We start from the raw sequence: 57,671 nt of genomic DNA, 5'->3' as shown, positions 1-57,671 counted from the left end.
CGACGTGGTCCTGCACTGGAGCCCGGCGCACACCTTCGGCCTGGACGCCACCCAGGACATCGACGCGGGCACCGAGGAAGAGGTCGCCGCCTGATGTCCACCCTCACCGAGGCGCCCCCGCCTCTCGCCCCCGCGACCCCGGAGAAGAAGCCCCCGCGCAAGCGCGGCCGGTTCACGCCGTACTGGCTGCTGCTGCCCGGCATGCTGTGGCTGATCGTCTTCTTCGCGCTGCCGATGCTCTACCAGGCCTCCACCTCCGTGCAGCAGGGCTCCCTGGAGCAGGGCTACAAGGTCACCTGGCACTTCGCGACCTACTGGGACGCCCTGTCCGCGTACTGGCCCCAGTTCCTGCGGTCCGTCTTCTACGCCGCCGCCGCGACCGTGCTGTGCCTGCTGCTCGGCTACCCGCTGGCCTATCTCATCGCCTTCCGCGCGGGCCGCTGGCGCAACCTGATCATGATCCTGGTGATCGCGCCGTTCTTCACCAGCTTCCTGATCCGCACCCTGGCCTGGAAGACGATCCTCGCGGACAACGGCGTGGTCGTGCACACCCTGAACTCGCTGCACGTCCTGGACCTCACCAACTGGCTCGGCTGGACGGCCGGCGACCGCGTCCTGGCCACCCCGCTCGCGGTCGTCTGCGGCCTGACGTACAACTTCCTGCCGTTCATGATCCTTCCGCTGTACACCTCGCTGGAGCGGATCGACGGGCGGCTGCACGAGGCGGCCGGCGACCTGTACGCCAAGCCGTGGACCACCTTCCGCAAGGTCACCTTCCCGCTGTCCATGCCGGGTGTGGTCTCCGGGACGCTGCTGACCTTCATCCCGGCGGCCGGTGACTACGTCAACGCCGAACTCCTCGGCTCCACCGACACCCGCATGATCGGCAACGTCATCCAGACGCAGTTCCTGCGGATTCTGGACTATCCGACGGCCGCGGCCCTCTCCTTCATCCTCATGGCCGCGATCCTGGCCATGGTCACGCTCTACATCCGCCGGTCCGGGACGGAGGATCTGGTCTAAATGCCCTTCGTCACCTGGCTCAAGCGCCGTCTCGTCGTCATCGCCGGACTGCTGACGCTCGCCTATCTCCTGCTGCCGAACGTCATCGTCACGGTGTTCTCCTTCAACAAACCCAAGGGGCGCTTCAACTACGAATGGCAGCGGTTCTCCACGGACGCCTGGAAGGACCCGTGCGGTGTCGCCGACCTGTGCGGCTCGCTGTCCATCAGCCTCCAGATCGCCGTCTGGGCGACGGTCGGCGCCACCATTCTCGGCACGATGATCTCCTTCGCGCTGGTCCGCTACCGCTTCCGCGCGCGCGGCGCCGTCAACTCGCTGATCTTCCTGCCCATGGCGATGCCCGAGGTCGTCATGGCCGCCTCGCTGCTCACCCTGTTCCTCAACATGGGCGCCCAGCTGGGCTTCTGGACGATCCTCATCGCCCACATCATGTTCTGCCTGAGCTTCGTCGTCACCGCGGTCAAGGCGCGCGTGATGTCGATGGACCCGCGCCTCGAGGAGGCCGCCCGGGACCTGTACGCCGGTCCCGTGCAGACCTTCCTGCGGGTCACCCTGCCCATCGCGGCACCCGGAATCGCCGCGGGCGCGCTGCTGTCGTTCGCGCTCTCCTTCGACGATTTCATCATCACCAATTTCAACGCCGGTTCGACCGTCACCTTCCCCATGTTCGTGTGGGGCTCGGCCCAGCGCGGAACGCCCGTCCAGATCAACGTGATCGGTACGGCCATGTTCCTGGTCGCCGTTCTCTTCGTGCTGACGTCGATGGTGGTCAGCAATCGCCGGAACAAGCAAAAGGCATGAGCCCTTTCCCGGAACGTCCTCTGTAGGGAGTTGAAATCATGGCCCCAAGCGCCATGAGCCGTGGCAAAGACAACTGGATCTCCTCTCTCTCCGAAGCCCAGCCGGTCCCGTACTGGCTGGAAGACCCCGGCAAGCCACCCGCCGAGCCCGCCCTCACCTCCGCCGAGACCTGCGACCTGCTCGTGGTCGGCGGCGGCTACAGCGGACTGTGGACCGCGCTCAATGCCAAGGAGTGCGACCCGCGGCGCGATGTGGTGCTGCTGGAAGGCCGCGAGGCGGGCTGGGCCGCCTCCGGCCGCAACGGCGGCTTCTGCGCCGCCTCCCTCACGCACGGCCTGCCCAACGGCCTGACCCGCTGGCCCGACGAGATCCACAAGCTTCAGGAGCTGGGCCGGCGCAACCTCGACGAGATCGAGGCGGCGATCGCCCGGCACGGCATCGACTGCGACTTCGAACGCACCGGCGAGATCGACGTCGCCACCGCGACCTACCAGGCGCGGGAACTGCGCGACTGGCACCGGGAGCTTCAGGAGAAGGGGCTCGCGGACGGCATCGAGTTCCTGGACGCCGACGCCGTGCGCGAGCAGGTGAACTCGCCCACTTTCCAGGCCGGCCTGTGGGACCGCCGGGGCGTGGCCATGCTCCACCCGGCCAAGCTGGCATGGGGCCTGAAGAAGGCCTGCCTGAAGCTCGGGGTGCGGGTGTACGAGCACACGCCCGCCCTGACCCTGAGGAGCTACGGTGCCGGGATGGCCGTACGCACCCCCTACGGCGCCGTCCGCGCCCGCAAGGTCGCGCTCGGCACGAACGTCTTCCCGAGCCTGCTGCGCCGCGTGCGGTCGTACACCGTCCCCGTCTACGACTACGCGCTGATGACCGAGCCGCTCACCGCCGACCAGCTCGCGTCGGTCGGCTGGAAGAACAGACAGGGCCTCGGGGACTCGGCGAACCAGTTCCACTACTTCCGGCTGTCCGCCGACAACCGCGTCCTGTGGGGCGGCTACGACGCGATCTACCCCTACGGCGGCCGGGTCCGCGCCGAGTACGACGACCGGCCCGAGACCTACGCCAAGCTCGCGGACCACTTCTTCACGTGCTTCCCGCAGCTGGAGGGTGTCCGCTTCACCCACGCCTGGGGCGGCGCGATCGACACCTGCTCCCGCTTCTCGGCGTTCTTCGGCACCGCCCACCAGGGCCGTGTGGCCTACGCGGCGGGCTACACCGGGCTCGGCGTCGGTGCGACCCGGTTCGGTGCGGACGTGATGCTCGACCTGCTGGACGGGGAGCGCACCGAGCGGACCGGACTGGAGATGGTCCGCAAGAAGCCGCTGCCGTTCCCGCCGGAGCCCTTCGCCTGGACGGGCATCGCCCTCACCAAGTGGTCCCTGGCCCGCGCCGACGCCCACGGGGGCCGCCGGAACCTGTGGCTGCGGACGATGGACCGGCTGGGGCTGGGCTTCGACAGTTAGCCGTGCGGTGACCCGGGTCGCCGCAACAAGTCGCCCGAACCCGCGTAATGCTCCCGGGGGGCCTCCCTCTCCCTCATGACGCGACCGCGTTCACGAGAGAAAGGGAGGCCTTCTCATGACTGGGGCGAAGACGGCGGTCGAATGGCTGGCATCCGTCGCACCGGACCCCGAGGCCTGTCGCCGGGAGTGGGAGCGCAACCCCCTCGGGGTCGCGCTGCTGCCCGCCGGCAAGGCGTGGGACGTCCTGATCCTGCCGGGCGACCTCGGCTATCCGACCCTCGACGTGCTCACCCGGATCCTCGACCAACTCGGCCCGGTACTCGTCGACTTCGGCGACGACCGGGTCGGCTTCCTCGTGCCTCCGGGCACGGCGTCCCGCTGGCTCGGCACCGGGATCAGGACCGCCGGGGCCGGCACCTGGATCGTCGTGCCGTATCCGGGCCGGGCGACCCGGGGCGTGCGCTGGCTGGTGCCGCCGGACGGCTCGGGCACGCTGACCGACCCGGCGCTGCTGGAACTGGCGATGCACGAGGCGGCGGGGGCGGCGAGGGAGAGGGGTGAGAACGGGTAGCGCCCCGACACCTTGACAACAGGATTGGTCTGGACCAAGTTGTGTGCGCTCCGCCCCTCCAACTCCCCAGAACCCGGAGGCACTCGTGGACCGCGCCAGACGACCCAGATCCGTCCTCGCCGCGCTCACGGCCGCACTGCTGGCCGTGCCCGGCATCACCGCGCTCTCGTCGGCCGCCCGTGCGGCCGACGCGGACGTCGCGGTCAACGGCGGCTTCGAGTCCGGCTTGACCGGCTGGACCTGCACCGCCGGCACGACCGTCACCTCGCCCGTGCACAGCGGGAGTTCGGCACTCCGGGCCACCCCGGCCGGCAGCGACAACGCCCAGTGCTCCCAGACGGTGACCGTCCAGCCGAACGCCCAGTACACCCTGTCCGGTTACGTCCGCGGCTCCTACGTCTACCTCGGCGCGAACGGCACCGGCACCACCGACGTCTCCACCTGGACCCAGTCCGCCCCCGACTGGCAGAAGCTGAGCACCACCTTCCGTACCGGGGCGGCCACCACCAAGGTCACGATCTACACCCACGGCTGGTACGGCACCGGCGCCTACTACGCCGACGACCTCACCCTCGTCGGCCCCGGCGGCAGCGGCACCACACAGCCGCCCGCCGCCCCCGCCGGCCTGAAGACCACCACCGTGACCTCGTCCTCCGTCGGCCTGTCCTGGTCGGCGGTGACCGGCGCGACCGGCTACGCGGTCTACCGCGACGGCGCCAAGGTCCAGACGGTGACCGGTACCTCGGCCACCGTGTCCGGCCTCGCGGCCTCGACGGCGTACAGCTTCCAGGTCACCGCGGTGAACGACGCCGGCGAGTCCGCGAAGTCCGCCGTGGTGACCGCGACGACCAGCCCCGGCGGCGGTGGCGGCGGCTCGTCCGACCTGCCCGCCCACGCCCTCGTCGGCTACCTGCACGCCGGCTTCGCCAACGGCGCCGGCTACACCCGCCTCGCCGACGTCCCCGACAGCTGGGACGTCATCGACCTGGCCTTCGGCGAGCCCACCTCGGCCACCTCCGGGGACATCCGCTTCAACCGCTGCCCGGTCACCGAGTGCCCGAACGTGGAGAGCGACGCCGACTTCAAGGCGGCGATCAAGGCCAAGCAGGCCGCCGGCAAGAAGGTCCTGATCTCGATCGGCGGCCAGAACGGCCAGGTCCAGCTGACCACGACCGCGGCCCGCGACACCTTCGTCGCCTCCGTCTCGAAGATCATCGACACCTACGGCCTCGACGGCCTGGACATCGACTTCGAGGGCCACTCGCTGTCCCTGAACGCGAACGACACCGACTTCAGGAACCCGACCACCCCCGTGATCGTGAACCTCATCTCGGCGCTGAAGACCCTGAAGGCCAGATACGGCGCGAAGTTCGTCCTCACGATGGCCCCGGAGACCTTCTTCGTGCAGAACGGCTACCAGTACTACGGCACCGGCAAATGGGGCGGCCAGGACCCGCGCTGCGGCGCCTACCTCCCGGTCATCCACGCCCTGCGCGACGACCTCACGCTCCTGCACGTCCAGGACTACAACTCCGGCCCGATCATGGGCCTGGACAACCAGTACCACTCCATGGGCGGCGCCGACTTCCACATCGCCATGACCGACATGCTCCTCACCGGCTTCCCGGTCGCCGGCGACCCGAACAACGTCTTCCCGCCGCTGCGCCCCGACCAGGTCGCGATCGGCATGCCGGCGTCGACCAACGCGGGCAACGGCTACGTCTCCCCGTCCGAGGTCACCAAGACCCTGGACTGCCTGACGAAGAGGACGAACTGCGGCTCGTACGCCACCCACGGGACCTGGCCCGCGCTGCGGGGCCTGATGACGTGGTCGGTGAACTGGGACCGCTACGCGAACTGGGAGTTCCAGAAGAACTTCGACGCGTACTTCGGCTGACCACCAGGGACAGGGCGGCCAGCAGCACCGTGCTCAGACACCAGCTGGCCACCACGTCCAGCGGCCAGTGCCAGCCGTGCCGGACCAGGCCGTACGACACCCCGAGGACCAGGACCGCGCACCCGGTGACCAGGACGCGGCGGGCGGCGGGGGAGCGGAGCCAGGGCAGGAGGAGCAGGGTCGCGGAACCGTACGCGACCGCGGCCGTCGCCGTATGACCGGACGGGAAGTAGCCGGTCCCCGGGGGCACCACCGGCGTCCCCGGCCGGGCCGTCCACTCCTTCAGCGGTACGACGACCGCCGGGACCAGCGCCATCAGCACGGCCGCGGAGAGCGGCGGCAGCCACCACCGCCCGGCACCGGCCGCCCGGCCCCGCCAGGCCACGTACCCGAGGGCCACGGCGAGCACGGGCAGGGCGACCTGGACGTTGCCGAGGTCGGAGAGCAGCTCGGAGAACCGGTCCGGGTGGACGAGGGCCCGGCTGGCGTCCGCGTCCAGCCGGAGCAGCGGCCCGTCGGCGGCGACCTGCCAGGTGACGAGGGCGAAGACGATCGCCGGGAGCACCAGGAGCAGCATGGGCCCAGCTTGGCAGACAGCCGCGGGGAAGGAGGTCGGCCGCCCCGGAACAGGGGGGGTGGTTCCGAGGCGGCCGTCCGGATCGGAACGTCGCGCGCCCCGGGGGGTTTGGGGCGGCGACCGTCCGATCGGTGAGGAGATCCCGGAGCCGTCAGGCGCCGGATGTGTGCGCGAGGGCACGACCAGGTCGAAGCTGGGGAGGCCCCGGCCCGGTATCCGCCCGCAGTCCCCTGTGGGCGGGTGTATCTCTCATCTGAGGAGAACCTACGGCAGGCGGCGGCCCTTGGGCAGACGGAATCCCGTCCCGCCATCCACCCCGCACACCTTCTTCACACGGCCTGCCGCAGGCGCCTTCAGAGGTGCGGACCCACCGCTCAGATGCGCGGGCTCAGACGCGGGCGAACGCCTGCTCGATGATGTCGAGGCCCTCATTCAGCAGGTCCTCGCCGATGACCAGCGGCGGCAGGAAACGGAGCACGTTGCCGTAGGTGCCGCAGGTCAGGACCAGCAGGCCCTCGGCGTGGCAGGCCTTGGCGAGCGCCGCGGTGGCCTCCGGGTTCGGCTCCTTGGTGGCGCGGTCCTTGACCAGCTCGATCGCGATCATGGCACCACGTCCGCGCACGTCACCGATGACGTCGAACTTCTCGGCCATGGCGGTGAGGCGGCCCTTCATGACCTCCTCGATGCGCTTGGCCTTGCCGTTGAGGTCCAGCTCCTTCATCGTCTCGATGGCGCCGAGCGCACCGGCGCACGCGACCGGGTTACCGCCGTACGTACCACCGAGCCCACCCGCGTGCGCGGCGTCCATGATCTCGGCGCGCCCCGTCACGGCGGCGAGCGGAAGACCGCCGGCGATGCCCTTGGCGGTCGTGATCAGGTCGGGCACGATCCCCTCGTCCTCGCACGCGAACCACTGCCCGGTCCGGCAGAAGCCGCTCTGAATCTCGTCGGCGACGAAGACGATCCCGTTGTCGGCGGCGAACTGGCGGATCGCCGGCAGGAAGCCCTTGGCGGGCTCGATGAAGCCGCCCTCGCCGAGGACCGGCTCGATGATGATCGCGGCGACGTTGTCCGGGCCGACCTGCTTGGTGATCTGGTCGATGGCCTGCGCGGCGGCCTCCGGGCCGGCGTTCTCCGGGCCGGTCGGCCAGCGGTACGCGTACGCGACCGGAACGCGGTACACCTCGGGCGCGAACGGCCCGAACCCGTGCTTGTACGGCATGTTCTTGGCGGTCAGCGCCATGGTGAGGTTGGTCCGCCCGTGGTACCCGTGGTCGAACACCACCACGGCCTGCCGCTTCGTGTACGCACGCGCGATCTTGACGGCGTTCTCGACGGCCTCGGCACCGGAGTTGAACAGCGCGGACTTCTTGGCGTGGTCACCCGGGGTCAGCTCGGCGAGCGCCTCCGCGACCTCCACGTAGCCCTCGTACGGGGTGACCATGAAACAGGTGTGGGTGAAGTCGGCGAGCTGGGCGCTCGCGCGCCGCACCACGGCCTCGGCGGAGGCGCCGACGCTCGTCACGGCGATACCGGACCCGAAGTCGATCAGCCGGTTGCCGTCGACGTCCTCGATGATGCCGCCGCCCGCGCGCGCGGTGAACACGGGCAGCACGGAGCCCACGCCCTGGGCGACCGCGGCGGTACGGCGGGCCTGCAGCTCCTGCGACTTCGGGCCGGGGATGGCGGTGACGACGCGGCGCTCCTGCGGAAGTGCGGTCATGGGGGCTCCCTGATGATCTTGCGTACCGGGCGGTCCCGGGCGGTTCCGGGCGGTGCGTTTTCGGACGCATACCTTCTTTTCTCGCAGGCTAAGACCGGTTCCCGGGGGTGGGCATGCTCCATGTGGGCGTTGTCGGCGGCCCCCGTTGTCCGCCGTGGACATAGCCCGGCCGGGCGGGTACGGACCCTTACGGCCACGTAAGCGGTGAACTCCCCTTGCCGGGGCGTTAGATTGACTCGCTGACGACGGACGGAACGGCTGGTCAGGGGGCAAGGTCGATGGACAGCGACGCGACGCGCGACAGACGCGGCACGCACGCGAACCCGCTACCGCGCCCTATGGCGGCGCCGGAGGGGGCGGTAGCACCGCCCATGCCACCCGGGGTGCCGCCGATGCCCGACGGGTCGGCCTTCCTGACGTGGCTGCGCGCCCCCAGGCCGCAGGCGGCACCTGGAATCTGGCGATTCCGTTATCGGCCACGGCCGGAGGTCGAACCGAAGGAGACACCCACGCGGCAATTGCTGGGTGGGGCCGTGATCGCGCTCCTCTGCGGGTGGCTGCTGTGTTCTCTGCTGTGGAACGGCTATCTCGGCGACTTCTGGCAATGGCCGTGGTACGTGCTCGCGCCGGATACCTGGGTGAAGGGTGAAGCCGGCCAAGTGGGTGGGGTCGCATCGTGGCTGTACACGTGGCTGGTGTTCGGTGCGATCTTCGCGTTGTTCGGAAAGATCGGCCACTGGGGTGAGCTCTGGCGCCGCTACGGCGGTCCCCTTCTGCGCGCCACCGTGCCCGCACTGCGTTCGGCCGTGCCAGCCGGCCGCGGCACCGTTCCCACCGCCGACGCACCGCCCACCCCCGAACAAGACCCCGCCGAATGGCCGCAGTTGCGGCAGGCCGGGGCCTATGAGGCTGCTGAGCGGCTTGCTGCCGAGGCGAAGGCCGGGCTCATGCGGGATGTGGATCACGCGCGGATCAGCAGGGCCTGGCAGGCCGTGCGGTCCGGCCGGCACAGCCTGGCCACCTTCACCGGCGCCGTTCTGAAGGACGGCGCCGCCGCCTGCCCGCACCCCTCCGGCGAACGCGACCTGCCCGCCCGGCACGCCCGCCACGACCTGCTCACCGGCCAGGTCCGGCTCGGCACCACCGCCGACGACCCCCGCAACCCCTACCACTACCGCGGTGCCGGCCTCGCCCTCGGCCCCGACCTGCTCGGCACCTCCCTGCTCGCCGTCGGCCCGGCCGGCTCCGGGAAGACCGGTGCCGTGGTGCGACCGCTCGCCGAGTCGCTGTGCCTGCACGCCCTGGCCGGCCGCGCGTCGGTCGTGGTGGTCGGCGCGGCGGGCGCCGGGCTCGGCCCGGCCGAGGACTACGACGTCGTCGTCCGCGTCGGCCACCCCGAATCCGTGTACGACCTGGACCTCTACGGCGGCACCACCGACCCCGACGAGGCCGCCGCCATACTCGCCGAGGCCCTCGTCGGCGACCTCGCGGACCCGCACCCCGGCAGCGACAGCCGCCGCTCCACCACCGTCCTCGCCCAGCTGCTCGGCCCGTTCCGCGCCGTCCACGACCGTTTCCCCTCCGTACCGGAGCTGCGGCAGCTGCTCGACGGCGCCCCCGGCTCGCTGGCCGCGCTGCGCAAGGGCCTGACCGACACCGGGCACGCGTCCCTGCTCAGGGAACTCGACGCACGGGAGCGGCAGATGGCCCACCCGGGCGACGTCGGCACGGTCCTCGCCGACCGGATCGCCCTGCTCGACCGGCCCGCCTTCGCCGCCTTCTTCGACACCTCCGGACAGAGCCGGCCGTTCTCCCTGAAGGCTCTCGACCACCCGGTCCGGGTCCGCATCGACCTGCCCCAGCGCGGACACGCCGACGCCTCCCGGATCCTGGCCCGGCTGGTGCTCGCCCAGTTCACGGCCTGTGTGACGGTCCGGGAGGACCGGTCGCTCTTCGCCTGCCTGCTGCTCGACGACGCCTCCGGGGTCGTCACCCCGGAGGCCGTACGCGGCATCCAGCGGCTGCGCAGCGCCAACGCCGGCACGGTGCTCACGCTGCGCACCCTGGACGACGTACCCCGGCCGCTGCGCGGCCCGCTGCTGGGCGCCACGGGCTGCCGGATGGCGCTGTCCGGGCTCACCCCCTGGGACGGGCAGGACTTCGCCGAGGTGTGGGGCAAGGAGTGGACCGAGACCCGGGACGTCACCGACCGGCAGATCATCGCCGAGACGCCGGCCGGCAAGGCCGTGCACATGCTGCGCCGGGTCATCACCGGCCAGGCGCCCACCGCCCGTGCCGTCACCGTGCGGCAGGTCGAGCGGGAGCGGTGGTCGGCTTCCGAGTTGGCTCATGGGGTGCCGCCGGGGCATGCCGTGTTGTCGTTGACCACCGTGGAGGGGGAGCACGCGCCGCCGTTGCTGGTGGATCTGCGGGGGTGAGGAGCCAGCGCGGGGTCGTACGGTGAGGCAGAATCGGGGTGGGCCGTTCATACACGACGGCCAAAAGATCACCGGGATCGACGGATCTCCCTCACCGTGAAGGCCCCATGCCCCCGACTCTCGCCTCGCTCGTCCACCACTCCGCGCTGAAGCTGACCGTGCGCGCGGGCGAGGACCGCCTGGACGTGCCCGTCCGCTGGGCGCACGTCAGCGAGCTGGCCGACCCCGTGCCCTACATGGAGGGCGGCGAGCTGCTGCTGATCACCGCGCTCAAGCTGGACGCGGAGGATCCGGAGGCCATGCGGCGGTATGTGCGGCGGCTGGCAGGCGCCGGTGTCGTCGGGCTCGGGTTCGCCGTCGGCGTGAACTACGAGGAGATCCCGGACGCCCTCGTCGACGCCTGCGCGGAGGAGGGGCTGCCGCTGCTGGAGGTGCCCCGCCGCACCCCCTTCCTCGCCATCAGCAAGGCCGTCTCCGCCGCCATCGCCGCCGACCAGTACCGGGCGGTCACGGCAGGCTTCGCCGCCCAGCGGGAGCTGACCAAGCAGGCACTGAACACCGGCCCGGAGGGGGTGCTCAGCGCGCTCGCCGCCCAGGTCGACGGCTGGGCGGCGCTGTACGACGCCTCGGGTGCCGTCGTCGCCGCCGCGCCGGAGTGGGCCGGCCGCCGCGCCGCCCGGATCACCGCCGAGGTCGAACGGCTGCGGGAGCGGCCCGCGCCCGCGTCCTCCGTCGTCGGCGGGCCCGAGCACGAGGACCGGGTGGAGCTGCACAGCCTCGGCACCGGCCGCCGCCCGCGCGCCGCGCTCGCCGTGGGGACGGCCGCCGCGCTCGGCACCGCCGAACGGTACGCCGTCCATTCCGCCATCGCCCTGCTCACCCTCACCACCGAGCGTTCCCGCTCCCTGCACGCGGCCGAGCAGCGCGTCGGTGCGGCGGTGCTGCGCATGCTCCTCGCGGGCGAGCCCGACCACGCCCGGGCAGTCGCCGGGGACCTGTACGGCGGGCTGCTGGACGCCCCGTTCCGGATGATCGTCGCCGAGTCCGTCTCCGGCCCGGCGGGCGAGCCGCTGGGCGAACTCGCGGAGACCGTGGAGAGCGCGGCGGCGCGGGCCGGGGAGGCCGTGCTGGTCGTGCCCGAGGGGGAGCGGCTGGTCGTGCTGGCCGCCGACGAGGGCGCGGCGGTGGCCGCGTGCGCCGCGTACGCGGCGGCGCGGGAGGCCGACCGGGCGGTGTCCGAGCAGGGGCGTGCGGAGGAGGACGCGCTGGTCGTCGGGCTGTCGGCGCCCGCCGGGCCGATCGCGGCGGCAGCGGCGTACAAGCAGGCCGAGCAGGCGCTGTCGGTGGCGCGGCGGCGGGGGCGGGTGTTCGTGGAGCACGAGCAGCTGGCCGCCGGGTCGGTCCTCCCACTGCTGGCCGACGACGCGGTGAAGGCGTTCGCCGACGGGTTGCTGCGGGCGTTGCACGAGCACGACGCGACCGGCCGGGGGGACCTGGTCGCCTCCCTGCGGGCGTGGTTGTCGCGGCACGGGCAGTGGGACGCGGCGGCGGCCGATCTGGGGGTGCACCGGCACACCCTGCGGTACCGGATGCGGCGGGTCGAGGAGATCCTCGGGCGCAGCCTGGACGATCCCGACGTGCGGATGGAGCTGTGGCTCGCCCTGAAGGCGACGTCCACGGAGTAGTGCGGAGCGCCGAGTAGTCCAATCAGTAGTGCCTGGTCCGTCCACTGCTACGACTCGGACAAACGTCCCCCGGCCGCCCCCGCCCTACCGTGGACCACGCAAGCCAAGCGACACACCCCCAACGCGGAAGGGCCGGGACTCGTACATGACTTCCACCCATGCCTTCTGGCTCGCCGGCCGCCAGGCCACCGGCGAGGACACCTTCGACGTCACCTCCCCGTGGGACGGCCGGCTCGTCGGCAAGGTCAGCGTGCCGACCGACGCCCAGGTCGAGGAGGCCGTGGCCGCCGCGTACGCCGTCCGCGAGGACTTCGCCGCCACCCCGGCGCACGTCCGCGCCGCCGCGCTCGACCACGTCAGCAAGCGGCTGGCCGAGCGCACCGAGGAGATCGCCCAGCTGATCTCCGCCGAGAACGGCAAGCCGATCAAGTGGGCCCGCGGCGAGGTCGGCCGTGCCGTCTCCGTGTTCCGGTTCGCGGCGGAGGAGGCCCGGCGGTTCAACGGCGGAGAGGCCCAGCGGCTCGACACCGACGCGGGCGGCCAGGGCCGGCTCGCGCTCACCCGCCGCTTCCCGAAGGGTGTCGTGCTCGGCATCGCGCCGTTCAACTTCCCGCTGAACCTGTGCGCCCACAAGGTCGCCCCGGCGATCGCCGCCGGCGCCCCGATCATCCTCAAGCCGGCCCCGGCCACCCCGCTGTCCGGCCTGATCATCGGCGACCTGCTCGCCGAGACCGACCTGCCGGCCGGGTCGTGGAGCATCCTCCCGGTGCCGAACGACAAGATGCCCGCCCTCGTCCAGGACGAGCGCCTGCCGGTCATCTCCTTCACCGGTTCCGAGAAGGTCGGTTACGCGATCATGGACTCGGTGCCGCGCAAGCACTGCACGCTGGAGCTGGGCGGCAACGGAGCCGCGGTCGTCCTCGGCGACTACGCCTCCGACGCCGACCTGGACTGGGCCGCGACCCGCATCGCGACGTTCTCCAACTACCAGGGCGGCCAGTCCTGCATCTCGGTGCAGCGTGTGATCGCCGACGCCTCCGTGTACGACCGGCTGCTGCCGCGGATCGTCGCCGCCGTCGAGGCGCAGGTCACCGGTGACCCGTCCGACCCGAAGACCGACGTCGGCCCGCTGGTCAGCGAGGACGCCGCCCGGCGCGTCGAGTCCTGGGTCAAGGAGGCGGTCGAGGCCGGCGCCACCCTGCTCACCGGCGGTGACCGCGACGGCGCCTCCTACGCGCCGACCGTGCTCACCGACGTACCGGCCGATGTGAAGCTGTCCTGCGAGGAGGTCTTCGGGCCCGTCCTCACCGTGCAGAAGGTCGACGGCGAGGCCGAGGCGTTCGCCGCGGTCAACGACTCCAAGTACGGCCTCCAGGCGGGCGTGTTCACCCACGACCTGCAGGTCGCCTTCCGTGCCCACCGCGCCCTGGAGGTCGGTGGTGTGGTGATCGGCGACGTCCCGTCCTACCGCGCCGACCAGATGCCGTACGGCGGCGTCAAGCAGTCCGGCGTGGGCCGCGAAGGCGTGCGGTTCGCGATGGAGGACTACACCTACGAGCGCGTGCTGGTCCTCACCGGTCTCGCGCTCTGACCTGCCACGGACAGGTCAGGAACAGAACGGCCGCAGCCCACTGTGCGGGGGCTGCGGCCGTTCGCCGTTCCCTCTGGGCCGTTCCCTCTCGCTGAGGCAATCCAAAAGGGCTCCGCGGACGTACAGGAAGTAGGGCCGCACCCCTGAGGGAAGGAGGAGGGCCATCATGCGAGCATCACGCGCGAGGCGCCTCTTCGCGGTGTCCGCGGCCGGCCTGGTGATGGCCGGCGGCGCCGCGATCGGCGCAGCAGGCACAGCCTCGGCGGCAGCTCCTGCCGTGCCCACCCGGGTCACCAGCGAATGGTGCTGGGGCCACCACGGCTGGCGCTGCTTCGACCATCGCTTCGACCACGGCTTCGGTCATCGCTTCGACCACCGCTTCGACAACGGAGGTGTCGTGATCATCGTGGTCCGCTAGCGGTGACAGGACAACGTCCCCCCACTGGCCGATGGGAGCCGTAGGGGCCCGGCGCCGCTGCCTTCCGGTGCCGGGCCCCTGCCGGGTGCCGGTCTCCTTCGGACCCTCAACCGGAGAAGCCGACGTGCGCGAGCCGCAGCGGGCCGCGCAGCCTGAGGTGGACGTCGTGGACGCCGTCGGTGACCAGCCCGGCGGTCACGTCCGTGTACGCGTACGGGCCGTCGGTGGGCGTGTCCGGGGTGAGCGCCGCCAGCACCGGGCCGCCGTCCAGGGCGAGTTCCAGGGTGCCCTCGCCCGCCACCCGCGCGGTCACCTCGCGGGCGCCGGCACCGAAGTCGCAGCCGCGGTAGACCAGTTCGGCCGTTCCGTCGTGGGCCGGGGTCACCGCGTCGCCCGCCGTCTTCGTCAGGTCCACGATGGCGACACCGGACTGCTCGTCGAAGTCGGCGCCGGCGAGGCCTCGTTCGAGCACCGGGCGGGGAGCCGGGGGCCGGCCGCCGACGTGGAGGGTCGTCCGCAGGCGCACGTCCTCGCTGGACGCGCCCAGCAGGAGTTCGTACGGGCCCTCTTCCAGGCGCCATCCGCCCTCGGCCACGTCCCAGAACTCCAGTGCGCGGAGCGGGACTTCGAAGGAGACGGCGGCCGTCTCGCCCGGGGTGAGCGTGATCCGGCGGTGGGCCAGCAGCTCCCGGCGCGGGCGGGGCACCGACGGGTCCACCGCCCGGCCGTAGAGCTGGACCACCTCGTCCGCCGTCCGGTCGCCGGTGTGGGTGACCGTGCAGCCGACCCGCACCGAGTCCGCCTCCACCCGGGCCGTCAGGCCGGCGTAGGCGAAGGACGCGTACGACAGGCCGTGGCCGAACGGGAAGAGCGGGGTGCCCTCGAAGTAGAGATAGGTCTGGCGGCTGCCGATGACGTCGTAGTCCAGCAGGTCGGGCAGGTCGGCGTCGGAGGCGTACCAGGTCTGGGGCAGCCGGCCGGCCGGGGAGACGTCGCCGGCCAGTACCCGGGCCAGGGCCGTGCCCACGGCCTGGCCGCCGTGCGCCGTCCACAGCACGGCCGGCAACCGGGCCGCGTCCACCGCGTACGGGTACGCCGACACCAGCACCAGCACGGTGCGCGGGTTGGCGGCGCGGGCCGCGCGCAGCAGCCGTAGCTGGTGCTCCGGCAGCAGGAGGGTCGTACGGTCCTCGGTCTCCCGGCCGTGGATGTGCGGATCGTTGCCCGCCACCACCACGACGACGTCCGCCCCGCCCGCCGCCCGGGCCACGGTCTCCTCGCCGCGCTCCACCGTGACGACCTCGAAGACGTCGCCCCTGTCGCCAACCTTCACCCCGTCGGCGGCGACCCGCACATGACGACCGGTGCCCAGGTGCTTGAGGAGGTGACCGCCACGGTGCGGTTCCAGGCGGAACGTCTCCTGGACGATCCAGCCGCCGGGCTGGTCGGCGGAGGCGCGCAGGTAGCCGTCCTCGGCGACCGAGAGATAGCGGCCGTCGGGGGCGCGCAGCGTCAGCACGCCCTCGCCCCAGTCGGCCAGCGCGAACTCGCTGCCGGTCGCGTCCGTGGTCAGCGGCGGCAGATCGGTACGGCCGGAGAGCAGAGCGGGGTCCAGCGCGCCCTCGGCGCCGCGCGCCCGGTCGGGGGCCCCGGCCGGCGGCACGGACAGGAACGCGCCCGCCGCCGTGCGCAGCCGGACGCGGTCCACGCCCTCCGCGAACTGCACGCGCTCGGCTCCGAACCGCTCGTACAGGCCCTCCAGGGGAGTGGAGCGGTGGATCAGGCTGCCGCTGTACCAGTCGAGCTTGCACTCGTCGGCGAGCAGGCCGACGACCGCGATCCGGGTGTCGGGGGCGAGCGGCAGCAGGTCGTCGTCGTTCTTCAGCAGGACGATCGCCTGCTCGGCGGCCTGTCGCGCCAGCTCCCGGTGGGCGGGGGTGTCGAACGCGCCGGTGGCCGTGTGCGGATCGTGGCGCGGGTCGAACTCGCCGAGCCGGAAGCGGACGGACAGCTGGCGGCGGACCGCGGTGTCGAGGTCCGCCTCCGTCAACAGTCCCTTCGCCAAGGCTCCCTTGAGGCGTGCGGTGATCGGGGAGGGGTCCGTGCCGTGGTCGGTGAAGCTGTCCACGCCGGCCAGCAGGGCCGCGGCGGTGGCCTCCTCGTGGGTGTCGAAGTAGTGCTCGGCGTCGACCAGGTTGGAGGGCGCGCCCGCGTCCGAGCAGACCAGCAGCTCCTCGTCGGTCCAGGTGCGCAGCTGCTCGCGCAGGTACGGGGAGACGTGGTTGGGGCGGCCGTTGACCAGGTTGTAGGCGGGCATCACCCCGGCCACCGCGCCCGCCTCGACCGTCTCCTTGAAGGCGCGCAGGTCGTACTCGTGCAGGACGCGCGGGCGCACGGACGCCGACGAAATGGCCCGGTCCGTCTCGTTGTTGTGCGCGAGCCAGTGCTTCAGCACGGGCGCGGTACGCCAGTACAGAGGATGCTCACCGCGCAGGCCGTGGGTGTACGCCGTGGCGATGGCCGAGGTGAGCTTGGGGTCCTCGGAGTAGCCCTCCTCGTTGCGGCCCCACAGCGGGTGGCGCAGCAGGTTGACCGTCGGGGACCAGACGTTGAGGCCGACCCGGTCGTCGCGGGCGCGCATCGCCCGGGCCTCCCTGGACACCGCTTCGCCGACGCGCCGCACCAGGTCCGGGTTCCAGGTCGCGCCGAGGCCGACCGCCTGCGGGAACACCGTGGCCGGGCCCATCCAGGCCACCCCGTGCAGGGCCTCCTGGCCGGTCCGCCAGGCGGCGATGCCGAGCCGTTCCACGGCGGGCGTGTACTGGTGCAGGAACGAGATCTTCTCGTCCCGGGTGAGCCGCGCCAGCAGGTCGTCGATGCGCTTTCCGAACGGCAGGTGCGGATCGCGTAAAGGCGGCGTGGACGGCGAGTCAACGGTCACGAGCGGTTCCCCTTGCGGTGCAGCGAGACGGCGTTTTCGAAGCGCTTCGATGCTCAGTCGACCGAAGTGGGAGTGTCAAGGTGCCGGTCCGAAAACGGACCGACTTTCCACCGGCACGCCCCGGCATGGGCAACTCGCGGCGGACGTACCGAAGATCGGAGGAATCTTGGGGACGACCCTTGTGCGCCCCATGTGTTCACTTAACCTCGCAGCGGCGTCGAAGCGCTTCGACTGCCTGTGCCTGTCACGGCAGCGCGCTTCCGCTCAGCCGGATCCACTGTGACGGCCGCCCCACTCCAGCGCCCCGTCCCGCTCCCGACGACAGGCTGGTTCACGGCGTGCTCCTGAAGCCGGGAGTGCGGACAGGACAGCGGGCAGAGGTGTGCCCCGTACGGGGGCGTGACCGGCGGGCGGTCAGGGCGCGGCCGGTGCCGGTCCCGAACTCGCCCGTACCGTCAGCTCGGGCGTGAGCAGCACGACCTCGTCACCGCCCCGCCCGTCCAGCTTGGCTACCAGGTGCTCCACCGCCTGCCGGCCCATCTCCTGGGCGGGGATGGCGACCGAGGTCAGCCGTACGGAGGCCTGGACGGCGACCTGGTCCGGGCAGATCGCGACCACGGACACGTCCTCGGGCACGGCCCGGCCCTGCTGGCGCAGCAGCGCGAGCAGCGGTTCCACCGCCGACTCGTTCTGCACCACGAACCCGGTCGTTCCGGGCCGCTCGTCGAAGATCCGGGCCAGGGTGAGGGCCAGGGCGTCGTACCCGCCCTCGCAGGGCCGGTGGAGCACCCGTACGCCCGTCTCCCGGGCGCGGGCGCGCAGTCCGTCGAGGGTGCGCTCGGCGAAACCGGTGTGCCGCTCGTAGACCGCCGGGGCCTCGCCAATGACAGCGATGTCGCGGTGTCCGAGTCCCGCCAGATGCTCCACGCACAGTGCGCCGGTCGCGCTCCAGTCCAGGTCCACGCAGGTCAGCCCGGTAGTGTCGGCGGGCAGACCGATGAGCACGGAGGGCTGGTCGTCCCCCGTTCCCGGCTTCGCTCCGGGGGTACCCCCGCCCCGCAGCAGCGGCAGCCGCTCGTCCTCCAGCTCGACGTCCATCAGGATCATCGCGTCGGCGAGCCCGCTGCCGGTGACCCGGCGCACCGCGTCGGGCCCCTCCTCGCCGGTGAGCAGCAGGACGTCGTAGCCGTGCGTCCGGGCGGTGGTGGCCACGGCGATGGCGATCTCCATCATCACCGGCACGTACATGTCGGTGCGCAGCGGGACCATCAGCGCGATGATGTTGGAGCGTTTGCCGGCCAGGGCGCGGGCACCCGCGTTCGGGTGGTAGCCCAGCTCCCGGATGCTCTGCTCGACCCGCCGGCGGGTGGTCGCGGAGATGGACCGCTTGCCGCTGAGGACATAGCTCACCGTGCTCGCCGAGACTCCGGCGTGCTGAGCGACCTCGGCGAGGGTGACCATCCAGCTCTCCAAGCTTTGTGAAGCGCTTCGACGCTGCGCATGACCGACAAGAGGGGTGAGGGTGGGTTTGACACTAGCTTCAGGCGGGCCGAGGTGTCCATAGGCTGTCGAAGCGCTTCGACAGCCTCTCCCGGGAGCACGCGAAGCGCCCCGCTGACCCTACACACCCCCACCCGGCGCTCCGGCGGGGCTTTCGGCCGTTCGGCCGCGCGAGGGGTGGTGAGGTCGGCCCGTTTCGGGTACCAACGATCCAGTAGCACTGGTCGGTAACGAACGGTCCCATTCGTCCCCCTTCGCGGCGAGGTGAGCCTGAATGTCCGCCACCACCACCCCACGCACCACCGTCACCGAGCGCGAGGCCCGCCAGGTGGCGGAGGCCGCCCGGCAGCAGGACTGGCACAAGCCCAGCTTCGCCAAGGAGCTGTTCCTCGGGCGCTTCCGGCTCGACCTCATCCACCCCCACCCGCTGCCCGACGACGAGTCCGTGCGGCACGGCGAGGAGTTCCTGTCGAAGCTGCGCGCTTTCTGCGAGACGGCGATCGACCCCGCCCGGATCGAGCGCGAGGCCCGCATCCCCGACGAGGTCGTGGCGGGCCTGAAGGAACTCGGCGCCCTCGGCATGAAGATCGACCCCAAGTACGGCGGTCTCGGCCTCACCCAGCTGTACTACAACAAGGCGCTCGCCCTGGTCGGCTCCGTCAGCCCCGCCGTCGGCGCGCTGCTCTCCGCGCATCAGTCGATCGGCGTACCGCAGCCGCTGAAGCTGTTCGGCACCCAGGAGCAGAAGGACGCCTTCCTGCCCCGCTGCGCCCGCACCGACATCTCCGCGTTCCTGCTCACCGAGCCGGACGTCGGCTCCGACCCGGCCCGCCTCGCCACCACCGCCGTACCCGACGGCGACGATTACGTGCTCGACGGCGTGAAACTGTGGACCACCAACGGGGTGGTCGCCGACCTGCTCGTCGTCATGGCCCGGGTGCCGAAGTCCGAGGGGCACAAGGGCGGCATCACCGCGTTCGTCGTGGAGGCCGCCTCCGAGGGCGTCACGGTGGAGAACCGCAACGCCTTCATGGGGCTGCGCGGCATCGAGAACGGCGTCACCCGCTTCCACCGGGTGCGGGTGCCGGCGGCCAACCGCATCGGCCCGGAGGGCGCCGGACTGAAGATCGCGCTCACCACCCTCAACACCGGCCGGCTGTCCTTGCCCGCGATGTGCGCCGGAGCCGGCAAGTGGTGCCTGAAGATCGCCCGCGAGTGGGCGGCCGAGCGCGAGCAGTGGGGCAAGCCGGTCGCGCTGCACGAGGCGGTCGGCTCCAAGATCAGCTTCATCGCCGCCACCACCTTCGCCCTCGAAGCCGTGCTCGACCTGTCCTCGCAGATGGCCGACGAGGACCGCAACGACATCCGCATCGAGGCCGCCCTCGCCAAGCTCTACGGCTCCGAGATGGCCTGGAAGATGGCCGACGAACTGGTCCAGATCCGCGGCGGGCGCGGCTACGAGACGGCAGAGTCGCTGCGGGCGCGCGGCGAGCGGGCGGTCCCGGCCGAGCAGATCCTGCGCGACCTGCGCATCAACCGCATCTTCGAGGGCTCCACGGAGATCATGCACCTGCTGATCGCGCGGGAGGCCGTGGACGCGCATCTGTCGGTCGCCGGTGACCTCATCGACCCCGACAAACCGCTGTCCGCCAAGGCGAAGGCGGGCGCGAACGCGGGCGTCTTCTACGCCAAGTGGCTGCCGAAGCTGGTCGCCGGCCCCGGTCAGCTGCCGACGGCGTACGGCGAGTTCAAGCACGGCATCGACCTCTCCGGGCACCTGCGCTACGTCGAGCGCACCGCCCGCAAACTCGCCCGCTCCACCTTCTACGCCATGTCCCGCTGGCAGGGCCGGATGGAGACCAAACAGGGCTTCCTCGGCCGGATCGTGGACATCGGAGCCGAACTGTTCGCGATGAGCGCGGCCTGCGTCCGCGCCGAGCGGCTGTGGCGCGAGGGCGAACACGGCCGCGAGGCCTACCAGCTCGCCGACGCCTTCTGCCGCCAGGCCCGCATCCGGGTGGACGAACTCTTCGACCGGCTGTGGACCAACACCGACGACCTGGACCGCAAGGTGGTCAAGCACGTCCTCGGCGGGGCATACACCTGGCTGGAGGAGGGCATCCTCGACCCCTCGGGGGAAGGACCGTGGATCGCCGACGCGACCCCCGGACCCTCGGCCCGCGAGAACGCCCGCCGTCCCTTCGGGAGCTAGCAGTACGTGTCGCTCGGATCCCGCGTCGTCCAGGAGCAGGTGTCGACCTTGCTGCCGCTCGCCTTGGTCAGCGTGGCCGTGTCCTTGTCGTTGTTCCAGACGTAGGCGCGGCGGTCCTGGTACTTGTCCGACGTGGTGTCCGAGCCGCTGCCGGTGTGCACCTTCAGGTACTTCCCGGCGCCGATCCTGACGTTCCCGAAGACGTACTTGTGGTTGGAGGCGTCCTTCAGCACCCACCCCTTGAGCGAGACCGCCGAGCCGCTGGTGTTCTTCAGCTGCACCCACTCGGCGTTCAGGCTCTTGTTCGAGCGGTTGTCCGAGCCGGGGCTGTCGAACCACACATGGTGGATCTTCACGCCCCCGGCGGCCTCGGCCGGGGTGCTGAGCAGGGTGCCGGTGAGCAGGGCCGCGCCGGCGAGGGCGGGCAGGGCGGCGCGTATGCGCACAGTACGCATGGAGAGATCCCCCCAGGATGTCGTCCGTGAAGTCCGGCCGGGCCGGTCGGCGACCGGCCCGGACTGAAGTGTTATCACATGATCTTCACGGCGACTTCACGATGCCGCCGAACGCACCCGCCCGAGGGACGCGCTGTCCGGACCGTCACCGCATGCCGCCACAATGGGGGGATGACCGACAGTCCCGCCCGTCCGGCCCCCCTCGCCGACCCGCACCTCGTCTACGACCCCGCCCCCGGGGGCGGCCCCAAGGACGTGGTGATCCTCGGTTCCACCGGATCCATCGGCACCCAGGCCATCGACCTCGTGCTGCGCAACCCCGACCGCTTCCGGGTCACCGCCCTGTCCGCGAACGGCGGCCGGGTGGCCCTCCTCGCCGAGCAGGCGCACCGGCTGCGGGTGCGGACCGTGGCGGTCGCCCGCGAGGACGTCGTCCCCGCGCTCCGCGAGGCGCTCGCCGCCGAGTACGGCGGTGCGGAACCGCTGCCCGAGATCCTCGCCGGGCCCGACGCGGCCACCCAGGTCGCCGCCTCGGAGTGCCACACGGTGCTCAACGGCATCACCGGCTCCATCGGTCTGGCACCGACCCTCGCCGCCCTGGAGGCCGGCCGCACCCTCGCGCTCGCCAACAAGGAGTCGCTGATCGTCGGCGGTCCGCTGGTCACCGCGCTCGCGAAGCCGGGCCAGATCATCCCGGTGGACTCCGAGCACGCGGCCCTCTTCCAGGCGCTCGCCGCCGGCACCCGGGCCGACGTCCGCAAGCTCGTCGTCACCGCGTCCGGCGGCCCCTTCCGCGGCCGGACCAGGGACGAACTGGCGCACGTCACCGTCGCGGACGCCCTCGCCCACCCCACCTGGGCGATGGGCCCGGTCATCACGGTGAACTCCGCGACCCTGGTCAACAAGGGACTGGAGGTCATCGAGGCCCACCTCCTCTACGACATTCCCTTCGACCGCATTGAGGTGGTCGTGCACCCGCAGTCGTATGTCCACTCGATGGTCGAGTTCACCGACGGATCCACGATCGCCCAGGCGACGCCCCCCGACATGCGCGGGCCCATCGCCATCGGCCTGGGCTGGCCCGAACGTGTCCCGGACGCGGCCCCCGCGTTCGACTGGAGCCAGGCCTCCACCTGGGACTTCTTCCCGCTGGACGACGAGGCCTTCCCCTCGGTGGACCTCGCCCGGCACGTGGGGCAGCTCGCGGGCACGGCCCCGGCGGTGTTCAATGCCGCCAACGAGGAGTGCGTCGCGGCCTTCCTGAGCGGCGCGCTGCCCTTCAACGGGATCATGGATACCGTCACCCGGGTGGTGGAGGAGCACGGCACCCCGGACACGGGAACCCCACTCACGGTGTCGGACGTCCTCGAAGCGGAGACCTGGGCGAGAACCCGGGCCCGCGAACTCACAGCCACGACGGCGACCGCGGAGGCGCGTGCATGACGACCTTGATGTTCATCCTCGGCATAGTGGTCTTCGCGGTCGGCCTGCTCGTCTCGATCGCGTGGCACGAGCTGGGGCACCTGTCCACGGCCAAGCTCTTCGGCATCCGCGTGCCGCAGTACATGGTCGGCTTCGGCCCGACCATCTGGTCACGCAGAAAGGGCGAGACCGAGTACGGCATCAAGGCCATCCCGCTCGGCGGCTACATCCGCATGATCGGCATGTTCCCGCCCGACGACCAGGGCCGGGTCTCCGCCCGTTCCACCTCCCCGTGGCGCGGCATGATCGAGGACGCCCGCTCGGCGGCCTTCGAGGAACTCGAGCCGGGTGACGAGACGCGCATGTTCTACACGCGCAAGCCGTGGAAGCGGGTCATCGTCATGTTCGCGGGCCCCTTCATGAACCTGGTGCTCGCCATCGCCCTCTTCCTCACCGTGCTGATGGGCTTCGGCATCCAGAAGGAAACCACCGTCGTGGAATCCGTCTCGCCCTGCGTCATCGCACAGAGCCAGCACCGCGACACCTGCAAGAAGTCCGACCCGTCGTCCCCCGCCAAGGCGGCCGGCATGAAGGCGGGTGACACGATCGTCTCCTTCGACGGCAAGCCGACCAAGGACTGGAACACCCTCTCCGACCTCATCCGGAACAGCGCCGGGAAGAACGTCGCCTTCGTCGTCGACCGCGACGGCCGCGAAGTGACCCTGCACGCGAAGATCGCCACGAACCAGGTCGCCAAGAAAGACGCCAGCGGCAACTACGTCAACGGCTACGTCAAAGCCGGCTTCCTCGGCTTCAGCCCCGCCACCGGCGTCGTCAAACAGGACTTCGGCGAGTCCGTGACCTGGATGACCGACCGGGTCGGGGACGCCGTCGACTCCCTCGTCGCCCTGCCCGGCAAGATCCCGGCCCTGTGGGACGCGGCCTTCGGCGACGGCCCGCGCGAGCCGGACTCCCCGATGGGCATCGTGGGCGCCGCCCGGGTCACCGGCGAGATCGCCACCCTGGACATCCCGGCCTCACAGCAGCTGGCCATGTTCGTGTTCGTCCTGGCCGGCTTCAACCTCTCCCTGTTCCTGTTCAACATGCTCCCGCTGCTCCCGCTCGACGGCGGGCACATCGCGGGCGCCCTGTGGGAGTCGCTGCGGCGGAACGTGGCCCGGGTGCTGCGCCGGCCCGACCCCGGACCGTTCGACGTCGCCAAGCTGATGCCGGTGGCGTACGTGGTGGCCGGGATCTTCGTCTGCTTCACCGTCCTGGTGCTGATCGCCGACGTGGTCAACCCGGTGAAAATCTCCTAACCACCCGCCGTTCCACGCGGCCCGGACCCCTCAGGTTCCGGGCCGCGTTCCTCAGGGTGTGTTTACGGGTGGGATGTGCTGACGCGGGGCCCGGTGCCGTAATCTCAAAGCCTGGAGCCCGCCGTTGCACGGGACCGGACCTTGATCCACGACTTGGGGTTGCACAGCAGATGACTGCGATTTCTCTCGGCATGCCGTCCGTTCCGACCAAGCTCGCCGAGCGCCGGAAGAGCCGGCAGATCCAGGTCGGAAGCGTGGCGGTCGGCGGAGACGCGCCCGTCTCGGTCCAGTCGATGACCACGACCCGCACGTCCGACATCGGCGCCACCCTCCAGCAGATCGCCGAGCTGACCGCCTCCGGCTGCCAGATCGTCCGTGTGGCCTGCCCCACCCAGGACGACGCCGACGCCCTCGCCACCATCGCGAAGAAGTCCCAGATCCCGGTGATCGCGGACATCCACTTCCAGCCCAAGTACGTCTTCGCCGCCATCGAGGCCGGCTGCGCCGCCGTCCGCGTCAACCCCGGCAACATCAAGCAGTTCGACGACAAGGTCAGGGAGATCGCCAAGGCCGCCAAGGACCACGGCACCCCGATCCGCATCGGCGTCAACGCCGGCTCCCTGGACAAGCGCCTGCTCCAGAAGTACGGCAAGGCCACCCCCGAGGCCCTGGTCGAGTCGGCCCTGTGGGAGGCGTCCCTCTTCGAGGAGCACGACTTCCGCGACATCAAGATCTCCGTCAAGCACAACGACCCGGTCGTCATGATCGAGGCCTACCGGCAGCTCGCCGAACAGTGCGACTACCCCCTCCACCTCGGCGTCACCGAGGCCGGCCCGGCCTTCCAGGGCACGATCAAGTCGGCCGTCGCCTTCGGCGCCCTGCTCTCCCAGGGCATCGGCGACACGATCCGGGTCTCCCTCTCGGCCCCGCCGGTCGAGGAGGTCAAGGTCGGCCTCCAGATCCTCCAGTCGCTCGGCCTGCGCCAGCGCGGCCTGGAGATCGTCTCCTGCCCGTCCTGCGGCCGTGCCCAGGTCGACGTCTACAAGCTCGCCGAAGAGGTCACCGCCGGCCTGACCGGCATGGAGGTCCCGCTCCGCGTCGCCGTCATGGGCTGCGTCGTCAACGGCCCCGGCGAGGCCCGCGAGGCCGACCTCGGCGTCGCCTCCGGCAACGGCAAGGGCCAGATCTTCGTCAAGGGCGAGGTCATCAAGACCGTCCCCGAGTCCAAGATCGTGGAAACCCTCATCGAGGAGGCCATGAAGCTGGCGGAGCAGATGGAAGCCGAGGGCGTAGCCTCAGGCGAACCGTCGGTTTCGGTGGCGAGCTGAGCTTTTCGGCACCGGGGGACCGCGCCCCCGCAGGGGGCGCGGGGCTGTGCTGGACGTGCGGCTCCGCCGCGTGGGCGCGACACGCCACTGACCGGCCGGCACCCCAGCGCTTCAGAGCCACCCGGGCTGGCAGGCACACGGCGAAGCAGCGCAGCTATAGTGCGGAGATCAGCAGACCCCCAGCGTGAGGCCCCCGCACGTGTTGACCCAGACCACCTCACGAGTGCTCGAACCGAGCGACCTGGACGCCGCGCTCGCCGTCCTCGACCGCGAGCCGGTCGCGAACGCCTTCGTGACCTCGCGGGTCCAGGTCGCGGGCCTCGACCCCTGGCGGCTCGGCGGCGAGATGTGGGGCTGGTACGAGGACGGCATGCTCACCTCCCTGTGCTACGCGGGCGCCAACCTCGTCCCCGTCTGCGCCACCCCCCGCGCCGTCCGCGCCTTCGCCGACCGCGCCCGGCGGGCCGGCCGGCGCTGCTCCTCCATCGTCGGCCCCGCCGAACCCACCGCCGCGCTGTGGCGACTGCTGGAGCCGCACTGGGGCCCGGCCCGCGAGGTCCGCGCCCACCAGCCGCTGATGGTCACCGACCGCATGCCGGCCGACATCACCCCGGACCCGTACGTCCGCCGCGTCCGCAAGGACGAAATGGAGACGATCATGCCGGCGTGCGTGGCGATGTTCACCGAGGAGGTCGGCGTCTCCCCGCTGGCCGGCGACGGCGGCCTGCTCTACCAGGCCCGGGTCGCCGAACTCGTCGGCTCCGGCCGCTCGTTCGCCCGCGTCGACGACCAGGGCCGGGTCGTGTTCAAGGCGGAGATCGGCGCGGCGACTCCCCACGCCTGCCAGATCCAGGGCGTGTGGGTCGCCCCCGAGTACCGGGGCAGGGGCCTGGCGGCCCCCGGCATGGCGGCCGTACTGCGCTATGCCCTGGCCGATGTGGCCCCGGTGGTCAGCCTGTACGTGAACGACTTCAACACCGCGGCGCGCAGGACGTACCGCAGGGTGGGCTTCCACGAGGTGGGAGCCTTCATGAGCGTCCTCTTCTGACCGCCCTGTACGCTCCCGGCATGGACCTCGTGATCGGCCCCCTGGACCTCACCGCCCACGTGGACGAGGCCCTGGCCGTCCAGGCCGTCGCCTTCGGGCTCGGCCCGGACGAAGTCGCCGTACGCCGCCAGATCGTCCAGCGGCACATGCAGTACCGCGGCGCGCGCGCCTACGGTGCCACCGTCCGGGGACGGCTCGTCGGGTTCGTCTACGGCATGCCCAACAGCCGTACCCACTGGTGGTCCACCGTCGTCGAGCCCTATCTGCGCGCGGGCGGCAACGACTTCTGGCTGGACGACTCCTTCGTCATCACGGAGCTGCACGTCCACCCCGACCACCAGAACCGCGGCATCGGCCGGCGTCTGATCACCACCATCACCGACACCGCGGACGAACCCCGCTCGATCCTCTCCGCGATCGACACCGACAGCCCCGCCCGCGGCCTCTACCACTCCCTCGGCTACGTCGACCTCGCCCGCCAGGTCCACTTCCCGAGCGCACCGAGGCCGTACGCCGTGATGGGCGCCCCCCTGCCGCTGCGCCGGCGATAACCGATTTCCACCGGCACAGGCGGCCCGGCTAACCTCCATGCCATCAACCTTTCCCGGCAGGAGTACGAGAACCATGGCCAACGCACCGGTCCAGCGCATGTCCCAGTTGATGGCGAAGACGCTGCGCGACGACCCGGCGGACGCCGAGGTCCTCAGCCACAAGCTCCTCGTCCGCGCCGGCTACGTCCGCCGCACGGCCGCCGGCATCTGGAGCTGGCTGCCCCTCGGCAAGAAGGTCCTCGCCAACGTCGAGCGCGTCGTCCGCGAGGAGATGGACGCCATCGGCGCCCAGGAGGTCACGCTGCCCGCCCTGCTGCCGCGTGAGCCCTACGAGGCCACCGGCCGCTGGGACGAGTACGGCCAGGAGCTGTTCCGGCTCAAGGACCGCAAGGGCGGCGACTACCTCCTCGGCCCCACCCACGAGGAGATCTTCACCCTCCTGGTCAAGGACCAGTGCACGTCCTACAAGGACCTGCCGGTGATCCTGTACCAGATCCAGACCAAGTTCCGCGACGAGGCCCGGCCCCGCGCCGGCATCCTGCGCGGCCGCGAGTTCCTGATGAAGGACTCGTACTCCTTCGACCTGGACGACGAGGGCCTCGGCCGGTCCTACGCCCTGCACCGCGAGGCCTACCGGCGCGTCTTCGCGCGCCTCGGCCTCGACTACCGCATCGTCGCGGCCACCGCCGGCGCCATGGGCGGCTCCAAGTCCGAGGAGTTCCTCGCCCCCGCCGAGGCCGGCGAGGACACCTTCGCCGACTGCCCGAACTGCGACTTCGCCGCCAACACGGAGGCGATCACGTACGAGCTGAAGCCGGTGGACGCCTCGGACGTACCCGCCGCCGAGGACATCCCGACGCCCGACACCCCGACCATCGAGACGCTGGCCGCCTCACTCGGCGTCCCGGCCTCCGCCACGCTGAAGAACCTGCTGGTCAAGGTGGACGGCGAGATCGTCGCCGTCGGCGTGCCCGGGGACCGCGAGGTGGACCTGGGCAAGGTCGAGGCGCACTTCGCCCCGGCCGCCGTCGAGATGGTCACCGAGGCGGACTTCGCCGAGCGCGGCGACCTGGTCCGGGGCTACGTCGGCCCGCAGGGCCTGGGCGAGAAGGTCACGTACATCGCCGACCCGCGCGTGGCCCCCGGGACCGCCTGGATCACCGGCGCCAACAAGGAACACACGCACGCCAAGAACGTCGTCGCCGGCCGGGACTTCGAGGTCGACGAGTACGTGGACGTCGTGGTGGTCCAGGAGGGCGACCCCTGCCCCAAGTGCGGCACCGGCCTGAAGCTGGACCGCGCCATCGAGATCGGCCACATCTTCCAGCTGGGCCGCAAGTACACCGACGCCCTCAAGCTGGACGTCCTCGGCCAGAACGGCAAGCCGGTCCGCGTCACCATGGGCTCCTACGGCATCGGCGTCTCCCGTGCCGTCGCCGCGCTCGCCGAGCAGACCGCCGACGAGCACGGCCTGGTCTGGCCCAAGGAGATCGCCCCGGCCGACGTGCACGTCGTCGCCGCCGGAAAGGCGCTCCAGACCGAACTGGCCCTCGACGTCTCCGAGAAGCTCGCCGCCGCGGGCGTCCGCGTCCTGGTGGACGACCGGGCCGGGGTCTCCCCGGGCGTGAAGTTCACCGACGCGGAGCTGATCGGCGTCCCGCAGATCCTGGTCGCCGGCCGCCGCTCCGGCGAGGGCGTCCTGGAGCTGAAGGACCGCAAGACCGGCGAGCGCGAGGAACTGACGGTCGAGGACGCGATCGCCCGCCTGACCGCGCGGTAAGCAGCAGTAAGGGACCTCCCGGGCACTACCCGGGAGGTCCGGCGGGCCGGGGTTGTTCCGTGAGCCCGGGGACGGACAGCGGACAGCCGCCCCCGCTCACCTAGAGCCAGCTCGCGAACTCCAGCAGGAGTTCCGCGTCCTTCTCACGGCCGACCCGGCGGGCCCGGACCCCGGACTCCACCGCCCGGAACAGCGTCCAGCCCCGCAGCCGTTCCTGGTCGACCTCCAGCGACTCGGCGAGCCGCTTGATCCGGCGCCGGGTGGTGGACGGCCCGGACGGCGCCGCGATCAGATCCTCCACCCGGTCCCGCACCAGCCGCGCCAGATCGAAGGCGCTCTCGCCGACCACCGGATCCGGGCCCACCGCCAGCCAGGGCATCCGCTCCCCGGAGAGCACCTTGCTCTGCCGGAACGTGCCGTGCAGCAGCAGCTGCTCGGGCGGCGCGGCCAGCAGCTCCGTACGGGCGGCGAGGGCCGCCGCCACCAGCGGGGCCGCCTCCGGATCGCTCCCGGCGCTCGCCCGCATCGCCGCCGCCTGCCGCCCGGTCCGCTCGGCGACGGTCTCGAAGACAGCCCCGGCCGGCGGCGCGACCCACAGCCTGCGCAGCGTCCCCGCCGCCTCCAGCAGCGCCTTCGCCTCCGGCAACGACCGCACCGACACATCCGGATGCAGCCGCTCCAGCAGCAGCGCCCCGTCCTCCGCCTCGGCTTCCAGCAGCTGTACGGCGCCCAGCCCGCCCCAGTGCGCCAGCGCCGCCCGCTCGCTCTCCGGGCGGGCCCGGGGCGGCGCCAGCTTCAGCACGGCCGGGGTGCCGTCCGCCCGCCGTACCAGCACCACCAGGCTGCTGCGCCCGCCCGGCACCTGCACCCGCTCGACGGTCAACTCGCGCCGGGCGACGGCCCGCCCGGCCGCCGTGGGCAGCCCCGCCAGCCAGTCGTCCCCGGCCGGTGCCGTCTCACCGAGCGCCCGCACCAGGCGCTGCGGCGGTTCGAAAGCCATGCGCGAGTCGTTCCCTTCGTGTCCTGTGCTGCCGGGGCCCGCCCGAGTCTCCCGTTCTGATCCTGTTCCTGATCGTCTCCGGTGCTGTCCTGCGGTCCCGTCGTCACGGGCTGCCCGTGGAACGGCCCCGGCCCGCCCGGCCGGTGGTCAACGCGTCGGCGACCCTGACGGCGACGGTGCCGTGCCGGCCGCGCCCGTCCGTTCGCCGGACCGCTCGGCCAGACCAGGGAAGGCTACGCCCTCCCCGCTCCAGCGCACCGCCCGCACCGCGGCCTCCCGCAGCGCCCCGGCCGCGTCGGCCCGCCGCGCGCCGGTCGTGGCCCGCACCAGGTCCGAGTAGACGCCGGCCACCCGCTCCTCCAGCCGTGCGGCCAGCCGCTGCGCGGTCGCCCCGTCCTCGACCGGGAAAGGCAGGGCGTACGCGGCGCTCGCGGCGACCGGTACGCCGCCCAGGTCACGCACGGCGCGCACCAGCGCGTCCCGGCGCGCACGGTGCGCGTCGTACGCCGCCCGCGCCTCCGCCCGGTGCCGCTCGCCGATCCGTCCGCCCACGACGCCGTACCCGTACACCGCCGCGTGCTCCGCCGCCAGCGCGGCCTGCAGTGCGGTCAGCTCGGCCTTCTCGGCCTGCTCGGTCCCGTCGCTCACCTGGCCCCCTCCGTCAGCAGGTACGCGTGCGCGGCTCCGGCCGCCGCGACCGACGCCAGCAGCCGCGCCAGCTCGCCCGGCGCCTCCAGCAGATCCTTGGCGCGCCGGCCGGCCAGGGCGCGCTCGGCGGCGGCCAGCCCGGCGACGGCGTCCTTCCCGGTGGCCGGCACGGGAACGGCGGAGGCGGTGGCCGTGGCGGAAGCCGTGGCCGTGGCACCGTCCGCGAAGGCCACCGCGTGCGCCGCGACCTGGGCCCGCAGCGGGTGCAGCAGCTCCGCCAGCCCGGGATGCGCGGCGAGCACGGCGTCGTACCGCTCCAGCAGCCCCCGGCTGTCCCGCGCCGCACGCGCGCGTGCCCGCTGCGTGGCCGACGGACCGGGGTCGCCGGACTCCGGTCCGGCCGAGCAGCCCACCAGCAGGGCGCCACCGGCGGCCGAGGCGAGCAGGGTTCTTCTGCGCGGCCCCGAGGGCACGCGCGAGAGCGGGGGGTACGGCACGGCTGACGTCCTCGGGGGCTCGTACGAACACACGGGCGGGAACGCCGACCCGCCGTTGATCACGGTACCCGCGAGTCCCTCCGCCTCGCGTCACCGGCTCGGCGGCCGACCGCGACAAGCCACGACGGACCGCGCCCGCCCGGGAACCACGGCGCCCCGGACCTCGCGTGCGAACCGGCCCCTGCCGGAGGCAGTACCCTTTGATCAGACACGCGACCCATCCCACAACAGCACACGCGGCCGAGGAGTCACCCGGATGAGCACCACCCAGAGCGAGAGGCTGCGAGAGCTGCTGGAACCGCTCGTCACGTCCCAGGGGCTGGATCTCGAAGAGATCGCCGTGGACTCCGTCGGACGCAAGCGGGTGCTGCGCGTGGTCGTCGACTCCGACACGGGGGCGGATCTGGACGCCATCGCCGATGTGAGCCGCGCGCTCTCGGCGAGGCTGGACGAGACGAACGCGATGGGTGACGCGGCGTACGACCTGGAGGTCGGAACCCCCGGCGCGGAGCGCCTCCTCACCGAGCACCGGCACTTCGTGCGCGCCACCGACCGGCTCGTGAAGTTCCAGCTGGCGGAGGGCGGCGAGCTGGTCGCGCGGATCCTGAAGGTCGACGACGAGGGCATCGACGTCGAGGTGCCCGGCGTGAAGGGCCGCAAGGCCACCGCCCGCAGACTCGGCTTCCCGGAGATCGCCAAGGCGCGCGTGCAGGTCGAGTTCAACCGCAAGGACAGCGCCGGCACGGCCGGCGAGAAGGACATGAAGGAAGAGGAGGAGGCGTAGCCGTGGACATCGACATGAGCGCCCTGCGGGGCTTGGTTCGGGAGAAGGAGATCTCCTTCGACCTGCTGGTCGAGGCGATCGAGTCGGCCCTCCTCATCGCCTACCACCGCACCGAGGGAAGCCGCCGACACGCGCGCGTGGAGCTCAACCGGGAGACCGGGCATGTGACCGTGTGGGCGAAGGAGGACCCTGAGGACCTCGCCGAGGGGCAGGAGCCCCGTGAGTTCGACGACACCCCGTCCGGCTTCGGCCGCATCGCCGCCACCACCGCCAAGCAGGTGATCCTGCAGCGGCTGCGCGACGCCGAGGACGACGCGACGCTCGGCGAGTACGCCGGCCGCGAGGGCGACATCGTCACCGGTGTGGTCCAGCAGGGCCGCGACCCGAAGAACGTGCTCGTGGACATCGGCAAGCTGGAGGCCATCCTGCCGGTGCAGGAGCAGGTGCCCGGCGAGACGTACCCGCACGGCATGCGCCTGAGGTCGTACGTCGTCCGGGTGGCCAAGGGCGTGCGCGGGCCGTCCGTCACCCTCTCCCGTACGCACCCGAACCTGGTGAAGAAGCTCTTCGCCCTGGAGGTGCCGGAGATTGCCGACGGCTCGGTGGAGATCGCGGCCATCGCCCGTGAGGCCGGCCACCGCACCAAGATCGCCGTACGGTCCACCCGTCCGGGCCTGAACGCCAAGGGCGCCTGCATCGGCCCCATGGGCGGCCGGGTGCGCAACGTGATGGGCGAGCTGAACGGCGAGAAGATCGACATCGTCGACTGGTCGGACGACCCGGCGGAGATGGTCGCGAACGCGCTGTCACCCGCTCGGGTGAGCAAGGTGGAGGTCGTGGACATGGCCGCCCGGTCCGCCCGGGTGACCGTGCCGGACTACCAGCTGTCACTGGCGATCGGCAAGGAGGGCCAGAACGCCCGCCTGGCGGCCCGGCTGACCGGCTGGCGGATCGACATCCGGCCCGACACCGAGCAGGCCGGGGAGTAGACCGGGAGCGGATCCGGGCGCCGGGGAATAGATCCAAGCCGCCCGGCGCTGAGATCACGACAACAGCCGTTCGATTCTTGCCCCAAAGGGGTGAGGTCGGTACGGGGAGGTAGACTTAACTGTGTCTGGCCGGACGCACGCCGGAGCATGCCCTGAACGCACCTGTGTGGGGTGCCGGGAGCGGGCGGCCAAGAACGATCTCCTGCGGATCGTGGAGATCGAGGACGCCTGCGTCCCCGATCCTCGCGGTACGCTGCCCGGCCGGGGTGCGTACGTACACCCCGCCCTGGTCTGTCTCGACCAGGCGGTACGCCGCCGGGCGTTCCCGCGGGCACTGCGCGTCCCGGGACCGCTCGACACAAAGGCGTTGCGCCGATACGTCGAGCAGACAACAGTTGCCGAGCAGGCAACGCCGTAAGACAAGCCGCACGGAACCCCGTGCGGTCTGGTACCTCGCGAGTCGAAAGCAGGTCGAGATTGCGATGAGCACTCGATGAGTACGCGATGAGTACGCCCATGAACTAGCGACGGTCCGGCTTCAACCCGGACCTCAAAGGAGCGAAGTGGCTAAGGTCCGGGTCTACGAACTCGCCAAGGAGTTCGGTGTCGAGAGCAAGGTCGTCATGGCCAAGCTCCAGGAACTCGGTGAATTCGTCCGTTCGGCGTCTTCGACCATCGAAGCGCCGGTTGTACGCAAGCTGACCGACGCCTTCCAGGGCGGTGGCAACGGCAAGTCCGCCGGCAAGCCCGCCCCGCGCAAGGCCTCCCCCAGGCCCGCCGCGCCTTCCCCGGCGCAGGCGGCACGTCCGGCTGCCCCGGCCCCCAGGCCGGCGGCCCCCAAGCCCCCGACGGCGCCCGCTGCCGAGCAGCCGGCCGCCCCGTCGGCCCCCTCGGCGCCCGCACAGGCACCGGCCCCGGGCCCGCGCCCGGTGCCGGGTCCCAAGCCCGCGCCGCGTCCGGCCCCGGCCGCCCCGGAGTTCACCGCTCCGCCGGCCCCGGCCGCGCAGACCCCGCAGGCTCCGGCCGCCCAGGGTCCGCGTCCCGGCGCCCGTCCCGGTGCCCCGAAGCCCGGTGGCGCTCGTCCGGCCCCCGGCCAGGGCCAGGCGGCCCGTCCGGGTCAGGGCGGTTCCCGCCCCGGTGGCCAGGGCGCGCGTCCCGGTGCCCGTCCGGCCGGTCCGCGCCCGGGCAACAACCCCTTCACCTCCGGCGGCAACGCCGGCATGGCCCGTCCGCAGGCCCCGCGCCCGCAGGGCGGTGCGCGTCCCGGCCCCGGCGGTGCCCCCGGCGCCGGTCCCCGTCCGCAGGCGCCCGGCGCCCAGGGCGGCGGTCCGCGTCCGCAGGCTCCGGGCGGTCCGCGCCCGACCCCGGGCTCGATGCCGCGTCCGCAGGGCGGTCCCCGTCCTGGTGGTGGCCCCGGTGGCCCGCGTCCGAACCCCGGCATGATGCCGCAGCGTCCCGCTGCGGGTCCGCGTCCCGGCGGCGGCCCCGGCGGCCGTGGCCCCGGTGGCGGCGGTCGTCCCGGTGGCGGCGGCGGTCGTCCGGGCGGCGGCTTCGCCGGTCGTCCCGGTGGCGGTGGCGGCGGCTTCGCCGGCCGTCCCGCCGGCCCCGGTGGCGGTGGCGGCGGCTTCGCCGGTCGTCCGGGTGGTCCCGGCGGTGGCGGCGGTGGCCGTCCCGGCTTCGGCGGCCGTCCCGGCGGTCCCGGTGGCCGCGGTGGCACGCAGGGCGCCTTCGGCCGTCCCGGCGGTCCCGCGCGTCGTGGCCGCAAGTCGAAGCGGCAGCGTCGCCAGGAGTACGAGGCCATGCAGGCCCCGAGCGTCGGCGGCGTGATGCTGCCGCGCGGCAACGGCGAGACCATCCGTCTCTCCCGCGGCGCGTCGCTCACCGACTTCGCGGAGAAGATCAACGCCAACCCGGCGTCCCTCGTCGCGGTCATGATGAACCTCGGCGAGATGGTCACCGCGACGCAGTCCGTCTCCGACGAGACCCTCCAGCTCCTCGCCGACGAGATGAACTACACGGTTCAGATCGTCAGCCCGGAGGAGGAGGACCGCGAGCTGCTCGAGTCCTTCGACATCGAGTTCGGCGAGGACGAGGGCTCCGAGGAGGACCTGGTCGTCCGTCCGCCGGTGGTGACCGTCATGGGTCACGTCGACCACGGTAAGACCCGACTGCTCGACGCGATCCGCAAGACGAACGTCATCGCGGGCGAGGCCGGTGGCATCACCCAGCACATCGGTGCCTACCAGGTCGCGACCGAGGTCAACGGCGAAGAGCGCAAGATCACCTTCATCGACACGCCGGGTCACGAGGCGTTCACCGCCATGCGTGCGCGTGGTGCGAAGTCGACCGACATCGCGATCCTGGTCGTCGCGGCCAACGACGGCGTCATGCCGCAGACGGTCGAGGCGCTCAACCACGCCAAGGCGGCCGACGTGCCGATCGTGGTCGCGGTCAACAAGATCGACGTCGAGGGTGCCGACCCGACCAAGGTGCGCGGTCAGCTGACCGAGTACGGCCTCGTGGCCGAGGAGTACGGCGGCGACACCATGTTCGTCGACATCTCCGCCAAGCAGGGTCTGCACATCGACTCGCTGCTGGAGGCCGTGATCCTCACGGCCGACGCCTCGCTCGACCTGCGGGCCAACCCGAACCAGGACGCGCAGGGCATCTCGATCGAGTCCCGCCTCGACCGCGGCCGTGGTGCCGTGGCGACGGTCCTCGTCCAGCGAGGCACGCTGCGGGTCGGCGACACGATGGTGGTGGGCGACGCCTACGGCCGCGTCCGCGCCATGCTCGACGACAACGGCAACAACGTCGCCGAGGCCGGCCCGTCGACGCCGGTCCAGGTCCTGGGCCTGACCAACGTCCCGGGTGCGGGCGACAACTTCCTCGTCGTCGACGAGGACCGCACCGCCCGCCAGATCGCGGAGAAGCGCGCCGCCCGTGAGCGCAACGCCGCGTTCGCCAAGCGCACGCGCCGCGTGTCGCTGGAGGACCTGGACAAGGTGCTGAAGGCCGGCGAGGTCCAGCAGCTGAACCTGATCATCAAGGGTGACGCTTCCGGTTCGGTCGAGGCCCTGGAGTCCTCGCTGCTCCAGCTGGACGTCGGCGAAGAGGTCGACATCCGCGTCCTGCACCGCGGTGTCGGTGCGGTCACGGAGTCCGACATCGACCTGGCCATGGGCTCCGACGCCATCGTCATCGGCTTCAACGTCCGCGCTGCCGGGCGTGCCCAGCAGATGGCGGAGCGCGAGGGCGTCGACGTCCGGTACTACTCGGTCATCTACCAGGCGATCGAGGAGATCGAGGCGGCCCTCAAGGGCATGCTCAAGCCGGAGTACGAGGAAGTCGAGCTGGGTACGGCGGAGATCCGCGAGGTCTTCAAGTCGTCCAAGCTGGGCAACATCGCCGGTGTCCTCATCCGCTCGGGCGAGGTCAAGCGCAACACCAAGGCGCGCCTCATCCGCGACGGCAAGGTGGTCGCGGAGAACCTCACCATCGAGGGCCTGCGTCGCTTCAAGGACGACGTCACCGAGATCCGCGAAGGCTACGAGGGTGGTATCAACCTCGGAAACTTCAACGACATCAAGGTCGACGACGTCATCGCGACGTACGAGATGCGGGAGAAGCCGCGGGCGTAAGGCCTGTGGTTCGTGCTGGCCGGCGGGACTGCGGTCCCGTCGGCCAGCACGCCGTTTTCCGCCCGGTTCCTGTCCGGCCGGCCGAGACGAAACCCTGCCGAGCCGCCGACAGGTACGCGGTACGGTGGCTCCAGGCCATCGATCCCGTACCGGCGGGTAACCCGGAACAAACATGTACGTGGGGACTCTGTCCTTCGACCTCCTCCTCGGCGACGTCCACTCGCTGAAGGAGAAGCGCTCCGTCGTCCGCCCGATCGTCGCCGAACTCCAGCGGAAGTACGCCGTGAGCGCGGCCGAGGTGGACCACATGAACCTCCACCGGCGGGCGATCATCGGCCTCGCCGCGGTCTCCGGCGACGCGGCGCACCTCACCGACGTACTGGACCGGTGCGAGCGGCTGGTCGCCGGCCGCCCCGAGGTGGAACTGCTGTCCGTGCGACGGCGCTTCCACGGCGACGACGACTGACCACGAAACGCAAGCAAGAGAAAGAACGGGAGACGGACCAGTGGCCGACAACGCGCGGGCTAAAAGGCTGGCGGACCTCATCCGGGAGGTGGTGGCCCAGAAGCTGCAGCGCGGGATCAAGGACCCGCGGCTCGGCTCACACGTCACCATCACGGACACCCGGGTCACGGGTGACCTCCGGGAGGCGACCGTCTTCTACACGGTCTACGGCGACGAGGAGGAGCGGAAGGCGGCGGCCGCCGGCCTCGAGAGCGCCAAGGGCATCCTGCGCTCCGAGGTGGGCCGCGCGGCCGGGGTGAAGTTCACGCCCACCCTGACCTTCGTGGCGGACGCCCTGCCGGACACCGCCCGGACCATCGAGGACCTCCTCGACAAGGCCCGGCAGTCCGACGAGAAGGTGCGCGAGGCGGCCACGGGCGCCACGTACGCCGCGGGCGCCGACCCCTACCGCAAGCCGGCGGACGACGACAGCGACACGGACGGCGACGCCACCGAATGACCCAGAAGCACACCACGCCCGACGGCCTCGTCATCGTCGACAAGCCGTCGGGCTTCACTTCGCACGACGTGGTCGCCAAGATGCGCGGGATCGCCAGGACCCGCCGCGTCGGCCACGCCGGCACCCTCGACCCGATGGCGACCGGCGTCCTGGTCCTCGGGGTGGAGCGCGCCACCAAGCTCCTCGGGCACCTGGCGCTCACCGAGAAGGAGTACCTGGGCACGGTCCGCCTGGGCCAGACCACCCTCACCGACGACGCCGAGGGCGAGATCACCTCGTCCGCCGACGCTTCCAAGGTGACCCGGGAGGCCATCGACGCGGGCATCGCCAAGCTGACCGGCGACATCATGCAGGTGCCGTCCAAGGTCAGCGCCATCAAGATCGACGGCGTACGGTCGTACAAGCGGGCCCGTGAGGGCGAGGACTTCGAGATCCCCGCCCGGCCGGTGACCATCTCCTCCTTCGCGGTGTACGACGTCCGGGACGCGGTCGCCGAGGACGGCACCCCCGTGCTCGACCTGGTGGTCTCGGTGGTCTGCTCCTCCGGCACCTACATCCGCGCCCTCGCCCGTGACCTGGGCGCCGACCTCGGTGTCGGCGGCCACCTCACCGCGCTGCGCCGTACCCGCGTCGGCCCGTACAAGCTGGACGCGGCGAAGACGCTTGACCAGCTCCAGCAGGAGCTGACCGTCATGCCGATCGCCGAGGCCGCCGCCGCAGCGTTCCGGCGCTGGGAGGTCGACGGCAAGCGGTCCCGGCTGCTGCTGAACGGCGTCCGGCTGGAGATCCCCGACGAGTACGCGGGAGCCGGTCCCGTCGCCGTCTTCGACCCCGAGGGCCGGTTCCTCGCTCTGGTCGAGGAACACCGGGGCAAGGCGAAGAGCCTGGCCGTCTTCGGCTGAGGCCCTGAGGCGCTGAGGCCTTGAGGCCCTGAGCCCGAGCCTGAGGCGCTGAGCCCTGAGCCGGGGCGCGCACGGACCGGCTGTCTGCCGTGGAGCGGCGGCCGGCCACACGCGTTGGCCCCTGCCGCCGCTCCACGGTCCCCCCTCGGTTCCCCCACCCCTAGGGTTATCCAGCAACCCGCGCCCATTCACCCGTCCGGGCAGGCGCTCGGAGTGAACCGGGGGAGCGGAAGGGGGCGCGTTCCTCACGTGATCTGTCCCGCCGATCATCCCGCGCCTACCGTCGGAACCAGGGCACGGGGACGGGCGGGGAGGTACGACCATGACGGAACGGGGCCCGCGGGGCGGAAGCGGGCGCCGGGGCCACGGGTGCGAAGAGCGGCCGTTCGAGGAGCGCGCCGAGGCGGAGCGCGCGGGCGCAGACGACGCATCCGGGGTGCGGGCGTCCGGGGTGCGCGCGTACGAGGAGTGCGCCGGGGGTGGGCCGGGCGCGGGCCCGGGTGACCGGGCCCTTGTCGCGGCCCCGGCCGACGACACAGGCTCAGGCGCCGGAACCGACCGCTTCGACGCCGCCCTCGTACGCATCCGGGACCTGGCCGGCCGCCCGCGCGGACTCGGCTTCCTCGCCGATCACGAGGGCACCCTGCTCACCAGCCACGAGACCGTCGACGGCCTGCCCCGGCTGGTGCTGCACGCGGGCGGCGACCGCACCTGCGTGGTCGGCCCCGACGCGGTCACCGCACTGCCCGGCCTCGGCCTCGCCCTGGTGCGCACCGAGGGCCTCGGCGTGGAGCCGCTGCCGCTGACCGTGCGGGAGCGGATCGACGCCGGCACCTATGTACAGGTCGCCGCCGGCTGCTGGCGCCAGGCGCGGGTGCTGGCCGCCACGCAGGTGACGTACACCGCCGCGGACCGCTTCCACCTCCTGGACGACGCGCTGGAACTGGCCATCGGCACGGCCGGCCGGGACGCGCTCCGGCCGGGCGGCGGCGCGGCCGGCGGACCGGTGCTCGACGCGCGCACCGGCGCGGTCGTCGGCGTCCTCGGCACCGCCCTGCACAGCGCCCAGCGCGACGCGGGCTTCGCGGTGCCCCTGCGGCCCGCCGACGGCGCCCTCGCCGGCCTGCTCGCCCGCAACGCGGCCACCGTGCCCGCGTACGGCGCCGACCTCAACCTCGCCGGCATCCTCCAGCTGACCATGACCTCGGTGGCGCAAGACAGCCCCCCGGGCACCGTCGAGCCGGTCGAACGCCCCGACATAGCCCGGGAGTTGGCCGCCTTCACCACCGGAGGCCGGCCCGTGCTCGGCCTCGTCGGCGCGCCGGGCAGCGGTCGTACGACGGAACTCGCGGCGCTCGCCGCCCGCCGTGCCCGGGGTGAGCGGCCGGCCCCCACGCTGTGGCTGCGCGGTGCCGGCCTGCGGGACACCGACGACTCGGTGGCCGACGTGGCCCGCCGCACCCTGGCGCGTGCCGCCCGGATCATCGCCGCGTCCCGTTCCGGCCGGCCCGAAGACCTCGGCGACGTCACGCCCGAGCGCGTGGCCTGCCTCGCCGCCCGGGCCGGCCGCCCGCTGCTGCTCCTCCTGGACGGCCCCGAGGAGATGCCCCCCGCCCTCGCCCACCGCCTGCCCGCCTGGGCCGAGGGCACGGCCGCCTGGCTGACCGAGACGGGGACCCGCCTGGTGGTGGCCTGCCGGGAGGAACACTGGGAACGCGCCGGCCGGGCCTTCCCACAGACCCTCCTCCACGTGCCGGGCGACCCGGGGGAGCCGGTCAGGGGTCTTGCGGAGGGCGGTGAGCCGCTGGGGAAGCAGGCTGGAGCCGGGGCCCCGACGCCCGGCCCCGGACCGGACCGTGCGCCTGTCAGCCCTGTGTCTCCGGGGCGCAGCAGGCCGACTGGACCTCGGGGCCGAGGAGACGGTGCCGAGCCGGCCCGTGCGTCGGCCGGCCCCGCCGCTCATGCGGACGGCGCCGGTCCGGTGTCCACGTCGGCCGGCCCCGCGGCCCCGGCGGGCGGCGGTGAGCCGCACACCACCCCGGCCGGCCCTCCGGCTTCGCCCCCCACCTCAGCAGGACCGGCCGAACCGCTGCACGCCGTCGCCGGCCGCGCGCCCTCGCCCGGCGCCTCGGCCGATGGTGTTTCGGCGGACGGTGTTGCAGCGGACGGTGTTTCGGCCGACGACGCCTCGCTCGGCGGCGCCTCGTTCGGCGGTGTCTCGGGCGACGGTGCCTCGGGCGGCGGTGCCGAGTCGGGGGTCCCCTTCGGTGTCTCGTTCGGTGGTGCGTCGGGTGAGGGCGCTGAGCCGCAGGTCACCTTCGGTGTCTCGTTCGGCGGTGCCTCGGCCGAGGGCGCCGAGCCGCAGGCCCCCGTGCCCGGCCCCGCCTCCCCGGCGGACAGCCCCGAGCCGCACCACCCCCCGGCCGGCCTCGCCTCGCCGGCCGACAGCCCCGTACCGGACCGCACCCCCGGCACCCCCGCGCCCCCGCCCCAGGCCTTCCCTGCCCCCCGCGCTCCCGCCACCGACCCCCTTCCGCCCTGTCTGCGGATCGGGGACTTCACGCCCGGTGAGGCGCGATGGGCCCGGGCGCGGTACGGGATTCCGGACGGTGCGCTCGGTGAGCGGGACGCACGGCATCCGCTCGTGCTGCGGCTGTTGTCCGAGGTCCGGGCCGCCGTACCCGACGCGCCGGTCGCCGGGCCCGTAGACCGGTACGACGTGTTCGCCGCCCACCTCGATCTGATGTGCCTGCGCATCGCGGTCCGCCTCGCCGCCGGCGGGCCGCGCGGTACGGCCGTGCGGCGGCTCGCGGCGCGGGTGGCCGGGCAGGTGCACGAGGCGGCCCGGCGCAGCCTCGGGGCGGGGCGGGGAGAGCTGGACCGGGAGTCGTTCGAGGCGGTGTTCCCCTGGGGCCCCGCCCCGGCCCGGCTCGGCGGCGGCACCGGCTGGGCCTCCGCCGTGCTGACCGAGGGCCTCCTCGTGCCGGCCGGTACCGGCTACCGCTTCGCCCACGAGGAGCTGGCCGACTGGATCCAGGGCACCCACCTGGACCTGGACGCGGCGCTGCGGGCCCTGGTGCACCGCGCCGGCGAGCCGAGCGCGCCCCGGCCGGTGCTGGTGCCGCACCATAGCGTCGGCCCCGTCGTCCAGGCGCTGCTGCTCCTCGCCCGCCAGCAGGGGACCGGGCAACTCTGCCTCCGGCTGCGGGAGCTGGTCGACGCCCTGGACCGCGACACCGGCTCCTGGTGGGCCGCCCGGCTGCTCGCCCGGACTCTGCTCCAGGTCCCGGACGCCACGCCGTACACCGAGGTGCTGCGCCTGCTCGCGGACCGTGTCGTCGCCTGGCGCGGCGCCCAGCGGCCCGTACCGGCCGACTTCCGCCCCGCCTTCTGGACCGGCCTCGCCCTCCCCGACGCCGAGCGCCTGGACCTGTTGCGCCGCCTCGTCCTGGCGGACCCGGCGCCGCCCGCGGCAGGCGACCGGTACCTGGACGCCGTCGCCGGACTGCTCGCCGCCGCCCCCACCGTCGTACAGCCGCTGCTCACCCACTGGTTCGCGGACGAGCGGCCGTTGCCCGCGACCCCGCACGCCACCGTGGCCACCGCCGCGCAGGCGCTGCTGCACACCCACCGGCACGGTGCGCTGGACGATCTCACCGAGGTGCTGGTGACCTGCGCGCACCGGCGTGCCGACGAACTGCTCGCCGTCCTCGCCGAGGAGGAGCCGTCGGCCCTCTGCCGGGCGGTGGACCGCTGGGCGAACGACGAGCGCCCCCACCGCCGGGTCGTGGCCGTGGCCTTCGCCCTGCGCGCGGCCCCCCACGCCCGCACGGACGCCGACCGCGAACTGCTGCGCCACGCCGCCCTCAGCCTGCTCGCCCGCCCCACCGACCGCACCCTGCACGGCGCCGCCCTGGCCCTGCTGGTCCGCGACCCGCGCACCCGCGACCGGCACCTGCCCGCGGCCCTGCGCCACTTCGCCGACGGCGACCCGCAGTTCCCGCCCAGCGCCCTCGTCCCGGCCCTGACCACGCACCCGGAGCCGGTCCTGGAGGCCTTCCGCACCCGGCTGTGCGCCCCGGGCGCCGGTGGCCCGGACACCGGAGCGGTCCTGCGCAGCCTCACCCAGGTCACCACCCCGGCCCTGGCCTGCCGGGTCGCCGCCCTCGTCCGGGAGGCGCTGCGGCTGCGTCCGGAGGCCGCCGGACCCGTCGCCGGCCAGGTCGCCGGCCAGGTCGGCCGCCGCATCGAACTGAGCCCCACCGCCCGCCCGGTCCTGCTTCCGCTCGTCACCGGCCTGCTCGACGGCGGTTCCGAACAGCTCCGGGCTGCCCTCGCCACCGTCCTCGCCGCCCCCGGCACCCCCGCCTCCCGCCCCGTCCGCCGTGAGCTGCTGGATTTCCTGCTCGCCCGGGAAGAGCACCCGTCCGTCCTGCTCGCCGTCCTGCACGCGGCCACGGAGCACGGCGGCCGGGAGGAGGAGGCCCGCGGCCTGGTCCACCGCACCGGTCTGCTCCTCGTCCGCACGCCCGAGGGCGCCACCCGCTTCGACCGCGCCCTGGTCGACATCGGCCGGCACGTGCCCGGCTTCGCCGCCCGCATGGCCCGCTGGCTGACCGAGGCCCCGGACGACTGGGCGGCCGTGGTCGGCCCCAGCGCCCGCCGCGTGATCGAGAACCTGGCGGGCGTACGCGTACCGGCCTGAGCTGCGGCGGGAACGTGCGCCGCGTCACAGCCCCCATGCCGATGCCGGCGCGGGCCACCCGGCATGGCACCCTTAGACCTGCACGACGAGGTCAAGGTAGACACGGACAAGGGTTCGAGGAGCGGTCACAGTGCAGCGCTGGCGTGGCTTGGAGGACATCCCCGAGGACTGGGGGCGCAGCGTCGTCACCATCGGTTCCTACGACGGCGTCCACCGCGGCCACCAGCTGATCATCAAGCACGCCGTCGACCGGGCCCGCGAGCTCGGCGTCCCGGCCGTCGTGGTCACCTTCGACCCCCACCCCAGCGAGGTCGTCCGCCCGGGCAGCCACCCGCCGCTGCTCGCCCCGCACCACCGCCGTGCCGAACTCATGGCCGAGCTGGGCGTCGACGCGTGCCTCATCCTGCCGTTCACCACCGAGTTCTCCAAGCTCTCGCCCGCCGACTTCGTGGTGAAGGTCCTGGTGGACAAGCTGCACGCCAAGGCGGTCGTGGAGGGCCCGAACTTCCGCTTCGGCCACAAGGCGGCCGGCAACGTGGAGTTCCTCGCCGAGCAGGGCAAGATCTACGACTTCGAGATCGAGGTCGTCGACCTGTACGTCACCGGTGAGGCGGGCGGCGGCGAGCCGTTCTCCTCCACCCTGACCCGCCGCCTGGTCGCCGAGGGCGATGTCGCGGGCGCCCGCGAGATCCTGGGCCGCCCGCACCGCGTGGAGGGCGTCGTCGTCCGCGGCGCCCAGCGCGGCCGGGAACTGGGCTTCCCGACGGCCAACGTCGAGACGCTCCCGCACACCGCCATCCCCGCCGACGGCGTGTACGCCGGGTATCTGCACGCCCAGGGCGAGGCCATGCCGGCCGCGATCTCCGTCGGCACCAACCCGCAGTTCGACGGCACGGAGCGCACGGTGGAGGCGTACGCGATCGACCGCGTCGGCCTCGACCTGTACGGCCTGCACGTCGCCGTGGACTTCCTCGCGTACGTGCGCGGCCAGGCGAAGTTCGAGTCGCTGGAGGCCCTGCTGGAGCAGATGGCCGCCGATGTGAAGCGGTGCCGGGAGATCGTGGCGGCGGAGCAGTAGCCGCTCGTTCCGGCGGAACGAGCTTCAGCGGGACTCCTCACAGCGAGAAGGGCGGCCGGTGCGGTGAGCACCGGCCGCCCTTTGGCGTGGACCTTTACTGCTGGGGCGGCGCCGGGGGAGCCTGCGGAGGCTGCTGCGGCTGCTGTCCCGGCTGCGGCTCGGGCTGCGGTTGCGGCTGTGACGGGGGCTGGGGCTGTCCGGGCTGCGGGTAGCCCGGCTGCTGCGCCCCCGGATACGGCTGCTGCTGACCCTGCTGAGGCGGGTACGGCTGCTGCGCCGGGGCGTACGGCTGACCGGGGGCCTGGGGATACGGCTGACCGGGGTGCTGCGGATACGGCTGACCGGGGGCCTGCGGATACGGCTGACCGGCGCCGTAGAGCTGTTCCGGCATGGGCTGGCCCGGCATGGGCCCTCCCGGCATGGGCCCACCCGGCATGGGCGGGGCGGCCACCGGCGGGGGGTTGCCGTCGCTCGTCCACAGCCCGTGTGCCTGCTGGTGGCGGGTGAAGTCCTCGGCGACCATCGCGGCGAGGTTGAAGTACGCCTCGCGCGTCTTCGGTCGCATCATGTCGAGGTCGACCTCGGCGCCGGCGGCCAGATGCTCGTCGAAGGGCACGACGACGACGCCGCGGGTGCGGGTCTCGAAGTGCGCCACGATGTCCTCGACCTTGATCATCTTGCCGGTCTCGCGGACCCCGGAGATCACGGTCAGGGACCGGGAGACCAGGTCGGCGTACCCGTGCGCGGACAGCCAGTCCAGCGTCGTACTGGCGCTGCTCGCGCCGTCCACGGACGGCGTGGAGATGATGATCAGCTGGTCGGCGAGGTCGAGCACCCCGCGCATGGCGCTGTACAGCAGACCGGTGCCCGAGTCGGTCAGGATGACCGGGTACTGCCGGCCGAGCACGTCGATCGCGCGCCGGTAGTCCTCGTCGTTGAACGTCGTCGAGACGGCCGGGTCCACGTCGTTGGCGATGATCTCCAGACCGGACGGGGCCTGGGAGGTGAACCGCCGGATGTCCATGTACGAGTTGAGGTACGGGATGGCCTGGACGAGGTCACGGATGGTGGCCCCGGTCTCCCGGCGCACCCGCCGCCCGAGCGTACCGGCGTCCGGGTTGGCGTCGATGGCGAGGATCTTGTCCTGCCGCTCGGTGGCGAGGGTGGACCCGAGCGCGGTCGTCGTGGTGGTCTTGCCGACGCCGCCCTTGAGGCTGATGACCGCGATCCGGTAGCAGGACAGCACCGGCGTACGGATCAGCTCCAGCTTGCGCTGCCGCTCGGCCTCCTCCTTCTTGCCGCCGAGCTTGAACCGGCCGCCCGCCGCCGCGGGCCGCCCGCTCTTCGCCTTCTGCCTCTTGTTGTTGAGCAGCCGGTCCGAGGACAGCTCCACGGCGGCGGTGTAACCGAGCGGCGCGGCACCGGGGTTGGTCGGCTGCCGCTGATCATGCTGAACGGGCTGCGGCCATGCGGCACCGGAGCGGGGATCGACCGGGGCGTGGGGGGCCTGCGGAGCGCCGGGGGTGCCGTCCGGGTTCTGCGGCGGCTGCGGGAAGCCGTAACCGCCCGGCTGAGCCTGCGGGTTGGGATTCCCCGACTGAGGGAAGCCGTAGCCGCCGGGCTGCGCAGGGGAGTTGGTCACGCCCGGCTGCGGGAAGCCGTAACCGCTCGGCGGGGTGGGGCCGTTGGGGTGCGGCTGGGACGCCGGGGGCTGTGGGAAGCCGTAACCGCCGGGCTGAGCCGGGGGGTTGGGGGCGCCGGACGCCGGGGCGCCGGGCTGCGGGAAGCCGTAGCCGCTCGGGGGCGTGGGGCCCAGAGCGGGGCCGTAGGGAGCCGGCTGCGGGCCGGGTGCCGGCGTGCTGGACTCGCCCGGCCGGCCCGGTTGGCCGGCGGGATTGGCCTGGTGGGCTTGGTTCGGCTGGTTCCACGCGGCGGGCGCGGGCTGCGTGGCCTGCGACTGGAACGGCGGCTGCTGGCCGGGCATGCCGGCGGGACCCTGGCTGCCGGTCGCCTGCGGCTGCTGGCCGGGCATCGGCCCGGGCTGCTGCGGAGCGGCGGCCGGCTGCTGCCCGGGCTGTGCGGGCCACTGGGCGGCGGCAGCTGGGTCGGCGGGCTGGTACGAGGGCGGCAGCGGGGGCAGCCCGTTCTGCGGCGCGGGCGGCGTCCAGCCAGGCTGGGCACCCGGCGGAGCCGGGGGAGCGGGCGGTACGGCGGGGTAGGGGGCGCCGGGGGCGGGCTGAACCGCGTGGGGCTGGGCGCCGGGGGCGGGCTGAGCCGCGTGGGGCTGGGCGCCGGGGTGGCCGGCACCCGGCTGCGGGAAGCCGTATCCGCCGGGCTGTCCGGGGGCGGGGTGGGGCGCGGGGGGCTGCGGGGCCGCGCTGTCCGACGCACCGCTGTTCGACGCACCGCTGTCCGACGCACCGCTGTCCGTGGCACCGTCACCCGGAAGTGCGCTGTCTTCCGCCGCACCCGGCTGAGGCGCACCGGTCTGGGCCGTCGCGCCTGCTGCCTCGGCGTCCGCGGGCGCCACCGCGTCGGACTGCGCCGAGTCGGCGGAGCCCTCCGACACGGCGGGACGCACGGCGTCGGCCGCGCCCTCGTCGGCGTCACCCTTCTCGGCGGCGGCCTGCTCGGCAGCGCTTTCTTCCGCCGCGGGCTTCTCATCCGCCGCAGGCTTCTCATGCGCCACGGGCTTCTCATGCGCCACGGGCTTCTCATCGGCGGCGTCTCCGTCGGAGGCGGAACCCCCCGCAACGGCGGCCTCGGCCACCGAGCCGTCCTGGGCGGCAGCCTCGCCACCCGATTCCTCGGCGCCGTCCTCGCCGCCGGACTTCTCGGCACGGTCGACGTCGCCCTCGGCATCGACGGACCCCTCGGCACCGGAGGCACCGACAGAACCCTCCGAACCGACAGAACCCTCCGAACCGGCGGTGCTCTCACCCCCGGGTTGGGCCGATTCCCCGGCGGCAGCGGCGCGCTCGGCGATCTCCGCCATCTGCCGCTTGAGGGCGACGGCGGAGAACCGCATGGTCGCCCCGCTCTCCAGATCCCCGTTGTCCGTCTCCGGCTGGGCGGGCTGGGCCTGCTGCGGCTCGAAGCCCTCGGGCAGCCGGGGCATCGGAACGGGGTCACCGGTCGGGGGCGCGGGCTGCGCAGGCCCGGCCGGGGGAGCGTACGAAGCCCCCTGCGGCGGAGTGAACGACGCGCCCTGCGCCGGACCGTACGAAGCCCCCTGCGCCGGAATGAACGGCGTACCCTGCGGCGGCGTACCCACCGGCGGGGTGGCCGGCGGCGGTGTCGGGCCCGGAACCGGCGTGCCTGCGGGGAACGGCAGCCCGGGAGCCGCCGAAGTGCCCGAGTCACCGGCAGGCGCGGACCCGGTGGACCCGGTGAAACCGCCGGCACCACCCGCACCACCGGCACCCGTACCGCCCGCTCCCGACGCGTTCTGCGTGTACCAGGCGGGGGGAGCGTAGTCGATGGTGAACTCGCCGGTGGTCTCGACGGCCTCCGCGTCGGGCTGGTCATCGCCGGGTGTGTCCCAGCCCCCGCGCATCCCGTCCCGATCGCTGCTCACAGTTCCTCCTGGTGTGGTCGAGCACCCTCATGCCGTGCCGGGGCGACCATGTCGTGTCGTACCGAGTCGTCCGTAGTCGTTCGGGGCAGTCCGATGCACCGTCTCTCCCCCCGGGACACCGACGCCGGTTCACGGGTCCTGCCATCGCGCCCGCTCCCAGCCTAATCACCAGGAGCCGCACCTCGGCAGGCCCGCCCACTTCTCCGCGCCCGCACACCAGCTCACGGCACGCGCGTAGACGCCTGTCCGCTGCGCGGGGCCGCGTACGACACCCTGAACAAAAGGGATGAGTAAGGGCAGTTCAGTCCATCCGCCGGGGTGTGCCCAACAATCCGATCTCGGCGTCGGTGGGTTGGGTCAGCACGTACTGCCGGTCCCGGTCGGTACACCACAGGGTGACGCCGTCGGGCAGCCCCGGCAGTGACTCCACCTCGGTCCGCGACAGCCCCATCGTGCGCCCCAGTTCGGCCGCCTCGTCCGGCGAGACCCGCTGGATACCGGCGAGCCGCGCCTGCCGCAGCAGCCGGGGCGCGACGGGGCTCAGATACGGCAGCAGGGTCAGCACCGACTGCCAGGGACCGGACACCACCCGGCCGCGCGGGGGCCGCATACCGCAGTCCCGCACCACCAGCACCGGCGTACCGGCGGAGGCACCCTGCGGCGGCACCCGCCCGACGTCGTACACGGACAACCCGTTCTGCCCGCCGCCCATGGCATGCACCATCTGCATCCAGGCCTGCGGCCGCCCGGTCTCCACCGCGACCCGGGCACCGGTGGCGGCGGAGCGCAGTGCCATGACCTGCGCGGTCCACAGGCCGCCGATGAGCACGATGTCGTACGGCGTGGGACGGTTCACCCCGAGGATGGCGGGCTGTCCCTCGTTGTTGACGCCGACCACCACTCCGTCGTCGCCGATGGGCAGGGTCAGCGCGTCCACCTGCTCCACGGGCAGAGAGTGCCGCGGGTGACGGGGACCCAGCAGACCGAAGCCGGTGCGCAGCCGCTCACCGAGGCCCGGAGCGGGCGGGATGGGTGAGGTCGTCATGGTCATCAGCGGGCACCTCCGAGCGGCAGGGTGGCCAGAACGCCGGGGAGTTGTTCACGGTCCAGGCGCGCGAGCCCGGTGCGTGCCTGCTGGGCCGCACGCTCCAGATCGCGCCGCGCGTCGGTCAGTTCCTGCTTGCTGCGGCCGGTGATCCGCACATGGCCGGTGACGGCCACATCCTGCTGCGCGCCCTTGGCCAGCGTCAGGCTGAAGGTCGTCGCGAGCGCGGGCACCGCGGTCAGCTGTGCCACCAGCTGGGCCAGCGAGCCGCCGGCGCCGCCGAGCTGGGGCCAGCGCCGCACCCAGTAGGTGGTGTGCCGGCGGTTGTCGCAGCGCCAGCTGCGGCTGGACTCCTCGGTCCGCCGCTGCGGCGCCTCACCCCGCCCGGCCTGGGCCGTCACCATCGGATTGGCACACGCGGAGGTGGCGATGGCGGCCGTCAGTTCCTCCTCGGTGAGCACGTTCGCCCGGAACCCGGCGCCGCTCAGCCGGCTCGACAGGTGTTCGGCCGAGCGCGCCAGGCACTTCTGCGCCCCCAGCAGCCCGCCGCCTCGCGCGGCCACCGCCTCCGGGCACAGCTCGGGGTCGAGCTTCAGCGCGATCCAGGTGATGCGGACCGCGGGGGAGCCGCTCTGGGCCTGCAACGGCGCGTAGTTGCTGACGACGACCGACTGTTGGGGCAGGTGCAGCGCGGGCGCGGGCTGCGTGTGCACCACGATCTGCGCCGACTCCAGCCGGATGCCGTCGACTTCGAGAACGTCCCGGACGAGGGCTATCGGCAGCGGTCGCCTCCCGTGCTCCGCGCGCAGCGCGTCGACGTCCGACTCCACCTGGAGCACAGCGGTCAGGAAGCCGCCGTCGCCCACCATGCCGATCGGCCGCTGGTCGCGGTCGTCACCGCGGTTGAAGCTGAACGTGCGCAGGGTCGGGTCGCACTCCACGGCGGGCGCGAGACCGGAGTCGGTCCCCGGCGGCACCGGCGTGCTCGCGGCCCGCCGTATGCGGGCCCGCATGGCCAGCAGGGTGCCGAGCCATTCCGGCAGGGAGCGCCCCCGGCGCCGTACGACGGCGAGCACCACGAGCACCACGGAGACGGGGGCGACGGCGATCAGCGCGACCGTGCCGACGAGCCAGCCGCACAACGCGAGCGCGCCCGCGATCTCCAGCAGCACCAGCCGCTGCACCGCGAACGAACCGCCCCGGCCCGAGCGGGACTCCAGGCGCGGCGCGAAGGCGCCCTGGTAGGACGTGGGCGCCTGCTGGGCACCGCCCTGCCCGGAGGAAGAGCCGCGGGCACCCGACCGGCGCCCGCCACCCGATCGTGACCCCGATTGCGATCGCGACCGGGTCCGCGTTGCGGAAGCCATCACTTCAAAACCCCCGAACTCTCCCGAAATCCCTTGCGCTCCGGTCCCCTCAAGCCCTGAGCACCCTACCCGTGCCACCAGCACGACCTCGCAACAGGCATAGTAGGGGCCGGGTCTGACAGTCGAGGCACCAGAGGCAAACCGAGGACGGGGGACGGATCTTCACAGGTCCCCCACGGCTCCGCAACGGGGAGAGAGCGGACACAGATGGCATCACGGCGGGACGAACTCAACGCCTACACCTTCGCGAAGCGCCGCACGCTCGCGTCCTTCCTGCAGCCTTCCCCCTCCGGCTCGGAGGAGGGCGCCCCCAAGCCGCTGGGCGCACTGGTCCCCGGCGTCGTCGTCGGTGTGGTGATCCTCGCGGTGTTCGGCGCGATCGGCATGTTCAGCCCCACGGCACCCAAGGGGTGGGACACCCCCGAGGAACACGTCATCGTCGCCAGCAAGTCGACCACCCGGTACGTCGTCCTGAAGACGGGCAAGCAGAAGCAGCTCCACCCCGTCCTCAACATGGCCTCGGCCAAGTTGCTCCTGGACCCCGGCAAGGCCAGCGTCATCACCGTCGACGAGAAGATCCTGGACAGCGGCAAGCCTCCGCACGGCGCCACCATCGGCATCCCGTACGCGCCCGACCGCCTGCCCTCCCCGGACGAGGCCGAAGCCGCCAAGCGCTGGGCGGTCTGCGAGCGCCCCGCCGACGGCGGCCGGGCCATCCAGAAGGCGGCGTTCGTCCTCGCGAAGAAGGAGTGGTCCAAGACGGAGGGGGCCGACAGGCTCACCCGCGGCGACCTGATGTACGTCGTCGGTCCGGACGGCAAGACCCAGTACGTCGTCGACGCGCGGGGTACGGCGTACAAGCTGGCGGACCCGGGCGACAAGGAACTCCTCAAGGCCCTCGACACCCGGGGCCGCGCCCCGCAGCGTGTCTCCCAGGAATGGCTCGACACCCTCCACAAGGGCGACCCGATCGCCATCCCGCCGATCGAAGGCACGCCCGGCGCGAAGGCCGACGCCGGGATCATGCCCGCGCAGTACGACAAGGTCGGCGAGGTCATCAAGGCCTACGACGGACAGGTACTGCGGTACTACGTCGTCCTGCGGGGGAAGGTCGCCCGTATCTCCGAGTTCACCGCCACGCTCCTGCTCAACAGCGGTCAGCTCGTCGGCGTCGGCCAGGCCGGCGAGGCGCAGCAGGTCAGCCCCGGCGCCGTCGCCGACAGCACGGCCTTCGACGAGGACAAGAACTGGCCGACGTACGAGCCGAGGACGGTGAACGACGGCACCAGCGCCACCAGCGGCCGCAACACGGTCTGCAACGTCCTGCGGTCGGTCGGCGCCAAGGGAGCGACGACCCTGTCGACCTGGGTGGGCAAGGACTTCCCCGCCCAGCTGCCCACGGGTTCCTCCAGCGCCTACGTCACCGCCGGTTCCGGCCAGCTCTACCGTCAGTTCCAGGGCACCGAGACCACGGCCGGCGGCGTCTTCCTCGTCACCGACACGGGCCTGCGCTACGCCCTGCAGTCCAACAGCGACAGCGCCACCGACGACAAGGGCATCGGCACCTCCGCCAAGAAGCGCAAGGAGGAACTGGCCGAGGCGAAGATCGCCCAGACCCGCCTCGGTTACGAGAAGCTGACCCCCACGCCCATCCCGCTGGAGTGGTCGACCTTCCTGCCGACGGGCCCGCGCCTGTCGGAGGCGGCGGCGCGGCAGCCGCAGGGTTCGTAGCGGCGCGCGGAGGAGAACGGACTCATGCTGAAGGCAAGGACGTCGGGAGCCGCGGCCCGAGCGGTGGTCGTGGCCGCCGCGGTGACCCTCACCGCGACGGCCACGGTGCTCGCCCTGCCCGCTTCCCCGGCCCGGGCGGACGACGGCCAGTGCACGTTCCCGTCGAAGCCGTACGCGGGCCGGCCGTGGGCCCTCCAGCGCGTCAACCTGGACGAGCTGTGGGCGCAGTCCACGGGCAAGGGCGTCCAGGTGGCCGTGATCGACACCGGTGTGGACGTCAAGAACCCGCAGCTCGCCAAGGCCGTGGACGCGTCCAAGGGCAAGAACCTGCTGCCCGACAAGAACCGCAAGGGCGAGAAGATAGACCGCGGCAACAAGTCGGGCACCACGGACACGGTCGGCCACGGCACGCGCGTGGCGGGCATCATCGCGGCCCGCCCGGCGAAGGGCACCGGTTTCGTGGGCCTGGCCCCGGACGCCACGATCATCCCCATCAAGCAGAACGACGCCGAGGGCGACGGCACGGCGGACACGCTGGCCGACGCGATCAGGCACGCGGTCCAGGCGGGCGCCGACGTCATCAACATCTCGCAGGACACGGCCGAGGCGCTCGACCCGAAGGACTCGACCCTGAAGGACGCCGTCGACTACGCCTTGAACCGGAAGGTCGTCGTCGTGGCCTCCGCCGGTAACGACGGCCTGGGCGGCAACGTCAAGGTCACGTACCCGGCGTCGTACGAAGGCGTCCTGGCGGTGGCGGCCTCCGACCGCAACAACGAACGCGCCGCCTTCTCACAGTCGGGAGACTTCGTGGGGGTCGCGGCTCCCGGCGTCGACATGATCTCCACGGTCCCGGGCAACGGCCACTGCTCGGACAACGGTACGAGCTTCTCGGCGCCCTATGTCGCCGGCGTGGCCGCCCTGTTGAAGTCCAAGTACCCCGACTGGACGGCCCAGCAGGTCGTCGCCCAGATCGAACAGACCGCGGAACGCTCGATCCCCGGACGTGACCGGCTGGTGGGCTGGGGCGTGGTTGACCCCGTGAAGGCACTCACGGACGTGGACCCGGCGCACCCCGTCGAGTCCCCGAAACCCGAGAACGGCATGGCCAGGGGAGAGGCCCCGTCGGTCACCCCCCTGCACTTCGGCGAGACGGCCGAGGAACGCGACAGCCGCCTCGCGACGTACACGGTCGTGGGAGGCCTCGTGCTGGTGGCGGGCCTGGCGGGCACGGCGGTGGCGGTCCGGGACGCGAGGCGCAGGCGGGGCGGACGGGCGCACGGCGGCCCACGGACGTCCTGACCGCGGGTTCCCTCTTTCGCGGACTGGAGACACGCAAAGGCGGCGGTGCCATCGAGGCACCGCCGCCGTACGCCCCACCGCTCCACCCGTGCCACGGGCCGGCGTCAGTTCGCGGGCGGGGAAGCCTTGTCGTCGGCCTTGATGTCGAAGTTGACCTGGCTCCCCTTCACCGAGGAGACGGTCACGGTCACGCCCAGCGTGCTGCCGTCGTCGGCGGTGAGCGTGCACCGGGTGGTGGTGCCGACCTTGCCCGCGAGGTCCTCCGGACAGGTGATGTCCGGCTTCGGCCGACCCGTCTGGGCCGCGAGCTTCTCGGACACCGTGTCGGCCAGCTTGCCGGCGGAGATCTTCGGCTCGGACTTCTCCACGGTGACCGATCCCGAACAGCCGACAAGCAGCACACCGGCGGCCACGGCCGAAAGACTCCATGCTGCTGCGGACAGGCGGGCTATCGCCATGGGGGGCTCCATTCCGGGTATCAGGACGAGAGAACGCCCGAAGCATACTGGCACCCAGGAAGCTTCATGAATTCTCCATCCCGCGTCCTCGGCACTTCACTTGACCCGCTGGATATCCTCACCGGGAATCAAACGCGCGGTCGAGTGCGTCGCAAAGGTAATTGAGCTTCGGCAGGACGGCTTCCTCCCGGAGCCGACCCCTGGACCAGGTGATGAGTTCGCCCCTGTGGAATCGGAGCGGGCTGTCGGCGTCCGCTGCGTGGAGCACGGAAAGAGGGACGGCGTCCGGAGCGGTGACCGAGAAGACGGCGTAGTACGACGTCTTCGTGAGGGAGCGCCCAGGGCCCGCCGACTGGACGGTCCGCACGTCGCGGTACTCAAAGCAGCGAACGGTACGGCCGCGATGTCGGCCCTCGACGCAGTCCCAGACGCTCAGTCCTGACGACACGTCAGGAAAGGGTGCGGCGCCCTCGTAACGGTCCGCACCACCCACGACCTTTGCCCGGTACGTCCATCCCCGCCGCTGCGCGAGGGCGACGAGGGCGGCGACGTCGTCGTCGCCGCGGGAGTCCTCCTGGGCGTCGGACCAGTTCGCCCAGACGATCCCGCTGAAAGCGCCGCCGAAGAGAACGAAGACGCCGGCGGCAGCCACGAGAAAGTAACGACGCGGTATTTCTCGGTCGTTGACGATGACCACGTTGCGCCGTTTCGTCGGATGCGGCAGGTCGTCGAAGTTCATCGCTGCGTTCGCCTTCTGATGCTCTTTGGTGCCGATGCTACACTTCGCGCGCCGATCACCGAGTGCGTCAATGAGTGCTGTATCGGCTGGAGTTGATGAAGGGGAGGACAGCCGTGGCTGATCCTGATCTGGGTGCTGATTCACAGACCCTCAAAAAAGGCGCCAAAGACGTCGTCGAGGCCCTGCGTCCGACCGAGGGTTTCGATCTGGAGGAGTCGGCGGGACGGAGTTCCTCCTTCGGTCACTCGTCGGCGTCCTCGTCGTTCGTGGCGTTTTGCGCGACCTGGCAGGCGGGTGCGCAGATCCTCAGCGGCAGCACGGCCCAGCGCGCGGCGGGGCTGATCTCGGCATCAGGCACCTTGACGGATACGGACGGACGGGTCCGGGACGCGGCCAACTCCGTCAAGACGGACCAGGGCAAGTAAGGCAAGAGCGGGGGAAGCAGTGGCAGCCGCACTCGGGTCGACGAAGGACCCCAAGGAGCTCATTCCCGGTGACATACACGCGCTGACCGAGCTCGCAGACACCATGCAGCACTGGTCGGACAAGTTCGACAAGGTCGGGTCCAATCTGCGGGACGTGAAGGTCCCCGGCTGGCACGGAGAGGCAAGCGACGCCTTCTGGAAGAGCCTGGACGGCGAGAAGGGCAACTGGTACATCGCGTCTGACCATATGGCAGGTGCGGCCAGTGCCATCAAGTCGTACACCAGCGTGCTCCACTGGGCGCAGGGGCAGGCGGCCGACGCGATAGAGAAGTGGGACAAGGGCGACCACGCGGGAGCCCAGGAGGTGCTCAGCACCGCCCGCATCCAGCTGGAGCACGAGGCCGGAACGCTGTCGTCCAAGCTGGAGAAGCTGTCCGGCGGCGCCAAGGACAGCCCGAGCTGGCTGACCCAGGCCCGCCAGCTGGCCAAGGATCTCGGGCTCGGCCAGACCACCGTCAAAGAAGACGAGCTGTGGCAGTACGGGAACAACCCTGCCGACAAGAGGAAGCGGCAATGGGGCTACCAGGATCCCAACGCCACTTCGGAAGACCCCAACGCGCCGAAGAAGGTCAGCTGGTCGGTGAAGATCGCCGAGGTCAGCGGCGGCGCCAATGTCTGGTCCGCGGACGCCAAGGGCGAGACCACGGTCGGCGGCGTCAAGCTGTCCGGCAACGCGGGCGTCTCGCTGCTCGGCTATGACGCCTCTGCGGTCGCCGGCATCACCGACGGGAACCTGGAGCTGAAGGGGACGGCCAGCGCGTATCTCGCCAAGGCCGAGGCCGGCGGCAAGGCCGAGTACGGCATTCTCGGTCTGCAGGCCCAGGGCAGTGCCCTGGTGGGTGCCAACGCCGAAGTGAAGGGCACCATCGGCAAGGACGGCCTGCACGGAGGCGCGGAGGCTTTCGCCGGCGCGAAGGCCGAGGGGTCGGCCGCCGCGGACGTGGGCGGTATCGGCGCCGGTGTGACCGGAGAGGCGTGGGCCGGCGCGGGAGCCTCGGCCAGCGTCGACGTCGGCAAGGGCGACGACGGCAAGTACCACGTCGGCGGTGAAGTCGGTGTCGGACTCGGGCTCGGTGGGAAGGTGGGCTTCCAGGTCACCGTCGATCCGGGCGAGGTCATCGACACGGTCGGTGACGCCGCGGACACCATCGGCGATGCCGCGGGCTCGGCGTACGACCACACGCTCGGCAAGTGGTTCTAGGCTTGCGATGAGGCTCAGCAAGGAAGTGGGTTCACCATGACGGGCACGCTGCCGGTCAAGATCTCGTTCTCGTTGCCGGACGGATGGCGGTCGGCGCCGCCGGACGAGGTGGGGGCGCCCGATGCGGCCTTCGTCGCGCTGCACCCCGCCTCCATCGACGGGTTCACGGCGAACATCACCATCGCCGGCGGGATGCGCAACGACAGCGCCACCATGCGGCAGATCGCCGACGAGTCGGTACGGCGGCTCGGGCAGGCCGGCACCGTGGAGGTCACCAAGCAGGAAGAGGTAGGGACCCCGGACATCCCGGGGCTGACCGACTCCCCGGGCGTCGTGCAGAACCTGCGCCTGTCGACCACCCTGCACGGAGAACCGCTCGAACTGGTGCAGAGCCAGGTCTACCTCGGCCTGGAGGACGTGGACCGCCCGTCACAGCGGGCCGTGATTGAGCTGGTGCTCACGGCGAAGCCGGAACAGCTGGCGGCGGTGCTGGACGACTTCAAGCAGTTTGTCCGCTCGGTACGGGCGGACCAAGCCGCCTGACGCCCCCGGGTCGGCGGGCTCAGGCCGCCGACCAGACCTGCGGCGGGATCCGGTCCAGCACGTCGCACAGGTAGTCGAGCCGCTCGTCGAAGTCCTGTGGGCTCAGCCGGCCGCGGCGCCAGGTGAGCAGCTCGTCGTTGTGTAGCCGGATCGGGGAGTCCTGCACGGCCTGTGGCTGCGCGGTCAGGAAGGGCACCACCTCGCCCGTCAGCGCGTTGCGGGCGAACCACTCGTCATCCGTGATCACCCGGAACGCCTCGTCGAACTCCGGCACGCCGAGCTGCACCACACTGCCACGCTGTGTCATCGCGTCGAGTGCCTGCGGCCGTCGCACGACCAGCTCCGGCCCCGGGCCCGGCGCCGCGACCGCGAACACCGTCCAGAAGACGGGCTGGTTCCGTCCCGGACCGTCGTGGACGTTGAGGGTGCCGGTCACATACTCGAAGCAGCGGAAGCCGCGGCCCCGGAACTCACCGGTGATGTAGTGCTCCGCCCGCAGGTTGTGCCCGCTGACGGGCAGCGGCGCCGTTCCGCAGAGTCCGTCGATCAGTCCGTACGTGGCCTGCTGGTAGCCGTAGCCGCGCTCCTGCGCGAGTTGGATCGCGGCGGCTCTCTCCTGCACGCCGCGCGCCCTGTTCCGTTGGGCGCGCACCATCATGGTGATGACGAAGGCGAAGATCCCCGCCACGACCAGGATCATGAGCACAGGCATCAATACGGTCATGGGACGCGATTATGTCTGATGGCCCGTACTGGGGGCCGGGTGCCGGGCCCGCCCGTTCCGTGGGCGGGCGGTTCGCCTCGTGTGCCTCATGACATGGGGTGACCGACGGCGTGGGAGGGTTTCGGCCGAGTCACTCCTCGTAGCCAGGCCAATTGGTCTCGGTCAGCGAAGGAACTGAACTCGGGAGACCAGTGTCGCTCTTGCAGCCGGTCTTTTCGGGCGGGCTGTCGCCACCAACACGGAGTACGACAAGCACGACCTCGACCTGCATAGGATGATCGACCTGCGTCGAGGAGACTGACCCGGACGATGTCGAGCCCCGCGTCACGGCCATCGGAGCTGAGGGACAGGCCAATTGCCAGTGTCGAGTCCGTGGCGCGGTCTGGTGCGAAGCCGACTGGCTCTTCGGCGTCTCGTATGGGTACGGGTGCGTCCGAGGGTGTCAGGGACGCGGACGAAGAGACGCAGCTGCCCGAGAGGCCCCGGCGTGATGTGCCGCCGGTGGATAACTGACCGCGAGCGAGGACACGGAAGACGATGA

Annotated in this window: 44 protein-coding genes and 1 pseudogene (1 of these 45 running past the window's edge); 31 read left to right on the top strand and 14 right to left on the bottom strand. The window is 72.2% G+C overall.

Annotated elements, in window-relative coordinates:
* The 6 genes from AB0L21_RS33460 to AB0L21_RS33435 form a co-directional block, all read left to right on the top strand.
* Nucleotides 1-94, top strand: partial view of an ABC transporter ATP-binding protein gene (locus tag AB0L21_RS33460; RefSeq protein WP_365708889.1) — the 3' portion only. It extends 1,067 nt beyond the left edge of the window; only the last 94 of its 1,161 coding nucleotides appear in the window; the start codon falls outside the window, past its left edge; its stop codon occupies nucleotides 92-94.
* Entirely contained in the window at nucleotides 94-1,023 is a 930-nt protein-coding gene (locus AB0L21_RS33455) for an ABC transporter permease (protein ID WP_365788097.1), read from the top strand. Before AB0L21_RS33460 ends, AB0L21_RS33455 begins: the two co-directional genes overlap by 1 nt.
* Entirely contained in the window at nucleotides 1,024-1,824 is an 801-nt protein-coding gene (locus tag AB0L21_RS33450) for an ABC transporter permease (protein WP_365788096.1), read from the top strand.
* A gap of 38 nt (nucleotides 1,825-1,862) precedes the next feature.
* Nucleotides 1,863-3,293, top strand: a complete 1,431-nt coding sequence (locus AB0L21_RS33445; protein WP_365788095.1) for an FAD-dependent oxidoreductase — start codon at nucleotides 1,863-1,865, stop codon at nucleotides 3,291-3,293.
* A 115-nt stretch (nucleotides 3,294-3,408) separates the two neighbouring features.
* On the top strand, nucleotides 3,409-3,864 hold the full coding sequence (locus tag AB0L21_RS33440) for a hypothetical protein (protein ID WP_365708897.1): 456 nt from the start codon (nucleotides 3,409-3,411) through the stop codon (nucleotides 3,862-3,864).
* A gap of 85 nt (nucleotides 3,865-3,949) precedes the next feature.
* A complete protein-coding gene (locus AB0L21_RS33435) occupies nucleotides 3,950-5,761 on the top strand; it encodes a glycoside hydrolase family 18 protein (protein WP_365788094.1) in 1,812 nt (603 codons plus the stop codon).
* Nucleotides 5,762-5,810: 49 nt separating this feature from the next.
* Here the strand turns inward: AB0L21_RS33435 and AB0L21_RS33430 are convergent.
* Nucleotides 5,811-6,077: pseudogene (locus AB0L21_RS33430) on the bottom strand (phosphatase PAP2 family protein); the annotation flags it as partial.
* Between the two features lie 649 nt (nucleotides 6,078-6,726).
* Nucleotides 6,727-8,061: a 4-aminobutyrate--2-oxoglutarate transaminase gene (gene gabT, locus AB0L21_RS33425; protein ID WP_365708901.1), complete on the bottom strand. Its 1,335-nt coding sequence runs from the start codon at nucleotides 8,059-8,061 to the stop codon at nucleotides 6,727-6,729.
* Nucleotides 8,062-8,339: 278 nt separating this feature from the next.
* Here gabT and AB0L21_RS33420 point away from each other — a divergent pair, with 278 nt between their 5' ends.
* The 4 genes from AB0L21_RS33420 to AB0L21_RS33405 all read left to right on the top strand — a co-directional run bounded on the left by AB0L21_RS33420 (nucleotide 8,340) and on the right by AB0L21_RS33405 (nucleotide 14,193).
* On the top strand, nucleotides 8,340-10,499 hold the full coding sequence (locus AB0L21_RS33420; protein ID WP_365788093.1) for an ATP-binding protein: 2,160 nt from the start codon (nucleotides 8,340-8,342) through the stop codon (nucleotides 10,497-10,499).
* Between the two features lie 107 nt (nucleotides 10,500-10,606).
* Nucleotides 10,607-12,184: a PucR family transcriptional regulator gene (locus AB0L21_RS33415; RefSeq protein WP_365708905.1), complete on the top strand. Its 1,578-nt coding sequence runs from the start codon at nucleotides 10,607-10,609 to the stop codon at nucleotides 12,182-12,184.
* Between the two features lie 145 nt (nucleotides 12,185-12,329).
* Nucleotides 12,330-13,775 (top strand): aldehyde dehydrogenase family protein, encoded by a 1,446-nt coding sequence (locus tag AB0L21_RS33410; RefSeq protein WP_365708907.1) that lies wholly within the window; start codon nucleotides 12,330-12,332, stop codon nucleotides 13,773-13,775.
* Between the two features lie 166 nt (nucleotides 13,776-13,941).
* Nucleotides 13,942-14,193, top strand: a complete 252-nt coding sequence (locus tag AB0L21_RS33405; RefSeq protein ID WP_365788092.1) for a hypothetical protein — start codon at nucleotides 13,942-13,944, stop codon at nucleotides 14,191-14,193.
* 106 nt (nucleotides 14,194-14,299) lie between these two features.
* Here the strand turns inward: AB0L21_RS33405 and AB0L21_RS33400 are convergent, their stop codons facing one another.
* Nucleotides 14,300-17,134 carry a glycoside hydrolase family 3 C-terminal domain-containing protein gene (locus tag AB0L21_RS33400; protein WP_365788091.1) on the bottom strand — a complete coding sequence of 945 codons (2,835 nt, stop codon included), beginning with the start codon at nucleotides 17,132-17,134 and terminating at the stop codon, nucleotides 14,300-14,302.
* A gap of 414 nt (nucleotides 17,135-17,548) precedes the next feature.
* Nucleotides 17,549-18,595, bottom strand: a complete 1,047-nt coding sequence (locus AB0L21_RS33395) for a LacI family DNA-binding transcriptional regulator (RefSeq protein WP_365788090.1) — start codon at nucleotides 18,593-18,595, stop codon at nucleotides 17,549-17,551.
* 313 nt (nucleotides 18,596-18,908) lie between these two features.
* Here AB0L21_RS33395 and AB0L21_RS33390 point away from each other — a divergent pair, with 313 nt between their 5' ends.
* Nucleotides 18,909-20,846 carry an acyl-CoA dehydrogenase family protein gene (locus AB0L21_RS33390; RefSeq protein ID WP_365788089.1) on the top strand — a complete coding sequence of 646 codons (1,938 nt, stop codon included), beginning with the start codon at nucleotides 18,909-18,911 and terminating at the stop codon, nucleotides 20,844-20,846.
* Here AB0L21_RS33390 and AB0L21_RS33385 read toward each other — a convergent pair.
* On the bottom strand, nucleotides 20,843-21,301 hold the full coding sequence (locus AB0L21_RS33385; protein WP_365708917.1) for a lamin tail domain-containing protein: 459 nt from the start codon (nucleotides 21,299-21,301) through the stop codon (nucleotides 20,843-20,845). The two genes, AB0L21_RS33390 and AB0L21_RS33385, sit on opposite strands and share 4 nt — an antisense overlap.
* Nucleotides 21,302-21,472: 171 nt before the next feature.
* Between AB0L21_RS33385 and dxr the strand changes: the two genes are divergently transcribed.
* The 6 genes from dxr to AB0L21_RS33355 all read left to right on the top strand — a co-directional run bounded on the left by dxr (nucleotide 21,473) and on the right by AB0L21_RS33355 (nucleotide 28,749).
* Nucleotides 21,473-22,744, top strand: coding sequence for a 1-deoxy-D-xylulose-5-phosphate reductoisomerase (gene dxr, locus AB0L21_RS33380; RefSeq protein ID WP_365708919.1), 1,272 nt, complete (start codon nucleotides 21,473-21,475; stop codon nucleotides 22,742-22,744).
* Nucleotides 22,741-24,042 (top strand): site-2 protease family protein, encoded by a 1,302-nt coding sequence (locus tag AB0L21_RS33375; RefSeq protein ID WP_365708921.1) that lies wholly within the window; start codon nucleotides 22,741-22,743, stop codon nucleotides 24,040-24,042. Before dxr ends, AB0L21_RS33375 begins: the two co-directional genes overlap by 4 nt.
* A gap of 170 nt (nucleotides 24,043-24,212) precedes the next feature.
* A complete protein-coding gene (ispG, locus tag AB0L21_RS33370) occupies nucleotides 24,213-25,370 on the top strand; it encodes a flavodoxin-dependent (E)-4-hydroxy-3-methylbut-2-enyl-diphosphate synthase (RefSeq protein ID WP_365788088.1) in 1,158 nt (385 codons plus the stop codon).
* A gap of 199 nt (nucleotides 25,371-25,569) precedes the next feature.
* Nucleotides 25,570-26,418 (top strand): GNAT family N-acetyltransferase, encoded by an 849-nt coding sequence (locus tag AB0L21_RS33365; protein ID WP_365788087.1) that lies wholly within the window; start codon nucleotides 25,570-25,572, stop codon nucleotides 26,416-26,418.
* Nucleotides 26,419-26,438: 20 nt separating this feature from the next.
* Nucleotides 26,439-26,969: a GNAT family N-acetyltransferase gene (locus AB0L21_RS33360; RefSeq protein WP_365708927.1), complete on the top strand. Its 531-nt coding sequence runs from the start codon at nucleotides 26,439-26,441 to the stop codon at nucleotides 26,967-26,969.
* 73 nt (nucleotides 26,970-27,042) lie between these two features.
* Nucleotides 27,043-28,749 carry a proline--tRNA ligase gene (locus tag AB0L21_RS33355; protein ID WP_365708929.1) on the top strand — a complete coding sequence of 569 codons (1,707 nt, stop codon included), beginning with the start codon at nucleotides 27,043-27,045 and terminating at the stop codon, nucleotides 28,747-28,749.
* 100 nt (nucleotides 28,750-28,849) lie between these two features.
* On the opposite strand, the gene AB0L21_RS33350 is transcribed toward AB0L21_RS33355, so the two are convergent.
* The 3 genes from AB0L21_RS33350 to AB0L21_RS33340 all read right to left on the bottom strand — a co-directional run bounded on the left by AB0L21_RS33350 (nucleotide 28,850) and on the right by AB0L21_RS33340 (nucleotide 30,894).
* Nucleotides 28,850-29,749: an aminoglycoside phosphotransferase family protein gene (locus AB0L21_RS33350; protein WP_365788086.1), complete on the bottom strand. Its 900-nt coding sequence runs from the start codon at nucleotides 29,747-29,749 to the stop codon at nucleotides 28,850-28,852.
* A gap of 147 nt (nucleotides 29,750-29,896) precedes the next feature.
* Nucleotides 29,897-30,397 carry a ferritin-like domain-containing protein gene (locus AB0L21_RS33345; RefSeq protein ID WP_365788085.1) on the bottom strand — a complete coding sequence of 167 codons (501 nt, stop codon included), beginning with the start codon at nucleotides 30,395-30,397 and terminating at the stop codon, nucleotides 29,897-29,899.
* Nucleotides 30,394-30,894 carry a hypothetical protein gene (locus tag AB0L21_RS33340; RefSeq protein WP_365788084.1) on the bottom strand — a complete coding sequence of 167 codons (501 nt, stop codon included), beginning with the start codon at nucleotides 30,892-30,894 and terminating at the stop codon, nucleotides 30,394-30,396. Before AB0L21_RS33340 ends, AB0L21_RS33345 begins: the two co-directional genes overlap by 4 nt.
* A 256-nt stretch (nucleotides 30,895-31,150) precedes the next feature.
* Here AB0L21_RS33340 and rimP point away from each other — a divergent pair, with 256 nt between their 5' ends.
* The 9 genes from rimP (at nucleotide 31,151) to AB0L21_RS33295 (ending at nucleotide 43,958) form a co-directional block, all read left to right on the top strand.
* The gene (gene rimP, locus AB0L21_RS33335; RefSeq protein WP_365788083.1) at nucleotides 31,151-31,678 is read left to right on the top strand and encodes a ribosome maturation factor RimP; all 528 of its coding nucleotides are present in this window, start codon (nucleotides 31,151-31,153) and stop codon (nucleotides 31,676-31,678) included.
* 2 nt (nucleotides 31,679-31,680) lie between these two features.
* Complete coding sequence (gene nusA, locus AB0L21_RS33330; RefSeq protein WP_365708939.1) at nucleotides 31,681-32,667, top strand: transcription termination factor NusA; 987 nt, start codon at nucleotides 31,681-31,683, stop codon at nucleotides 32,665-32,667.
* A 121-nt stretch (nucleotides 32,668-32,788) separates the two neighbouring features.
* Nucleotides 32,789-33,085, top strand: a complete 297-nt coding sequence (locus AB0L21_RS33325) for a YlxR family protein (RefSeq protein ID WP_132788764.1) — start codon at nucleotides 32,789-32,791, stop codon at nucleotides 33,083-33,085.
* 145 nt (nucleotides 33,086-33,230) lie between these two features.
* Nucleotides 33,231-36,308, top strand: coding sequence for a translation initiation factor IF-2 (infB, locus tag AB0L21_RS33320; RefSeq protein ID WP_365788082.1), 3,078 nt, complete (start codon nucleotides 33,231-33,233; stop codon nucleotides 36,306-36,308).
* A gap of 172 nt (nucleotides 36,309-36,480) precedes the next feature.
* Complete coding sequence (locus tag AB0L21_RS33315) at nucleotides 36,481-36,774, top strand: DUF503 domain-containing protein (protein WP_030656066.1); 294 nt, start codon at nucleotides 36,481-36,483, stop codon at nucleotides 36,772-36,774.
* Between the two features lie 40 nt (nucleotides 36,775-36,814).
* Nucleotides 36,815-37,273, top strand: coding sequence for a 30S ribosome-binding factor RbfA (gene rbfA, locus AB0L21_RS33310; protein ID WP_189889426.1), 459 nt, complete (start codon nucleotides 36,815-36,817; stop codon nucleotides 37,271-37,273).
* Nucleotides 37,270-38,175, top strand: coding sequence for a tRNA pseudouridine(55) synthase TruB (gene truB, locus AB0L21_RS33305; RefSeq protein ID WP_365708945.1), 906 nt, complete (start codon nucleotides 37,270-37,272; stop codon nucleotides 38,173-38,175). The genes rbfA and truB overlap by 4 nt, the downstream gene beginning before the upstream one ends.
* Nucleotides 38,176-38,497: 322 nt before the next feature.
* A complete protein-coding gene (locus AB0L21_RS33300) occupies nucleotides 38,498-42,880 on the top strand; it encodes a hypothetical protein (protein WP_365788081.1) in 4,383 nt (1,460 codons plus the stop codon).
* Between the two features lie 130 nt (nucleotides 42,881-43,010).
* Nucleotides 43,011-43,958: a bifunctional riboflavin kinase/FAD synthetase gene (locus AB0L21_RS33295; RefSeq protein ID WP_365708949.1), complete on the top strand. Its 948-nt coding sequence runs from the start codon at nucleotides 43,011-43,013 to the stop codon at nucleotides 43,956-43,958.
* A gap of 94 nt (nucleotides 43,959-44,052) precedes the next feature.
* Here the strand turns inward: AB0L21_RS33295 and AB0L21_RS33290 are convergent, their stop codons facing one another.
* The 3 genes from AB0L21_RS33290 to eccE form a co-directional block, all read right to left on the bottom strand.
* Nucleotides 44,053-47,535, bottom strand: a complete 3,483-nt coding sequence (locus AB0L21_RS33290) for an SCO5717 family growth-regulating ATPase (RefSeq protein WP_365788080.1) — start codon at nucleotides 47,533-47,535, stop codon at nucleotides 44,053-44,055.
* A 301-nt stretch (nucleotides 47,536-47,836) separates the two neighbouring features.
* Nucleotides 47,837-48,586, bottom strand: coding sequence for a hypothetical protein (locus tag AB0L21_RS33285; protein ID WP_365788079.1), 750 nt, complete (start codon nucleotides 48,584-48,586; stop codon nucleotides 47,837-47,839).
* On the bottom strand, nucleotides 48,586-49,947 hold the full coding sequence (gene eccE, locus AB0L21_RS33280; RefSeq protein WP_365788078.1) for a type VII secretion protein EccE: 1,362 nt from the start codon (nucleotides 49,945-49,947) through the stop codon (nucleotides 48,586-48,588). Before eccE ends, AB0L21_RS33285 begins: the two co-directional genes overlap by 1 nt.
* A 207-nt stretch (nucleotides 49,948-50,154) precedes the next feature.
* Here eccE and eccB point away from each other — a divergent pair, with 207 nt between their 5' ends.
* Entirely contained in the window at nucleotides 50,155-51,678 is a 1,524-nt protein-coding gene (eccB, locus tag AB0L21_RS33275; RefSeq protein WP_365788077.1) for a type VII secretion protein EccB, read from the top strand.
* A gap of 24 nt (nucleotides 51,679-51,702) precedes the next feature.
* Entirely contained in the window at nucleotides 51,703-52,980 is a 1,278-nt protein-coding gene (gene mycP / locus AB0L21_RS33270) for a type VII secretion-associated serine protease mycosin (protein WP_365788076.1), read from the top strand.
* Between the two features lie 104 nt (nucleotides 52,981-53,084).
* On the opposite strand, the gene AB0L21_RS33265 is transcribed toward mycP, so the two are convergent.
* Together AB0L21_RS33265 and AB0L21_RS33260 are read right to left on the bottom strand one after the other, a co-directional pair.
* The gene (locus AB0L21_RS33265; RefSeq protein WP_365708962.1) at nucleotides 53,085-53,438 is read right to left on the bottom strand and encodes a DUF4333 domain-containing protein; all 354 of its coding nucleotides are present in this window, start codon (nucleotides 53,436-53,438) and stop codon (nucleotides 53,085-53,087) included.
* A gap of 118 nt (nucleotides 53,439-53,556) precedes the next feature.
* Entirely contained in the window at nucleotides 53,557-54,177 is a 621-nt protein-coding gene (locus AB0L21_RS33260; RefSeq protein WP_365788075.1) for a hypothetical protein, read from the bottom strand.
* Between the two features lie 113 nt (nucleotides 54,178-54,290).
* Between AB0L21_RS33260 and AB0L21_RS33255 the strand changes: the two genes are divergently transcribed.
* From AB0L21_RS33255 to AB0L21_RS33245, 3 genes are read left to right on the top strand one after another with little or no spacing between them, the layout of a single operon-like run.
* Nucleotides 54,291-54,602, top strand: a complete 312-nt coding sequence (locus AB0L21_RS33255; protein ID WP_365788074.1) for a hypothetical protein — start codon at nucleotides 54,291-54,293, stop codon at nucleotides 54,600-54,602.
* Nucleotides 54,603-54,621: 19 nt separating this feature from the next.
* The gene (locus AB0L21_RS33250) at nucleotides 54,622-55,863 is read left to right on the top strand and encodes a putative T7SS-secreted protein (RefSeq protein ID WP_365788073.1); all 1,242 of its coding nucleotides are present in this window, start codon (nucleotides 54,622-54,624) and stop codon (nucleotides 55,861-55,863) included.
* A gap of 36 nt (nucleotides 55,864-55,899) precedes the next feature.
* A complete protein-coding gene (locus AB0L21_RS33245; protein ID WP_244218310.1) occupies nucleotides 55,900-56,406 on the top strand; it encodes a hypothetical protein in 507 nt (168 codons plus the stop codon).
* 19 nt (nucleotides 56,407-56,425) lie between these two features.
* Here the strand turns inward: AB0L21_RS33245 and AB0L21_RS33240 are convergent, their stop codons facing one another.
* A complete protein-coding gene (locus AB0L21_RS33240) occupies nucleotides 56,426-57,130 on the bottom strand; it encodes a hypothetical protein (RefSeq protein ID WP_365788072.1) in 705 nt (234 codons plus the stop codon).
* Between the last annotated feature and the right edge of the window lie 541 nt (nucleotides 57,131-57,671).

This window comes from Streptomyces sp. NPDC052721 (assembly GCF_040678315.1).
In the GTDB taxonomy this organism is placed as follows: Bacteria; Actinomycetota; Actinomycetes; order Streptomycetales; family Streptomycetaceae; genus Streptomyces.
This window is presented reverse-complemented; position numbering and strand designations above follow the sequence as displayed.

What these genes read in the sequence shown, in the direction of transcription:
- dxr (WP_365708919.1), top strand. Translation starts at nt 21,473, where the DNA reads ATGACCGACAGTCCCGCCCGTCCGGCCCCCCTCGCCGACCCGCACCTC.
- AB0L21_RS33455 (WP_365788097.1), top strand. Translation starts at nt 94, where the DNA reads ATGTCCACCCTCACCGAGGCGCCCCCGCCTCTCGCCCCCGCGACCCCG.
- AB0L21_RS33285 (WP_365788079.1), bottom strand. Translation starts at nt 48,586, where the DNA reads ATGACCATGACGACCTCACCCATCCCGCCCGCTCCGGGCCTCGGTGAG.
- AB0L21_RS33420 (WP_365788093.1), top strand. Translation starts at nt 8,340, where the DNA reads ATGGACAGCGACGCGACGCGCGACAGACGCGGCACGCACGCGAACCCG.
- AB0L21_RS33245 (WP_244218310.1), top strand. Translation starts at nt 55,900, where the DNA reads ATGACGGGCACGCTGCCGGTCAAGATCTCGTTCTCGTTGCCGGACGGA.
- truB (WP_365708945.1), top strand. Translation starts at nt 37,270, where the DNA reads ATGACCCAGAAGCACACCACGCCCGACGGCCTCGTCATCGTCGACAAG.
- AB0L21_RS33300 (WP_365788081.1), top strand. Translation starts at nt 38,498, where the DNA reads ATGACGGAACGGGGCCCGCGGGGCGGAAGCGGGCGCCGGGGCCACGGG.
- AB0L21_RS33390 (WP_365788089.1), top strand. Translation starts at nt 18,909, where the DNA reads ATGTCCGCCACCACCACCCCACGCACCACCGTCACCGAGCGCGAGGCC.
- AB0L21_RS33395 (WP_365788090.1), bottom strand. Translation starts at nt 18,595, where the DNA reads ATGGTCACCCTCGCCGAGGTCGCTCAGCACGCCGGAGTCTCGGCGAGC.
- AB0L21_RS33355 (WP_365708929.1), top strand. Translation starts at nt 27,043, where the DNA reads ATGGCCAACGCACCGGTCCAGCGCATGTCCCAGTTGATGGCGAAGACG.
- AB0L21_RS33440 (WP_365708897.1), top strand. Translation starts at nt 3,409, where the DNA reads ATGACTGGGGCGAAGACGGCGGTCGAATGGCTGGCATCCGTCGCACCG.
- AB0L21_RS33350 (WP_365788086.1), bottom strand. Translation starts at nt 29,749, where the DNA reads ATGGCTTTCGAACCGCCGCAGCGCCTGGTGCGGGCGCTCGGTGAGACG.
- AB0L21_RS33240 (WP_365788072.1), bottom strand. Translation starts at nt 57,130, where the DNA reads ATGACCGTATTGATGCCTGTGCTCATGATCCTGGTCGTGGCGGGGATC.
- AB0L21_RS33260 (WP_365788075.1), bottom strand. Translation starts at nt 54,177, where the DNA reads ATGAACTTCGACGACCTGCCGCATCCGACGAAACGGCGCAACGTGGTC.
- AB0L21_RS33450 (WP_365788096.1), top strand. Translation starts at nt 1,024, where the DNA reads ATGCCCTTCGTCACCTGGCTCAAGCGCCGTCTCGTCGTCATCGCCGGA.
- AB0L21_RS33445 (WP_365788095.1), top strand. Translation starts at nt 1,863, where the DNA reads ATGGCCCCAAGCGCCATGAGCCGTGGCAAAGACAACTGGATCTCCTCT.
- gabT (WP_365708901.1), bottom strand. Translation starts at nt 8,061, where the DNA reads ATGACCGCACTTCCGCAGGAGCGCCGCGTCGTCACCGCCATCCCCGGC.
- AB0L21_RS33265 (WP_365708962.1), bottom strand. Translation starts at nt 53,438, where the DNA reads ATGGCGATAGCCCGCCTGTCCGCAGCAGCATGGAGTCTTTCGGCCGTG.
- ispG (WP_365788088.1), top strand. Translation starts at nt 24,213, where the DNA reads ATGACTGCGATTTCTCTCGGCATGCCGTCCGTTCCGACCAAGCTCGCC.
- eccE (WP_365788078.1), bottom strand. Translation starts at nt 49,947, where the DNA reads ATGGCTTCCGCAACGCGGACCCGGTCGCGATCGCAATCGGGGTCACGA.
- AB0L21_RS33315 (WP_030656066.1), top strand. Translation starts at nt 36,481, where the DNA reads ATGTACGTGGGGACTCTGTCCTTCGACCTCCTCCTCGGCGACGTCCAC.
- AB0L21_RS33360 (WP_365708927.1), top strand. Translation starts at nt 26,439, where the DNA reads ATGGACCTCGTGATCGGCCCCCTGGACCTCACCGCCCACGTGGACGAG.
- AB0L21_RS33410 (WP_365708907.1), top strand. Translation starts at nt 12,330, where the DNA reads ATGACTTCCACCCATGCCTTCTGGCTCGCCGGCCGCCAGGCCACCGGC.
- mycP (WP_365788076.1), top strand. Translation starts at nt 51,703, where the DNA reads ATGCTGAAGGCAAGGACGTCGGGAGCCGCGGCCCGAGCGGTGGTCGTG.
- AB0L21_RS33415 (WP_365708905.1), top strand. Translation starts at nt 10,607, where the DNA reads ATGCCCCCGACTCTCGCCTCGCTCGTCCACCACTCCGCGCTGAAGCTG.
- AB0L21_RS33385 (WP_365708917.1), bottom strand. Translation starts at nt 21,301, where the DNA reads ATGCGTACTGTGCGCATACGCGCCGCCCTGCCCGCCCTCGCCGGCGCG.
- AB0L21_RS33375 (WP_365708921.1), top strand. Translation starts at nt 22,741, where the DNA reads ATGACGACCTTGATGTTCATCCTCGGCATAGTGGTCTTCGCGGTCGGC.
- eccB (WP_365788077.1), top strand. Translation starts at nt 50,155, where the DNA reads ATGGCATCACGGCGGGACGAACTCAACGCCTACACCTTCGCGAAGCGC.
- rimP (WP_365788083.1), top strand. Translation starts at nt 31,151, where the DNA reads ATGAGCACCACCCAGAGCGAGAGGCTGCGAGAGCTGCTGGAACCGCTC.
- AB0L21_RS33405 (WP_365788092.1), top strand. Translation starts at nt 13,942, where the DNA reads ATGCGAGCATCACGCGCGAGGCGCCTCTTCGCGGTGTCCGCGGCCGGC.